52 protein-coding genes and 3 pseudogenes are annotated in these 41,655 nt (G+C 67.6%); 31 read left to right on the plus strand and 24 right to left on the minus strand.

Annotated features, from left to right (window positions below; genetic code table 11):
• Window positions 1-192: pseudogene (locus AAY78_RS20000) on the plus strand (transcriptional regulator); the annotation flags it as partial.
• Window positions 193-222: 30 nt separating this feature from the next.
• Here the strand turns inward: AAY78_RS20000 and AAY78_RS20220 are convergent.
• The 5 genes and pseudogenes from AAY78_RS20220 to AAY78_RS01265 all read right to left on the minus strand — a co-directional run.
• A pseudogene (locus AAY78_RS20220) lies at window positions 223-1,008 on the minus strand (SCO6880 family protein); the annotation flags it as partial.
• On the minus strand, window positions 995-2,554 hold the full coding sequence (locus AAY78_RS01250; RefSeq protein ID WP_156172582.1) for a hypothetical protein: 1,560 nt from the start codon (window positions 2,552-2,554) through the stop codon (window positions 995-997). The pseudogene AAY78_RS20220 and the gene AAY78_RS01250, both read right to left, overlap by 14 nt.
• Before the next feature lie 48 nt (window positions 2,555-2,602).
• On the minus strand, window positions 2,603-3,352 hold the full coding sequence (locus tag AAY78_RS01255; RefSeq protein WP_046746562.1) for a hypothetical protein: 750 nt from the start codon (window positions 3,350-3,352) through the stop codon (window positions 2,603-2,605).
• Between the two features lie 3 nt (window positions 3,353-3,355).
• Window positions 3,356-3,649: a hypothetical protein gene (locus AAY78_RS01260; protein ID WP_046746563.1), complete on the minus strand. Its 294-nt coding sequence runs from the start codon at window positions 3,647-3,649 to the stop codon at window positions 3,356-3,358.
• A 5-nt stretch (window positions 3,650-3,654) separates the two neighbouring features.
• On the minus strand, window positions 3,655-4,251 hold the full coding sequence (locus AAY78_RS01265) for a DUF6668 family protein (RefSeq protein WP_046746564.1): 597 nt from the start codon (window positions 4,249-4,251) through the stop codon (window positions 3,655-3,657).
• Between the two features lie 148 nt (window positions 4,252-4,399).
• On the opposite strand from AAY78_RS01265, the gene AAY78_RS01270 reads away from it, so the two are divergent.
• The 6 genes from AAY78_RS01270 to AAY78_RS19415 all read left to right on the plus strand — a co-directional run bounded on the left by AAY78_RS01270 (window position 4,400) and on the right by AAY78_RS19415 (window position 8,944).
• Window positions 4,400-4,657, plus strand: a complete 258-nt coding sequence (locus AAY78_RS01270) for a helix-turn-helix domain-containing protein (protein WP_156172583.1) — start codon at window positions 4,400-4,402, stop codon at window positions 4,655-4,657.
• Between the two features lie 132 nt (window positions 4,658-4,789).
• Window positions 4,790-5,212, plus strand: coding sequence for a hypothetical protein (locus tag AAY78_RS01275; RefSeq protein ID WP_052748592.1), 423 nt, complete (start codon window positions 4,790-4,792; stop codon window positions 5,210-5,212).
• Complete coding sequence (locus tag AAY78_RS01280; RefSeq protein WP_046746566.1) at window positions 5,212-6,312, plus strand: M23 family metallopeptidase; 1,101 nt, start codon at window positions 5,212-5,214, stop codon at window positions 6,310-6,312. The genes AAY78_RS01275 and AAY78_RS01280 overlap by 1 nt, the downstream gene beginning before the upstream one ends.
• A gap of 9 nt (window positions 6,313-6,321) precedes the next feature.
• Window positions 6,322-7,773, plus strand: a complete 1,452-nt coding sequence (locus AAY78_RS01285; protein WP_046746567.1) for a MinD/ParA family ATP-binding protein — start codon at window positions 6,322-6,324, stop codon at window positions 7,771-7,773.
• Window positions 7,770-8,654, plus strand: coding sequence for an FHA domain-containing protein (locus AAY78_RS01290; protein ID WP_046746568.1), 885 nt, complete (start codon window positions 7,770-7,772; stop codon window positions 8,652-8,654). Before AAY78_RS01285 ends, AAY78_RS01290 begins: the two co-directional genes overlap by 4 nt.
• 56 nt (window positions 8,655-8,710) lie before the next feature.
• Entirely contained in the window at window positions 8,711-8,944 is a 234-nt protein-coding gene (locus AAY78_RS19415; protein WP_082108529.1) for a hypothetical protein, read from the plus strand.
• Between the two features lie 467 nt (window positions 8,945-9,411).
• On the opposite strand, the gene AAY78_RS01300 is transcribed toward AAY78_RS19415, so the two are convergent.
• Window positions 9,412-9,633, minus strand: coding sequence for a hypothetical protein (locus AAY78_RS01300; protein ID WP_046746570.1), 222 nt, complete (start codon window positions 9,631-9,633; stop codon window positions 9,412-9,414).
• Window positions 9,634-9,795: 162 nt separating this feature from the next.
• Here AAY78_RS01300 and AAY78_RS19105 point away from each other — a divergent pair, with 162 nt between their 5' ends.
• The 4 genes from AAY78_RS19105 to AAY78_RS19840 all read left to right on the plus strand — a co-directional run bounded on the left by AAY78_RS19105 (window position 9,796) and on the right by AAY78_RS19840 (window position 14,012).
• Complete coding sequence (locus AAY78_RS19105; RefSeq protein ID WP_156172584.1) at window positions 9,796-10,350, plus strand: hypothetical protein; 555 nt, start codon at window positions 9,796-9,798, stop codon at window positions 10,348-10,350.
• Between the two features lie 374 nt (window positions 10,351-10,724).
• Window positions 10,725-12,074, plus strand: a complete 1,350-nt coding sequence (locus AAY78_RS01310) for a ParB/RepB/Spo0J family partition protein (protein ID WP_179516454.1) — start codon at window positions 10,725-10,727, stop codon at window positions 12,072-12,074.
• 401 nt (window positions 12,075-12,475) lie between these two features.
• A complete protein-coding gene (locus AAY78_RS01315) occupies window positions 12,476-13,429 on the plus strand; it encodes a DUF3560 domain-containing protein (protein ID WP_046746571.1) in 954 nt (317 codons plus the stop codon).
• 31 nt (window positions 13,430-13,460) lie between these two features.
• Entirely contained in the window at window positions 13,461-14,012 is a 552-nt protein-coding gene (locus tag AAY78_RS19840; protein ID WP_052748594.1) for a hypothetical protein, read from the plus strand.
• Between the two features lie 455 nt (window positions 14,013-14,467).
• On the opposite strand, the gene AAY78_RS01325 is transcribed toward AAY78_RS19840, so the two are convergent.
• Window positions 14,468-15,115, minus strand: coding sequence for a hypothetical protein (locus tag AAY78_RS01325; RefSeq protein ID WP_046746572.1), 648 nt, complete (start codon window positions 15,113-15,115; stop codon window positions 14,468-14,470).
• Between the two features lie 68 nt (window positions 15,116-15,183).
• Here AAY78_RS01325 and AAY78_RS19115 point away from each other — a divergent pair, with 68 nt between their 5' ends.
• Together AAY78_RS19115 and AAY78_RS19120 are read left to right on the plus strand one after the other, a co-directional pair.
• Window positions 15,184-15,516: a hypothetical protein gene (locus tag AAY78_RS19115; protein WP_052748595.1), complete on the plus strand. Its 333-nt coding sequence runs from the start codon at window positions 15,184-15,186 to the stop codon at window positions 15,514-15,516.
• On the plus strand, window positions 15,513-16,133 hold the full coding sequence (locus AAY78_RS19120; RefSeq protein WP_052748596.1) for a hypothetical protein: 621 nt from the start codon (window positions 15,513-15,515) through the stop codon (window positions 16,131-16,133). The genes AAY78_RS19115 and AAY78_RS19120 overlap by 4 nt, the downstream gene beginning before the upstream one ends.
• On the opposite strand, the gene AAY78_RS01335 is transcribed toward AAY78_RS19120, so the two are convergent.
• Complete coding sequence (locus tag AAY78_RS01335; RefSeq protein WP_046746574.1) at window positions 16,095-17,186, minus strand: hypothetical protein; 1,092 nt, start codon at window positions 17,184-17,186, stop codon at window positions 16,095-16,097. The genes AAY78_RS19120 and AAY78_RS01335 overlap by 39 nt on opposite strands.
• Entirely contained in the window at window positions 17,183-18,274 is a 1,092-nt protein-coding gene (locus AAY78_RS19125) for an XRE family transcriptional regulator (RefSeq protein WP_052748597.1), read from the minus strand. Before AAY78_RS19125 ends, AAY78_RS01335 begins: the two co-directional genes overlap by 4 nt.
• A 282-nt stretch (window positions 18,275-18,556) precedes the next feature.
• On the opposite strand from AAY78_RS19125, the gene AAY78_RS01345 reads away from it, so the two are divergent.
• Window positions 18,557-18,865: a DUF6221 family protein gene (locus AAY78_RS01345; RefSeq protein ID WP_156172585.1), complete on the plus strand. Its 309-nt coding sequence runs from the start codon at window positions 18,557-18,559 to the stop codon at window positions 18,863-18,865.
• A gap of 227 nt (window positions 18,866-19,092) precedes the next feature.
• On the opposite strand, the gene AAY78_RS01350 is transcribed toward AAY78_RS01345, so the two are convergent.
• The 5 genes from AAY78_RS01350 to AAY78_RS01370 form a co-directional block, all read right to left on the minus strand.
• Window positions 19,093-20,346, minus strand: coding sequence for an MFS transporter (locus AAY78_RS01350; RefSeq protein ID WP_046746576.1), 1,254 nt, complete (start codon window positions 20,344-20,346; stop codon window positions 19,093-19,095).
• The gene (locus AAY78_RS01355) at window positions 20,346-20,717 is read right to left on the minus strand and encodes an ArsR/SmtB family transcription factor (protein ID WP_046746577.1); all 372 of its coding nucleotides are present in this window, start codon (window positions 20,715-20,717) and stop codon (window positions 20,346-20,348) included. The genes AAY78_RS01350 and AAY78_RS01355 overlap by 1 nt, the downstream gene beginning before the upstream one ends.
• Before the next feature lie 141 nt (window positions 20,718-20,858).
• The gene (locus AAY78_RS19650; protein ID WP_156172586.1) at window positions 20,859-22,817 is read right to left on the minus strand and encodes a hypothetical protein; all 1,959 of its coding nucleotides are present in this window, start codon (window positions 22,815-22,817) and stop codon (window positions 20,859-20,861) included.
• Window positions 22,814-23,140 (minus strand): helix-turn-helix domain-containing protein, encoded by a 327-nt coding sequence (locus AAY78_RS01365; RefSeq protein WP_046746579.1) that lies wholly within the window; start codon window positions 23,138-23,140, stop codon window positions 22,814-22,816. The genes AAY78_RS19650 and AAY78_RS01365 overlap by 4 nt, the downstream gene beginning before the upstream one ends.
• Complete coding sequence (locus tag AAY78_RS01370; protein ID WP_231589628.1) at window positions 23,137-24,225, minus strand: tyrosine-type recombinase/integrase; 1,089 nt, start codon at window positions 24,223-24,225, stop codon at window positions 23,137-23,139. Before AAY78_RS01370 ends, AAY78_RS01365 begins: the two co-directional genes overlap by 4 nt.
• Window positions 24,226-24,501: 276 nt before the next feature.
• Here AAY78_RS01370 and nrdH point away from each other — a divergent pair, with 276 nt between their 5' ends.
• The 11 genes from nrdH to AAY78_RS01425 all read left to right on the plus strand — a co-directional run bounded on the left by nrdH (window position 24,502) and on the right by AAY78_RS01425 (window position 29,225).
• A complete protein-coding gene (gene nrdH, locus AAY78_RS01375) occupies window positions 24,502-24,744 on the plus strand; it encodes a glutaredoxin-like protein NrdH (RefSeq protein WP_046746580.1) in 243 nt (80 codons plus the stop codon).
• Window positions 24,745-24,747: 3 nt separating this feature from the next.
• Window positions 24,748-24,960, plus strand: coding sequence for a hypothetical protein (locus AAY78_RS01380; RefSeq protein ID WP_046746581.1), 213 nt, complete (start codon window positions 24,748-24,750; stop codon window positions 24,958-24,960).
• Between the two features lie 111 nt (window positions 24,961-25,071).
• Window positions 25,072-25,476 (plus strand): DUF6573 family protein, encoded by a 405-nt coding sequence (locus tag AAY78_RS01385; RefSeq protein WP_046746582.1) that lies wholly within the window; start codon window positions 25,072-25,074, stop codon window positions 25,474-25,476.
• Between the two features lie 72 nt (window positions 25,477-25,548).
• The gene (locus tag AAY78_RS01390; RefSeq protein WP_156172587.1) at window positions 25,549-25,773 is read left to right on the plus strand and encodes a hypothetical protein; all 225 of its coding nucleotides are present in this window, start codon (window positions 25,549-25,551) and stop codon (window positions 25,771-25,773) included.
• Window positions 25,774-25,837: 64 nt separating this feature from the next.
• Window positions 25,838-26,206: a single-stranded DNA-binding protein gene (locus tag AAY78_RS01395; protein WP_046746584.1), complete on the plus strand. Its 369-nt coding sequence runs from the start codon at window positions 25,838-25,840 to the stop codon at window positions 26,204-26,206.
• Window positions 26,207-26,321: 115 nt separating this feature from the next.
• On the plus strand, window positions 26,322-27,122 hold the full coding sequence (locus AAY78_RS01400) for a ParA family protein (protein ID WP_046746585.1): 801 nt from the start codon (window positions 26,322-26,324) through the stop codon (window positions 27,120-27,122).
• Between the two features lie 4 nt (window positions 27,123-27,126).
• A complete protein-coding gene (locus AAY78_RS01405; RefSeq protein WP_046746586.1) occupies window positions 27,127-27,516 on the plus strand; it encodes a hypothetical protein in 390 nt (129 codons plus the stop codon).
• A gap of 15 nt (window positions 27,517-27,531) precedes the next feature.
• A complete protein-coding gene (locus AAY78_RS01410; protein ID WP_046746587.1) occupies window positions 27,532-27,735 on the plus strand; it encodes a hypothetical protein in 204 nt (67 codons plus the stop codon).
• Window positions 27,736-27,826: 91 nt separating this feature from the next.
• Entirely contained in the window at window positions 27,827-28,171 is a 345-nt protein-coding gene (locus AAY78_RS01415) for a DUF192 domain-containing protein (protein WP_197077655.1), read from the plus strand.
• 95 nt (window positions 28,172-28,266) lie between these two features.
• Window positions 28,267-28,854: a GNAT family N-acetyltransferase gene (locus AAY78_RS01420; RefSeq protein WP_179516452.1), complete on the plus strand. Its 588-nt coding sequence runs from the start codon at window positions 28,267-28,269 to the stop codon at window positions 28,852-28,854.
• 38 nt (window positions 28,855-28,892) lie between these two features.
• Complete coding sequence (locus AAY78_RS01425; protein ID WP_046746590.1) at window positions 28,893-29,225, plus strand: hypothetical protein; 333 nt, start codon at window positions 28,893-28,895, stop codon at window positions 29,223-29,225.
• Window positions 29,226-29,248: 23 nt separating this feature from the next.
• On the opposite strand, the gene AAY78_RS01430 is transcribed toward AAY78_RS01425, so the two are convergent.
• The 4 genes and pseudogenes from AAY78_RS01430 to AAY78_RS20010 form a co-directional block, all read right to left on the minus strand.
• Window positions 29,249-29,566, minus strand: a complete 318-nt coding sequence (locus AAY78_RS01430) for a DMT family transporter (protein ID WP_046746591.1) — start codon at window positions 29,564-29,566, stop codon at window positions 29,249-29,251.
• On the minus strand, window positions 29,566-29,925 hold the full coding sequence (locus AAY78_RS01435; protein ID WP_046746592.1) for a DMT family transporter: 360 nt from the start codon (window positions 29,923-29,925) through the stop codon (window positions 29,566-29,568). The genes AAY78_RS01430 and AAY78_RS01435 overlap by 1 nt, the downstream gene beginning before the upstream one ends.
• Window positions 29,922-30,296 carry a TetR/AcrR family transcriptional regulator gene (locus AAY78_RS01440; RefSeq protein ID WP_231589629.1) on the minus strand — a complete coding sequence of 125 codons (375 nt, stop codon included), beginning with the start codon at window positions 30,294-30,296 and terminating at the stop codon, window positions 29,922-29,924. The genes AAY78_RS01435 and AAY78_RS01440 overlap by 4 nt, the downstream gene beginning before the upstream one ends.
• A gap of 15 nt (window positions 30,297-30,311) precedes the next feature.
• A pseudogene (locus AAY78_RS20010) lies at window positions 30,312-30,449 on the minus strand (helix-turn-helix domain-containing protein); the annotation flags it as partial.
• 182 nt (window positions 30,450-30,631) lie between these two features.
• On the opposite strand from AAY78_RS20010, the gene AAY78_RS01445 reads away from it, so the two are divergent.
• From AAY78_RS01445 to AAY78_RS01455, 3 genes are read left to right on the plus strand one after another with little or no spacing between them, the layout of a single operon-like run.
• Window positions 30,632-31,189 carry a recombinase family protein gene (locus tag AAY78_RS01445; RefSeq protein ID WP_046746594.1) on the plus strand — a complete coding sequence of 186 codons (558 nt, stop codon included), beginning with the start codon at window positions 30,632-30,634 and terminating at the stop codon, window positions 31,187-31,189.
• A 47-nt stretch (window positions 31,190-31,236) separates the two neighbouring features.
• The gene (locus AAY78_RS19845; RefSeq protein WP_197077656.1) at window positions 31,237-31,998 is read left to right on the plus strand and encodes a hypothetical protein; all 762 of its coding nucleotides are present in this window, start codon (window positions 31,237-31,239) and stop codon (window positions 31,996-31,998) included.
• Between the two features lie 30 nt (window positions 31,999-32,028).
• Entirely contained in the window at window positions 32,029-33,018 is a 990-nt protein-coding gene (locus AAY78_RS01455) for a zeta toxin family protein (protein ID WP_046746595.1), read from the plus strand.
• 4 nt (window positions 33,019-33,022) lie between these two features.
• Here the strand turns inward: AAY78_RS01455 and AAY78_RS01460 are convergent, their stop codons facing one another.
• The gene (locus tag AAY78_RS01460; RefSeq protein WP_046746596.1) at window positions 33,023-33,229 is read right to left on the minus strand and encodes a hypothetical protein; all 207 of its coding nucleotides are present in this window, start codon (window positions 33,227-33,229) and stop codon (window positions 33,023-33,025) included.
• Window positions 33,230-33,480: 251 nt separating this feature from the next.
• On the minus strand, window positions 33,481-33,855 hold the full coding sequence (locus AAY78_RS01465) for a hypothetical protein (RefSeq protein ID WP_046746597.1): 375 nt from the start codon (window positions 33,853-33,855) through the stop codon (window positions 33,481-33,483).
• Between the two features lie 253 nt (window positions 33,856-34,108).
• On the opposite strand from AAY78_RS01465, the gene AAY78_RS01470 reads away from it, so the two are divergent.
• The 3 genes from AAY78_RS01470 to AAY78_RS01480 are packed head-to-tail and all read left to right on the plus strand — an operon-like array spanning window position 34,109 to window position 37,065.
• On the plus strand, window positions 34,109-34,522 hold the full coding sequence (locus AAY78_RS01470; protein WP_046746598.1) for a plasmid mobilization protein: 414 nt from the start codon (window positions 34,109-34,111) through the stop codon (window positions 34,520-34,522).
• Entirely contained in the window at window positions 34,519-36,210 is a 1,692-nt protein-coding gene (locus AAY78_RS01475; protein ID WP_046746599.1) for a relaxase/mobilization nuclease domain-containing protein, read from the plus strand. Before AAY78_RS01470 ends, AAY78_RS01475 begins: the two co-directional genes overlap by 4 nt.
• Before the next feature lie 12 nt (window positions 36,211-36,222).
• Entirely contained in the window at window positions 36,223-37,065 is an 843-nt protein-coding gene (locus AAY78_RS01480; protein ID WP_046746600.1) for a hypothetical protein, read from the plus strand.
• A gap of 49 nt (window positions 37,066-37,114) precedes the next feature.
• Here the strand turns inward: AAY78_RS01480 and AAY78_RS01485 are convergent, their stop codons facing one another.
• The 4 genes from AAY78_RS01485 to AAY78_RS01500 all read right to left on the minus strand — a co-directional run.
• Window positions 37,115-37,582 (minus strand): DUF4913 domain-containing protein, encoded by a 468-nt coding sequence (locus AAY78_RS01485; RefSeq protein WP_046746601.1) that lies wholly within the window; start codon window positions 37,580-37,582, stop codon window positions 37,115-37,117.
• Window positions 37,579-39,366, minus strand: coding sequence for a type IV secretory system conjugative DNA transfer family protein (locus AAY78_RS01490; RefSeq protein WP_046746602.1), 1,788 nt, complete (start codon window positions 39,364-39,366; stop codon window positions 37,579-37,581). Before AAY78_RS01490 ends, AAY78_RS01485 begins: the two co-directional genes overlap by 4 nt.
• The gene (locus AAY78_RS01495) at window positions 39,363-40,922 is read right to left on the minus strand and encodes an ATP/GTP-binding protein (protein WP_396654340.1); all 1,560 of its coding nucleotides are present in this window, start codon (window positions 40,920-40,922) and stop codon (window positions 39,363-39,365) included. Before AAY78_RS01495 ends, AAY78_RS01490 begins: the two co-directional genes overlap by 4 nt.
• Window positions 40,923-40,931: 9 nt before the next feature.
• The coding region (locus AAY78_RS01500; protein ID WP_046746604.1) for an SCO6880 family protein at window positions 40,932-41,655 on the minus strand (724 nt) is incomplete at its 5' end.

Consider the following 41,655-nt stretch of genomic DNA (forward strand, 5'->3'; position numbering starts at 1 on the left):
GATCTGGCCGCAGCCGCCGTGAGCAAGATCATCGACGTCCTCGACCCGCGCACCCGCGCCGGTGCGGACGAGCTCGCCCACCGCGTCTGGGTCGACGCACCCCCGTCGCCGTCGCGCGCGGTCCGGTCGGCGCTGGAGGAGGCGATGTCGGAGCAGCGCGTCGTGCGCATCCGCTACACCTCGGGAGACGGCGTCTAGACCAGGCAGACGCGATGCCAGCTCACGCGCCATGTCGTCGGGCTTGCGACGCTTACCGCCCTGACGGGCGGCCGCGCTGAATGTGATCGTGACGTAGGCACGCACGACACTTGACCCCGCGGGGTAGCGGTCGACGGCCTCGACGAGCATTTCTCGAGCGAACGCGGGTGCGTTCTCGTCAATGTTCATTTCGACCTCACGGCGCAGACGTGTGCCCGAATCGGGAGCCGTCTCAATCGTCACCGTGGCCGACTCGACCCCGGCCTCATCGGCCAGGTTCGCGAGCCAGTGGCCCCAGTCGGCCACCCACACGTCGATCTGCTCTGCGTCGACGAGCGAGGCCCCGGCGGGCTCCGTGCCGATGACGATGCTGTAGTTCGCCGTGGCCGGGTGGAACAGGAGCGCGAACGGTCGATTGTAGGAGTCGCGGTGCTCGCTGAGGCGGATCGTCGACGCGAGGCCGGGGAGCTGGTTGGTCCCCCACGGCGTGCGGCCGGTAGGGCCGGAACGGTAGACATTCGCGCCCTTCGACCGGGAGACGACGTGACCCGCCCGCTCAGAGATCCGCGACAGCGCGTTCTTCCCGTGAGAGTCACGCACCATCAGCAGGACGAGCAGCAGCAGGATCACCACGGCGGTGATCGCCGCGTCGAGCATGCCGCGCGTCATCAACACGAGGACGACGACGAGCATGCCGACGAGCAGCAGACCAGTGCCGACCGCGCCGAGGCCTAGAAGGCCGGCCGAAATTCCCTTGTGCCAGTTCCCATATGTCCGAGCCTGTCGGCTCGACGGTTCAACGGTTGCCACTTGGACCCTCTCCTGTCGCCTGATCGCCTAGCTTCTGTGCAGCGCCCTTCGCTGCATCGCCTACCTGTTTGGCCGCACCGACCGTTGCGCCCGCAGCGGCCCCCCACGGGCCTGCGGCCGCGCCGGCAGATGCGCCAGCGGCGGCACCACCGCCCGCAGCGGCGGCTCCACCACCAGCGGCGGCGGCTCCACCACCTGCGGCAGCTCCACCGCCCGCAGCTCCACCACCGGCAGCGGCCCCCCGACCGGCAGCAGCAGCCCCGGCCTGGCCCTGCGAACCAGCCGAGCCAGTGGACCCGGCCGTGCCTGTCGAGCCGGTCGCGCCAGCCGTCGACGGGGAAGCGGTCGAGCCTCCGCCCGCACCGCCGCCGAGACGGCCGATCTGTGCTGCGCCACTGGGGACGGCAGCTACCCCGGCCGCGGCGAGCATGCCGCCTCCAGCGCCGCCTGCCATAGCCCCGACCATCGGTGTCACGAACCGCATGAGCGCCGGCAGCGCGACGAGCGCGAGCAGCATCATCATGAGGCCCGTGATGACCGAGATAAGGCCCGTGCCGTCGTCCTTGAAAACGTCGGTTCCGGCGAGCTGGAACGCGGCCGCGTAGATGATCGCCGCCGCGGGCTTGTAGAGGATGAACGCGACCAGCCAGGCCACGTTCTTGTTGAACCATCCCTTGCCGGACTCACCGCTCATCGCGGCTGCGGCCGACAGCGGGAGGATGCCGGTCAGGACCACGAGCATGCCGCCGCGAGCGAGCATGAGGATGATCTGCACCACCGCGACGATGATCGCGATGACGCCCAGGATGATGACGAGCAGTGCACCCAGACCTGGTGCGCCCGCCGTTCCCGTCGTGGTCAGCACCAGCAGATTGCTGATGTTCCGACCGAAGCACGTACTGTCGCCGCTCGCCAGGTTGCAATCGGTCGAACGATCGATGATCCAGACCGAGAAGGCATCGGCCGCCTGCACGAGCAGGGCCACGATACCGACGCCTGCCCCGGCGACCACGATAAGCCGCAGGAGGCCGAAGAACACGTCTTTGCCGGGTTCCGCGCGCATCGTCACTGCCATGCGGATTGCGCCGACGATCGTGGCCCCGACCGCGACCGCGAGCATGATCCACCAGAGCGAGCCCTGGAGGAATGCGACCGCGCCGCCGGCACCGACAGGGCCGCTCGGCAGAAGGCCCGCAACCAGACCGGATGCGCCACCAATGAGGATCACCGCGGCGAGGATGATGCCGAGCCGTCCTACGGCCAGCAGCCCCTCACCGCGGCGAACCTTAACGGTCGTGATCGAGGCCAGTGCGATTATCGCGATGATCGCGACCGCGTAGCCGATCCAGGTGATGTAGCCGAGCACCTGGAGGACCGGAGCGGAGAAACCGGCGTCCGCACCTGCCGCGGAGCCGCCGTCGCCGCCCGTGAGGACGGGTGTGCCGATGTTGACCCACATCGTCCCGAACGACGCGATGACCTTGCCGACGCCCTCGATGACGGCGTTCGCCATGTCTTCAATCGCGCCGCCAACGACGGAGTTCACGATGTCTTCGCCGCAGCCAACCCAGTCAACAATCGAGCACATGTGTCCTCATCCCTCCCAGTAGATGTAGCCGGCGAGATTCGGGAGCTGCGCGGGCCGCGCTGTCAGGTCGCTCTCCGAGTAGTTCACCTTCCAGTCGCCGTCCTCCCAGATGAGGGGGATGACAGCCGACAGGTAGCCGGTCTTTCCGTTGCCGGTCACCGTGACGCCGACGTCTACTCGAGCGGAGTCGCCGTCATAGCTCAGAAGGCGGAACGCCGTGACCTCGTTGCGAATCTCGGGCGACGACTCGGAGGTCGACGGCGTGTTCAGGAGCTGGTCGCGGATGGGTCCGGCAGCCAGCGCGTACTCACGCCACGGCTGCACCGTGTCGGCGTTCAGCAGGTAGCCCACCCCGACAGAGGCCGCGAGAGCGGCACCCTCGGGCGTCCGAGCGAAGCACATCTTGATACCAGCGTCCGTCGTGTCGGCAGGGCCGAACTCATCGGACACCGGGAACGGTGTGGTGCCGGCGTAGTCCCAGGTCGTCGCAGGGGCCGTGTCGAGCGTGCCGGTCATTTCCACCACGTCGAGCCCGCAGATAGACGAACCGCCCGCAGCCCCCTCCGAGGGGGCCGGGGCGGACGTCGACGACTCGGACGGCTGCGGAGCCGGCTCGGGGTCGTCCGAGGACGACACCGAGCTGACGATCCAAACCACCAGGGCGGCAACGATGAGCAGGCCCACCACCACCGCCGCGGCGATCCAGCCGGGGCGGCGGAACGGACTCTGCTGAGTCGTCTCGTCGTCGAGGGACATGGGTTAACCGCCCATCAGCGCCGAGACGATACCGGCGCCGCCACCGATCAGGATGACGCCACCGAGAATCCAGCCGAGCGCGCCGGCGTGCTCGCCGCCCTCACCCCGGCGGCTGTTGAAGAACATGCGGATCGCGACAATGACGATCGCGACGCCAGCGAGGGCGAAACCGATCCACTTGACCCAGGAGATAACGGTCGTGAAGCCGCCAGTCCCGGGAGGCTGCACGGGGCCCGGGTCCGGAATTTGGGCCGGAAGCAGTGCCGCTGCCGTGAGCAGGGTGTCAATCAGAGGCATTGGCCTCATCCTTTCTGTTGGGTGTTCGCGAGTGCGGTCAGCTCGTCGACGACGCGACGGACCTCACGCGGGGCGGCGGCCGAGTCGACTTCGCTCGATCGCCACGTCTCAATCCACGGCACCGTCCAGGTGCGCGCGTACCCGCCCGCGACGACCTGCAAGCGGTCGCGCAACGGGCGGGGAAGTCTGCCAGGGGCATCGGCCATGACGACAAGGCCGAGCAGGTCGACGCCCGGGACAAGGCGCGACGCCCACTGCTGTGCGGCCACCTGAGCAGCGGCCAGGCCCCGCAGGTTCGACCGAGCGACCACAACAGCGCGGACGACGCCACCGGCCTGCTGAGGCCAGTGGTGATCCGTGACGGTCGCTCCCGGGATCAGTGCGGCAAGCGTGGACTCACCCGCGCCACCGTGTGCACCGACGATCCAGAGAGGCGACCAGTGGCCGACGTACTGGAAAGGCAGTCGGTCGGCCGCTTCGGGCGCAGGCACGCCGAGCTGCGGAGCAGTCGGACCGGTCGGAATCGCTGACCGCTCGATCAGCGGCTCAACTGGCGTCGGCTCCACAGCTGGGCGACTGACCCACGGATTCCCTTCGCTCATCGTTATGACCCCCCCGATAATGAATTGTGGTCTCCCCCCCACACTAACCCATCTAGCACGATTGGAGCAAGATGAATATGTTTAGGTGTCTCCCCCCAACACCAAACCGTCTACCCATGTTTAGTACGTTCTGTTATAGTCTGGTGGCATGCGAACAAGAGAGCACCGTGTGATGGGCGGCCCCCACGACGCGCTCGATGCCCTCTTCGCGAATCTCCCTGAGACGTTGACGGTCAAGGAGGTATCCACTCTCGTGCGCAAGACCCCGCAGGGGGTCTACAGCATGCTCAAAGCCGGGAAGATCCCCGGCTACGAGGTTGCAGGTGGGTGGATCATCATTCGCGATGAGCTGAAGGACCAGATGCGGCGGGGGTCGACCCGGGAGCAGCAGACAACGGAGGACTGATTCATGCAACGAGTGTGGCCGGCGATCACGGCCGTAGCGCTAGTGGCGCTGACGGCCGTTGGATGCACGAACGCCAGCGATTACCCGAACACATACCCGACAGATACTTTTTCTCCGTCGGTCACACCCAGCATGCCGAACCCTTCCGGCCTCCCGACCGTGCCGCCCGGATACATCGACGAGGACACGGGGCAGACCATCGCCCCGGTCCCTGTCGCCACCTGGAGCGACACAGACCGAACCGCAGCGATCGAGGCGGCGGACGCGGCTATGGCCGCGTTCGCCCGCCCCGCGCTCGATCAGGACACCTGGTGGAAGGAGCTTTCCCCGCTCCTGACACCCCAGGCCCGCACCGACTACGCCTACGTGCAGGCATCCGTCGTACCCGCCAGCCGTGTCACCGGCAGCGGCTCGATCACCGATGACACCAGCGCCATGGTCGTGCACATCGACGTGCCGACCGACGTCGGCCCTTACACGCTCATACTCACGCGCCTCGACGGCGCGAGTCCCTGGCTCGTCGCCCGATTCACCCCGCCCGAGGGCGTGCGCTGATGAGCGACAACAACAAGAAGCTCGGACCCGTCGTCGCGATCCTCGTGCCGGCGCTCCTGCTCGGTGGCATCCTCTCCATCCCTCTCTTCGCCACGGCTGCACTCGCGTGCAACCCCGAGAGCGGGCCAGGAACCAGTGTGAGCATCGACCCCGATACCGTGCCGAACATCGAGGTCGGTGGGTATGGTCACGATCAGCTCGTGAACGCTGCGCACATCATCAAGGCCGGCGCAGACAAAGGTCTGGGCGTGCGCGATCAGACCATCGGCGTCATGACGGCGATGGGTGAATCCTCGCTCGTCAACATCGACTACGGCGACTGGGAGACGAACGGCGTCCGCAACCCGGACGGCACCCCCACGACCTCGATCGGCCTATTCCAGCAGCAAGACGGCTGGGGTACCCCGGCCGAGCGCATGGACCCGTACATCACGTCGACAAAGTTCTACGACGCGATGGTCAAGAAGGTCCCTGACCCCGAGCGACAGGCACTCGCGCCCACTCTCGTCGCTCACCGCACGCAGGTGAACGCCGACCCGTACCACTACGAGAAGTACTGGGACACCGCCGTGCAGATCGTCGAAGCCCTCGCCGGCGTCGACACCGGCCTCACCGAGGGCACCGGCGACCAGGTGTGCAACGGCGAAAGCCTCGTGCCCGGAACCGTCAACAAAGACGGCTGGGCCGCCCCCGCTGCCGGACCGATCAGCAGCAACTTCGGCCCCCGCGAACCCGTCATGACGCCCAACGGCCTCAGCAGCTCCTTCCACCGTGGAACGGACCTCGCCCCCGGCTGCGACGCGCCCATTTGGGCCGCGCAGACCGGCACCGTCGTCGCGACCGGGTTCGGCGTCGGATACGGAGGAAACGGCACCATCGTCATCGACCACGGAGGCGGGGTCGAAACCGTCTACCTCCACATGTACGCAGACGGAATCCTCGTCAAGGACGGAGACAAAGTCGTCGGCGGCCAGCAGATCGCCAAAGTCGGCAGCAGCGGAACCTCATCCGCCTGCCACCTGCACTACGAGGTCCACATCAACGGCGAAGCCGTCGACCCCGAGCCGTTCATGCTCGCAGTCGGCATCACCCTCGGATAGGAGACAAACATGACCAGCGAAGCAGCAAACTTCCCCCGAATCGAAGCCCTCACCCACGAGGACGGAACCGGTGCGCTCATCGTGCAGGGACGACGACACGACGTGACCACGCCCGATGTGCACCAGACCCGCGCCCAGCTCATGCAGCTCGCCGCCGACCAGGCCCGTGCACTCGGCCGGCCCGTGAAAGTCACGACAGGCGGCGTCGAGCCGACCTATCACCTGATCGTCGACGAACACGCACAGGTGAGCGAGGACACCAGCCCACCTGCCGCGACCACTACTCGAGGCGCGGCCCGCGCCGCCGCCCAGGACGTCATCACCGACGTCCCCGCTCCCACGGAAGCTGCGCCGCCTGCAGTCGCACCGTCGCCCGCTCCTGCAGTCGCCGCCGAACCGGCTCCTGCAGTCGATGTGCCGCCGCGGCCGCCGCTGCCCGCACCGACCGCAGCGCCGGCCCCCACAGTCGCACCAGAGGCCACAGGAGCGGCCGCCTGGACGACAGAGGCTCCCGTGACCCGTCGCGAGGTGCGCACGTCGTTCCTCACCCAGGAGCAGATCGAGAAGCCCGCGACGACGGGCATTCGCGGGGCGCTCACCCGTGCCGGCATCCGCATGGCACCCAGCGACGCAGAGCGCGCCGTGCGCGCCGACGAGCGCGCCGTGAGCCAGCACTGGCCTGGCCCCCGTACCATCGCCGTCGTCAACGGCAAGGGTGGCGCCGGCAAGACGCCCGCGACCATCCTCCTGAGCGCGACTTTCGCGCGGTACGGAGGCGCAGGCGTTCTCGCATGGGACAACAACCAGACCCGTGGCACGCTCGGCTGGCGCACCGAACAAGGTCCGCACGCCAGCACGCTGCTCGACCTCCTGCCCCACGCCGAACGGCTGCTCGGCACGGGCGCACAGGCGGCCGACCTCGCCCACTTCGTGCACCACCAGACCAGCGACCGCTTCGACGTGCTGCGCTCCAATCCCACCGCCCGGGCAAACGAACAGCGCATCACGCCGACCGACGTCGACGCGATCCACGCCGTCGCCGCGAAGTACTACCGGCTCATCTTCATTGACAGCGGGAACGATGAGAGCGACCCGATGTGGCTGCGCATGATCGACCTGGCAGACCAGCTCGTCGTCTCCACGACGACCCGAGACGATCACGCGGAAGCCGGCGCACTGCTCCTGGAGGACCTAGCTACACGTGACGCACGCTCCGCCCGTCTCGCGCGGGATGCCGTCACCGTCATCACCCAGGCCGATCCCAAGGCCACCCGTGCCGACATGCAGCACGTCGCCAACGGGTACAGCGCCCTCACGCGCGCCGCGGTGATGATTCCACACGATCCTGCCCTCGTCGACGGGCAGATCACCTACGAGAGCCTGCGACCCGCCACGCAGCGCGCATGGCTCGCTGCGGGCGCAGCGGTCGCCGGAGGCCTCAACGGAGCGCCGCGCGGATGACCGAAGCTCAGAAGGTCGGGACCTGGCCCCGCATCCAGGTCGAGATTCGATCCGAGGCCCAACACGTCTCTGCGGTGCTCCGCATCAACGGAGCACCGCAGGGCTGCGCCTCCCCGACCGTGGAGGGCATGCGGGCTGGCATCATCGCTCGCTGTGCCGCCCTCGCAGACACACTCTCGCGACCCGTCGCGGTCGACGTCGACGAGGCCGGACAGCGCTACCGCATCGCCGTGCGGCCCAACGGCGTCGTCCAGCCGATCGACACCGGCAACACGATCGCTGATGCGTCCCGACTGACCCCCGTCAACGGCCCGTGCCGGCAGTGCCAGCAGCTCGTCATCATCACCGCTGCCACGTGCGGCGCATGCGGCAGCGAACAGCCGTTGCGCGTGGAGCTCAGCGACACTCCCCCACGCTCTCCCGTTTCTCCGCCCCCGGCGACTCAGGCCACCGTGCCCGCCGCGATTGCCCCGGAATACCGCCGCACAGCTACGCCGCTGCCCGAGGTCGATGAGCACACCGTGTTCGTCCGCGCACCGCGGCCGCAGCTAATCGTGCAGCTCGACAGCGGCGAGACGATCACGACGCCGGCTCCGGCCGTTCTCGGCCGCAACCCCGACGCGATCGACGGGCACACTCCCGTGAAGCTCCCCAGCCCCGGCCGCGAAGTCTCGCGCACCCACGCGCTCGTCGACGTCGACGACGCCGGCAGGCTCATCGTCACCGACCACGGCTCCAGCAACGGCACATACGTCGACGGCCAAGCCCTGTCCCCCCACACGCCGACGATCATCGCCGCCAGCGCACGTCTTCAGCTCGGAGACACCACCGTGCAGCTCCAGAGCCGCACCGGCCGCGAACAACCCTCAACCCAAGGTTGACCCCCCCGGCGTGTCACTCTGACGTTAACCATTGGCATAGAACTACGCTCGCTCACATGGCCCCTCGTCGACGTCCTCGCGGCTCACTGGTAGACCCAGTGCCGCTCGGCTACGTCGTCGAGCGCAGCGCGAAAGAACGGCTTGACCGCCTCGCGGATCAAGCAGCTGTCTCGTCGGCCGTGATGTTCGAGCACATCATCGAGCACCTGGAGCTGACCAGTCGCGGCCTGCCCGTGACCTGGCCAGAGCAGGAGCTTCACGACGGGGAGCTGCCTATCGACGCCGCTTAACGAGATGAGGCCCGCCAGGGGCGGGCCTCGAAACTCGAAGTGCCTCATCTGTCGAAGTTTGGCGACAGGAACAGATGAAGGCGATGTGAGGAAGAACCGGCCGGGAGCCGGGGCTTCGTTGTACCTACCCATGCCAGGAAGGTGACTTCATCATAACGCCCAACGCCGCCTATTTCCACGCGCAATCGGCTCCGACACGCCGCGACGTGTCCCCCAAACGGCCGACAGGCCCCGCCGAGCCCGTGCACGACCGGTCAACCGTTGACCGGCCTCCGGCCCGCCGAGGAACCCGCGGGCCGCGCAACCGCGGCCGCGGGCTCATGCTCACGCCCCAGGAGGGCGTCTACGCCGCTGTGCCGGTCTGCCGGCCCTCCGACTGGCTGCACGCCGTGGAGTTCGCTCTGGCCCTCCCCAGCGTGGAGGCTCTACGTCGCCGTCTGCGCGTCGCAGGCCCCAGCACGGTACTTTCAGCCGCGCGGCAGTGGGCAGCCGCCGCAGACCGCTCCACAGGCCGCGACGTCGCCATTTCCCACGCCACCGTCGCTGAACGCATCGGCTACGCCGAAGCCACAGTGAAGCGCATCATGCGCTTCCTCTCCCGGCTCGGCCTCGTCGTCGAGTGCGCCCGCGGCCGCAACCGCCTCTCCCTCGACGAGCTGGCCGAAGCTCGTGCGCTTGGCGCAGAGCACCAGCGCGCAGCCGCCTCCACACGAGCGCTCACGATCCCTCACTCTGTGGACGGCACCCCCCTACCCCTCTCGGGACCAGTTAACGAAACCTCTCCCGTTACAGAGAACTCACCAAAGCGCGCCCGAGGCGCGCGAAAGGCCGGCGCTCCGCGCCGACCAGCTATGACAGGAGTGGTTGAGACGGTCGAGGCCCAGCCTCGTTGGCCGTTCGCGGTCCAACAGTTCGCCGCGCAGCTCGTCGACCGGTTGCCCCGGCTCCTGCGGACCCCCCGCGCGCAGCCGCAGCGCGTCTACGTGCGGACACCGAACGGTCGCAGCGACGCCGTGTGGATCGGCGGCCGCCACATCGGCCAGGTGTGCGACGCGATCGCCAGGCATCGCCTCGTCGAGCGCGGCTGGACCGCGCACCAGGTCCTCGAACACGTCGACCGCTACCGTGCCGGCATGCGGGCCGACGTCGAGCCGGCCGAGCAGCGCGATCCGCTCGCCTGGTTGTTCTGGCTCATCGGCAAGACGATCGCCGTCGACGAGCTGGCACCCCGCGCTCGAGCGGAGGCCGAGCGCGAGCGGCACCGTGTCGACTCCGCCGCTCGACGAGCTGCGGATGCCGAGCTACGCGAGCGCATCGCGGCCCAGCAGCCCGAAATCGACGCGATCCTGGCACAGATGCACCGCCAGTTCCCGCGCACCCCCAAGGTGCGCCGGCCCAAAGCCTGACCCGCCCCACACCGAGCGGCCGCCTGACCACCTGTGGACGACCCGAGCTGACGCGGGCTCCACTCGCCCACAAGGATGGACAGCCGACCTCAACACCAGGGGGACGGCCTGACGGCCGCAGATCCTTCGCGCCCTGCGGGGCGCCGTTTTTTACCGTGAAGCCTGCGGCAGTCTACGGTCGGTCACGCTCCACGCAAGCCCCGCGAGCGGGGCCGGCTCCCCCGAGACTTTCCGACACGCGGTCGCTGCGCTCCCTCACATCGCACCGGAAACTCTCTCCCCCACCGCACTCCGTGTTGACGCTGCGCACGCCCTCCCTGACCGGCACATTCGTGCCTTCACGGCAAAAAAACGTGGAGGGGAAAGGGATGAACATGACCACCACGACCACGCCCGGAACCATCGAGCACATTGACCCCCAGACCATCGACGTGGCGACGAACGTGCGCACCGAAGCCACCCTCGGGAAAGAGTTCGTCGACAGCATCCGCGCAAATGGCGTCCTCCAGCCCGTCGTTGCCTACCGCGACAGCGAGGGCGTGCACGTCCGCTACGGCCAGCGCCGCACCCTCGCCGCCCAGATGGTCGGCCTCGCGACCATGCCCGTCTACGTCGTCGACGTCGACGACACGGACACCGCCCAGCGCATCATCGAGCAGTTGGTCGAGAACGACCAGCGCGAAGCGCTCGGAGAGGGCGACCGACTCGACGCCTGGCGGCAGTTGGAGTTGGAAGGACTCAGCGCTACGCAGATCGCGAAGCGCACCGGCACCAAGCGCGACACGATCAAGACCGGCCTGACTGTCGCCTCCAGCGACACCGGCACGCGACTCGTCGCAGAGGTCGGGCTGACCCTCGACCAGGCCGCGACGCTGATCGAGTTCGAGGACGACCCCCAGGCCGTCGCTGACCTCACCGAGATTGCCGGGAGCCAGCCCGACTACTTCCCCGTCGCCGTGCAGCGCGCCCGCAACGAGCGAGCCGCCGCCGTGCTCCGCGAGAAGGTCGAGGCGGAGGTAGCGGCCAAGGGGCACCGCATCCTGTCGTCCTCCCCGAGCTGGGAGGAAGCGACCCCCTACCGTCTGCACCAGGTGACCGACGAGGGCGGCAACCGGATCACCAGCGACTACGTGGAGGGCAAGACCGGTATCGCGGCGCACGTCCGCGCGTGGGATGCCGAGCAGTTCGAGGTGACGTACTACGTCGACGACCTCGACGCCGCAGGGCTCATCCTCCGCCCCGGTGCCACCAGTGGCGCGGCGAAAGGCCCGATGACCGACGAGCAGAAGGCCGAGCGTAAGACGCTCATCGCCAACAACAAGGAATGGGACGCCGCAGAGGCGGTGCGCCGCGAGTGGGTCGCCGCGTTCCTGGCCCGCAAGACCCTGCCGAAGGATGCGATGAGCGTCGTCGCCACGATCCTGGCCACCGGAGGCTACGACCTCGGCCAGTCCATCGGACACGGCAACGGCCAGGCCCAGGAATTCCTCGGCGTCGAGCGCGGCTACGGCGACAAGCTGGCCGAATATCTCACCGCGCACCCGACCCGCGCCGCGCACGTCGCCGTGGCGATCGTCCTCGGCGGCATCGAGCAGCAGACCAGCCGCGACACCTGGCGCTCTCCCCGGAGCGAGACGGCGACCTACCTCCAGACGCTCCAGACATGGGGATACCCGCTGTCCCCCGTCGAGAAGATCGCCGCGATGCTCTCAGATGAGAGTTAATAGAGGCAATATCCCCATAAGAGCCAGCCGCCCCGCGCCACCGCGCGGGGCCATGCTGTGCCGCCACGGAGGTCGGCACAGCGACCGGGCCGCCGACAGAGGCCGGCCCGGTCTGAGACGACGGCGCTGCGCGCCGACTGTTCTCGAGCGCGCATCCGCGCGCTGACGTTTTTTGGCCTTGAAGCCTGCGGCAGTCTACGGTCGGCCACCCTCCACGCAAGCCCCGCTGCGCGGGGCCGGCTCCCCCGAGATTTTCGGGCACGCGGTCGCTACCGCTCCCTCTCATCGCACCCGAAATTCTCTCCGCCGCCGCCCTTCGGGTTGTCGCCCCAGGCGGCACTCCCTGACCGGCACATTCGTGCCTTCAAGGCAAAAAAACGAGGTGGAGAGAGGAACGAAGCATGCTGAGCATCACGCACACGCACGAGGCCGGAACGATCATCGAGGGCACTGCCAAGGGCGACGGGTCCGCCGCGATCTTGAAGGCGAACCGCTGGCGCTGGGGTCGGAGCATCGGCGCGTGGTTCGTTCCGAACAGCCGCGACCGTCTCCCCCAGCATCACGTCATCACCCGTACCGCCGCAGCTCTGGAGGCGGCAGGGTTCGAGCTGGCACCGCTGGAAATCGACCTCACGACCCGCAGCACGGCGGAAGTCGAGGCCGGGAAGATTGCCCGCCAGGCTGACCGCGTGGCCGCGCTCGACGCCAAGGCCGACCGGAAGGCCACCAACTCGGATGCCGCATGGAACAAGCACCTGAGCGACGTCGCGCGCCTGCCCGAGGGCGGCGAGCCGATCAAGGTCGGCCACCACTCCGAAGGCCGCCACCGCCGCGCGATCGACAAGGCACACAACAGCATGCGCCGGAGCATCGACGCCCACAACGACGCCGAGGAAGCCGCCCGCCGAGCCGAGGCCGCCGCACACACCACAGACGCCCGCTACAACCTTGTGACCGTCGCCAACCGCATCGAGAAGATCGGCGCTGACATTCGCCGCACCGAACGCCGGATTGTCGCTGACGTGTACGACCGGGAGACGGGATACCGCCCCGCGACGGATGAGCAGAAGGCCAAGCGGGCAGCCGCCTACGCGCCGCAGCTCGACGAGCTGCGCGACCAGCTCGCCTACTGGGAGCAGGTGCGGGCCGACCAGATCGCCACGGGACGCGCGACCGGATACAGCCGCGACAACATCGCCAAGGGCGACGCGGTGAAGGTCCGCGGCTACTGGCACAAGGTCGCCCGAGTGAACGCCAAGACGGTCAGCGTCGAAACCGCCTACAGCTGGACCGATCGCGTCACCTACGCCGAGATTCAGGACCACCGCACCGCCGAGCAGATCACCAAGAACTAATAGAGGCATAAGGGATAAGGGAGATACGACCATGAACACGACCACCGCTACCCCAGCCGCTCAGACCGTCGAGCCGGGAACGCCGTTGCACTGGTTCCTGGAGGTCTGGAGCGGCGACGCCGCCGCCGACGTCGCCAAGGCGCTCACTTGCACCGAGGTCGACGCCCTCGCCGGTCTGCTGCGCTCCTGCGGCCGTACCGCGGCCGCGCTCGAATGGATCAACGCCCACGCACGGAGCGACGAGGAAGGCGACGCGCACCACCGCACGCCCGCCGAGGCGCTGCGCGCCGAGTTCGACGAGCTCGCGGCATCCGTCCCCGGCCTCGACCTCTGCGAAGAGGACCCCGAGACGTTTGGATACGGGCACCTGGTGTTCTACAAGCAGAACGAGGATGCCCGAATCGGGTTCACCGAAATCTGCGACCGTGCCAGCGACGACCCGGAGCGCGAGGTTACCGGATACGAGTGGCTGGCCGATCGCCGCGGCGCAGACGGCGTGACCGTGGTCACCGCATCCGGCAGTGCTGCTCTCGACGACCTCGACACCATCACCGCGGCCGCGTGGACGTGGGCGACCCAGTAGGCCGCCCTAGCCGTGCCCTCCGGGGCACGGCGCGAGGGGAGCAACCCCCTCACACTCCCCCGGCGCCGCTGCGCGTCGGGGCGTGCTCCCCTGCGGGTCGCCGGTATTCATCGGGCTTCGGGCATCGTTCCTGACGCTCCATCATTGCCGCCGCGGTCCTCCACACAAGCCCCTCCGGGGCCGGCTCCTCCAAGATTTTCGCCACGCGGTCGCTACGCTCCCTCACATCGCGACGAAATTCTCTCCCCCGCCGCCTGCGGTTGTGTTCCGGCCCTGCTGCTGCGGCACTGCTCCGCTTATCAGGAACGAGCCAGCGAATTGATCGAGAGAGGAAGAGGGACATGATCGAGAACGAGCTGACGGTCTGGTGCAAGTGCTCAATCGCAGTGAGCATTGCCGGATGACTTCTCAGTTGTGGATGTGACCCATCGCGGGTCGAGGTGGCCGCTCCGGGATCACATTCGGCGGATGGTCGCGAGTGCCTCGTCGAGAGAGTGGAGAGCGCGGAGGACTTGGATGGAGCGGCTGAAGATCAAGCTGTTGAACATGGCATCGTCCGTCTTGGGCATGACGGAGCGAGAGACGACCCACGCGGCGGCTGATTCGATACCGACATCGTCGCTGAACATGTGTGCGGCGACCTCGTTGCGGATCTGCACGAGCGTCTCCTTGAAGGGTCGGTCGTCGGCGATATCCCGGACGCTTGCCTTGTAGGTGTTCTGTGCGGCTGTGAGCCCCAGGATGTCGATGAAGTTGGCGAAGCGTCCGGTCTGTGTGCGTGCGGTGCGTTGGAGGTCTCCTAGGACTCGGTAGACGCCTTCGATGCTCTCTCGGAGGACGAGGGCGAGGAGCTTCTCGGTCGTGACCCGCGCAGCAGGGTCTGCGGCCATGGCGCGCAACAGCACGCGCATGTCGACGTCGACCTGGACGATGAAGAACCGCGCAGCTGCGTATGCCTTCACCACGGCCGCCTCGTCGCCGGCGCCGGCAACGCTCTCGACGTCTCGCGCCCGGTGCTCGAGAGCTTCGACGGCGAGTGGGATGGTGCGGTCGAAGCCCGCGACGCTGTCGGCATTGGTTGGAGGCTGGCTCGGGGTACTCATCGTCCCAGCGTGGCAGGCGAATCGGCGCGCCGGTGGACCCTATTTCTCAATCGTCTTAAAGTTAAGGCATGAGTGCGCTGTTGGTGCATGGGCCGCGGATCATCGGCGCGCGGCGGCAGTTGTCGATCCCGCGGCGCGTGCTGGTGTCCGCGGGGATCGATGTGCCGGGACGGGTGCGGTTCGAGGTGACCGAGGGGGTGGTGTGTGTGCGTCGCGCAGAGGAGGGTGAGGAGGGTGCTCAAATGGTGTCAAAGGTGGGCCAGCTTGTGACTCCGCCGTGGGTGATGCAGACTCTCGGGGTTGGCGTGGGCGGCGCGATCTATGCTCGGCCGCGGAATGACGCCGTCGTGGAGGTCCTAGCCGGGTCTCGTCTGCAATTTGAGCCGGAGAGGGCAGCATGAGCATCTCCAACGTGCTTCAGGCTCCCCGCCGGAACGTCGCCGATCGCGCATGGGGTGAGCTCGGGCTGCGGGATGCCGCGGCCGCTCACGCGACCACGACGCTGCTGCCCGGCGCGGCGGTGATCCCGTTGACGACGTTCCTGGACGCGAACGTGTATCCGGTGGTCGTCTGGGACCGGCGCGCGCTGTCGGCGCGGCTGACCCGGATGGAGGGTCCGGCGGTGTCGACGGAAGCCGTGCGCGACCTGCTGGATGCGGGATGCCCGACGGTGCTGCGGGTCGCGGCGATGATCGGTGTGGGCGCGCCGACGCCGACGAGGCGGGCGTTGCGGCCGCTGCGGTCGCTGGCCAGGACGATCGGGATGTTCCCCGCGTTCCCGCGCCGGTCTCCGATGGTCGCGGAGGAGTTCGACGCGCAGGGGACGGCGCTGGTGGTGTGCGACGCGTCGAGCACCGAGGTGCATGTGGGCGGCGATGCCGGCGTGCGTGCGGGCTCGGCGTTGAGCCCGTTGTGGCGTCGGGTGTATGAGGAGCGTTTGTTCGAGTGGGCGATCCGGTCGGACGCGCTGCCGTGCGCGTTACCGGCCGTCGAGGGCCCTCACCCAGGAGTCCAGTGAGCGGGCCGGCGCCCAGCGGACGTCTTCCATCTCGACCTGGATCTCGGAGTGCAGAGTCTGGGCGTTCATCGCCTTCTCGCGGAACGACTTGAGGTTCTCCTCACGGGTCCCGGAGAGCAGGTTCGCCGCGAACGTGGCGATCGATCCGATGCTGTGTTCTGGTGCGGTGTGCTCGGTGACGTGGTCGAAGACCGCGCCGCCTTCGCAGATGTTGCAGTCGCACCAGAAGTAGTCCGCGGGGACCTGCGCCGCGACCAGCGGGAGCCGCTCGAGCAGGTGGTAGGACATCAGTCGCGGGACCAGCACGGAGGTGCCGGGGCTGCGGCCGCCGCCCTTGGAGGGCCAGATGTGGCGGAGGGTGCTGCTGGTGCCGACTGCGCCGAACTGGGCGCCGGCAGCGACCGCGGCGACGGCGGAGAGGTCGGTGCGCAGCAGCGCGATGCTCACCGGTGAGCCGAGCACGTGCAGCAGGCCGCGGACGGTGTCGACGGCGCCGAACGGGTCGGTGCTGTGGCCGAGGGCGAGGGCGACGGGGACGCCGGCGCGGTCGATCGCGGTGCGCAGTTGCTCGGCGGAGTTCTTCAGGATGAGGGACTCGATGGGCAGCAGCGTCATCACACTCCCCGAAGCCTGGGCGGCGATGTCGGCGCCGCGACCGAGGGCGAGGTCGACCTGGGCGATGTTCTCCAGGCTGATGTAGCCAGTGTCGGTGAGCGCGACCGGGGCGCCGTGGTCGAGCTGCCAGGTGACCCATTCGAGGCTGAGCGGGGCGTCGCCTGTGGCGCGGTTCTTGCCGGAGTAGCGGTTCGCGTCGAACAGGATCCGCGCGTCGGGGCCGGCGATGGAGCGGTGGGTGGTGAGCAGCTTGTCGGCGCCCGCGGTCTTGTTGCCGCCGGCGACGGTGTAGAGGGCGGTGATGCCGGCGTTGCGGCTGAACGCGGCGACGCGGTCGACCTTGGACTGTGGGGCGTGGATGAGGATGGCGCTGTCGATGCCCGTCCCGGCGGGAACCGGGGCGGGATGGTGACCGGAGGGCGGTGCGAGGTCGGTCATGTTGCGGCTCCCAACGTGATCGGAACGAGGTTCTCGGGTTGCGGGGTCTCCCCGAGGTAGTGACGGCGGAAGCCGTCTTCGGTCATGCCCGCCAGTCGTGCGATGTCGGCGACGCTCTGGTGGCGGATGTTCTTGTGGGCGTTGATGATCTGGGTCAGGGTGGACGGGGTTTCGACGGCCACGTCGCCGGGTTCGCTGTTGCGCCAGCCCATCTGGCCGAGGCGCATGTTGAACTCGCGGTATTGCCGGTCGGTGATGATCTCCAGGTCGTAGGCGCGGCGGATCAGCGCGCCGATCGACATGCCCCACTTCTCCTTCAGGGTCAGCAGACGCCGGAACTCTCCGGTGCGCAGCCCTGTCAGGTCGGGGCGGATGCTGTCGGCGGGTGCGAGCAGCTCGCCGGCGAACTTGTTGGCCTGGTCCTCCTGCTCGGGGCCGGGGATGTCGTGCATCAGCAGGTGCCCGAGCTCGTGTGCGACCGTGAACCGGAGCCGGTCGGGGGCGAGGCCCTTGGTGACCAGCATCATCGGGAACCGGGACTGGTCGCCAGGCCAGGTGGAGACGGCGTCCTGCCCGGGGGTGGCCAGGGGGCGTTCGATCACGATGATGCCGGCGGACTCCACGACGCCGACGAGGTTGTGGATCGGGCCGTCGCCGAGGTCCCAGCGTTGCCGGAGACGACGAGCGACTTCGCGCGGATCGCCATCCAGATCGATCGGGTCGCGGACCAGGGTGCGTTGCGGCCGCGGCGCGATCCCGGTGAGCAGGCCCTCCATCGTGAGCCGGGTCAGGTGGGTGAGCGCTTCGATGCGCCGCATCGTGCGGACCGTCATCGTGCTCGCCCGGCGGCGGTGGTGCAGGCAGCTGATCGCCAGGCCCGGGACGGTGGGCTGCTCCTCGAGGATCTCCGGCGGGCAGTCCAGCGCCTTCACGAGCGCGTCCCGGCGATCTGGGGTGAGCTCCAGCGCCCCCGTCTCCAGGCGGGAGATGACCGCCTGCGACACCCCTGCCTCACGTGCCAGCTCGGTCTGGTTCCAGCCCTTCGCCTCACGCAGCAGGGTGATCATCGAGATCGCCGCATCCGCCATCCTTCACCTCCGCCCACCAGGCTAGCATAAGAAATGCATTGTTTGCCGGGCATGTTCGCCGATTGGTCTGACGGCGTGTCATCAAGGAACGGCTGATGGTGCGAGGTGAGTGCTCCTGTCGTGTGCGAGTCGGGTCGGTGGTGATGCCTGATTGTGCAGCACCCCTCCGACATCGGCGTTGATCGCGCAAATTCTCCAACGAGTCGTTGGACAACTTGAGATGTGCGATCCTGGCAGGTTGCTCTTGAGGAGGTTGCCATGACGGAGGGATCGACGGGGCTGGTGGCGTTCCTGCTGGCGCGGATCGAGGAGGATGAGCGGATCGCGGGTCATGTCGCGGCGGTGTCGCCGACGGCTGATACCGGGTTCTGCGTGTGGGCGACGCAGTTCGCGTTCGATCCGGAGCGGATGATCGTTGCGATCGACTATCAGCGCGTGTTAGCGGAGTGCGCCGCGAAGCGCCGGATTGTCGACATGTTCCGCGCCGCCACTCCCGCCGCTGCGACGGCGGAGGTTCTGGAGGCGGTGCTGCGGGAGCTCGCGTTCGCTCATGCAGATCATCCCGACTACCGGGTCGCCTGGCGGATCTAGCGAAGTCTAGGGATGTCTAGCGTTTCCCTAGACTTCGCTAGTTTTGCTCGTCCGGCCGAGCGGTGCGGCGGACGAGACGAGTGGGCAGCCCGAGGGGCGCCGACAGTTGTCCCGCGGGCTGCGGGACAATTGTCGGTCCTTTGGGAACAGCACGATGGCGGAGCGAATCGAGTGCTGGTGGCTGGCCGTGGCGATGACGCTCAATCGGCCTTTGGGCCGTTGACCGATTACTGCGGGCCGCTGGTCGCCGCGACCGTCCGGTCACTGCCGGTGCGCAGCCGGCCTATCGCAGCGAGCACGATGGCGGCAGTTGCAGAGGCCCCTGCGATAACGGTGAGGGTGATCGCCGCGCCTGTGAGGTTTGCGGCGCCGAGCCATCCGGCGATGGGGTAGGTGATCAGGAAGCAGGCGTGGGAGAGGGCGAACTGGGCGGTGTAGACGAGATTCCGGTTCGCGGGTGTGGAGGCGTCGGCGAGCAGCCTCGATGAGGGCGTGTTTACCAGCGAGGTTCCCATCCCGAGAAGCACCCAGGTGCCCAGAAGGACGAACCAGCCGGTCCCGTTCGAGGTGGCGACTGAGGTGACGACGATGGCCGCGGCCAGCCCGGTGACGATGATGACACTGCCGGTGGTCATGGTGCGGATAACGCCGAGCCGTCCGACCAGCAAAGGGATGCTTAGCGCGACCACGAGCGATCCGATGCCGTAGCAGGCCAGCGCCAGAGCGAGAGCCTGGTCGTCGAGGCCGAACACGCCGCGGGCATAGACGACCGAGTTGACGAGGACGATTGCGGTGCCGGCGGCGACGACGATGTTGGTGAGCATCAGAAAGCGCAGCGTCGGGGTGCGGGCGAATACTTTCGCGCCCAGGGGCAGTCGCTGCCAGAACGGCAGCGCCGGCCCGTCATCTGGGTGAGCAGGCAGCTTCGAGAACAGCACGAGCAAGGCGGAGCCCGCGAACCCCGCGGCGGTGCCGACGAACAGGTTGTTGTAGCTGATCACCGTCAGTAGCGCCGCGGCGATCGTCGGGGACAGCAAGGCCTCGAGATCGTAGGCAAGTCGGGATAACGACAGGGCGCGGGTGTAGTCGTCGGGTTCTGGGAGGACCGAGGGAATCAGGGACTGGAACGCGGGGGTGAAGGTGGCGGAGGCCGACTGCAGCACGAACACGAGGATGTAGATCTGCCAGGCCTCGGTGACGAACGGGAGCATCAGCGCGATCGCGAGGCGGACCAGGTCGGCGGCGATCAGGACCGCTTTCTTGGGGAGCCGATCGACAACCGCGGCGACCAGTGGCGCGACGCCAACGTAGGCGACCATCTTGATCGTCAACGCCGTGCCCAGCACTGACCCCGCAGCGTCACCGGCGATCTCGAACGCGAGCAAGCCCAGCGCGACCGTGAGCAGGCCCGTGCCGAGGAGGGCGACGACCTGCGCGGAGAACAGCTTCGCGTAGGTGCCGTTGCGCAGCACCCGCAGCATCAGCGGATCGCCTCCGGGGCGGGGTGCGCGCCGCGGTGGTGGGCGGGATCGCTGCTGAGGGTGTGCTGGGCCTGGAAGATCGCGTCGGCGACCAACTGCCGGGCGTGTTCGTTCGCGAGCCGATAGAAGACCTTCGTGCCCTCCTGTCGGGTCAGCACGATTCGCGCCAGACGCAGCTTCGCCAGATGTTGCGACACCGCCGGAGCCGACTTGTCCACGATGTCCGCCAGGTGATTCACCGACAGCTCCTGGTCCCGCAGCGCGAGGATGATCCGGATCCGGGTCGCGTCGGCCAGCATCGAGAACACCTCGACCGCGAGCTCGACATACTCGCTCTCCGTCGACAACGAACATTTCGAATCTGCATGCATACGCAGATTATTGCACGAGAGGATCGGTCGACGCCTTGCGGACGAGTTCCTCACCAGTTCCCAGGAGCGGGCGTGTCCCTGTCACGACTCGTCCCCGGACGCGCTGCAGCAGGTCTCCGGGCTGCTTGGCAGCGCCTGAGATCAGAGTCGGATCGCGGGGTATTGCGCGTAGGCGGACGCGGCGACGATCTGCCATCGTGCGGCGACGTTCGATGACATGCCGGTGAGGTCGCAGAGCGGGCCGAGGGGCATTGTCGCGGCGAGGTTGAGCAGTGCGGCCCCGCGGAGTCCGACGATGCGGCAGGCGAGATTCTGCAGGTCCGCGGCGAACCGACTGGCGTGAACGTGTGCGCCGGCGCGCAGCTTTGAGGGGAACAGCCATGTCGATTCGGTGTCCCAGCGCCGTGGCGTGGCGAGCTGCCGCCGGATCAACGCCGGCAAGGGCGGTGGCAGTTGGACCGGCGTGACCCCGAGGCGGAGCTGCATCTCGTCGCCGTTGTCGATGATGCTTGCGGTGGTCAGTCCGGAGATGGTTGTGATTGGTCTGCCGGTGATCCCTGCGATCAGCCCGCAGATGCGGGTGCGGAGCTGGATCGTCTCGTCGGTCGCGAACCGCCGCATCCATGCCCGGTAGGTGTCGATCGGGTAGGCGGTGTAGGGATCCGCGTAGCGGGAAGGGATCGGGTGGATGCGGTCGGCGGCGCCGCTGTGCGATGCCCACCGCAGGAACACGGCGAGTGGCTCGAAGTGACGCGGGTGCCGGTCGAGGTAGGACTCCACGGCTTGCTGTGATGCGGTCTTCAGCTCGAGCTGATGAGCGTCGAGGTCGGCGAGGAAGTGGGCGGCGATCCGGCAGATGCGGCGGGCGCGAACGAAGGTGCCCTCGGTGACTCCGTTGCGTTGGATGAGCAGGCGGGTGCGGGCCGGAACATGCCACCGGCAGAAGGGCCCGAGGGTGCGCATCATCTGCTCGGGGCGGCCGTCGAGGAACCTGTCGATCCAGGCCACGAACTGCACCCATGCCGTGTCCCGCGGTTCGAGCACGCCCACGTCGACGAGCGCGTGGCGCAGCAGGCTCACTGCCTGAACGGTGGGATGCTGATCCAACGCTTCGTGGGTGAGATCGATGTCCTCGGTGAGGATTTCGCGCAGGATCGCGGCGGATGCGCTGCGGCCGGGCCAGCGCGCCATGCTCTTGGGTTCCGGGTGTCGCAGCAAGCGTTGCCGGAGCGGCTCAAGGGCCTCGCGACGGGCGGGCGTTCCCGCGGCGAACAGGTCGTCCAGAGCGATGCGCGCCAGGCATGGGTAGCAGCGTTTCCCGTTGCGGATGTCCTCGATGCCGCAGTCGGCGCAGATGAACCGCGATCGCACCCCGGTGCAGGTGGAGCACGCGAGGGTGCCATCGTCCGTGACGGACGCGACCAGCCCGACCGCGCCGCAGCGAGGGCAGGGGCGACGTGTGCCGCGGATAACGTTGAAGCAGGGCTCGCAGGTCGCACCGCCAAGGAAGCGGACTCGGACTCGTCGTTCGTGGCCGCAGTGCACGCAAGGCTCAATCTTGCCCGGTGCGCATTGCGGGCAGACCGGGCCGTCCGGTGTGCGGTTCTGGACGAGCCGGTCGTGGCCGCAGCGGATACACGTCTCTTTCGCTTCTGGCCTTTGCCGACGGCAGGTGCCGCAGAAGCTCTTCCCGTCGATGCGGTGCGAGATCTTCCGGATCATGTCACAGCCGTCACAACGGCGGGTGTATCGAGCGTCCCGGCACTTGTCGCAGACCCGTCGCCCATCCTCGAGCGTCTGCGTGAGCAGCTGTTCCCGCCCGCAACCGCTGCAGAGAGGCAGAGCGACCGGGATCCCGCGATCTCGGAGCAGCCGCAGCAGCCGTTGCGCCTGACGGGGAAGGTGCGGGTCCGCGTCCGTGATCCAGGTCGCGTCGGCGTCGGTGAGGAACCGGCGAAGATGGCCCTGCCCCACCGGTGTGGGGGCGAGTTGCTCGAGCAGCTCACGCACTCCTTCCGCGCCGATCGTCGCCCACGGGTCGCCATGGTCAATCAGGGCGGCGATGTTGTCGGGAAGCGCGGTGGAGAGTCGCGAGGTCACGACCTGTCGGGTCGGGTGATCCGCGCGGGCACGGTCTTGAGCGTGCCGATGTCGGTGACGGTGGCGCCGCCCACGGCTTTCGGCTGCTCGCGTGCCGCGACGGTGAAGCTGATCAGGTCGTTCGGGGTGCAGTCCAGGATGACGCAGAGCGCGTCGAGGACCTCGATGTTCAGGCGTTGCGGAGGGGAGGTGACCAGCCGGTAGACCTGCTCACGTGACAGCTGCACGCCCTGTTCGGCGAGCAGCGGCACCAGCTCGGTGGTCTTGTAGAGGCCGCGCTCGGCGAGCTTGCGGCGAAGGTGCCAATCGAACAGTCGGGTCATGCGGTTGCTCCTTCTCCGAGCACGCGCCGCAGCGCTTCCTGGAAGATCCGGTTCTTGAAGTCGTCTCCAACTGACGTGTAAATCGCGGTCGTCGACGAGTGATTGTGTCCGACCTGCTCCTGCACGAACTGGGCGGCGTAGCCGAACTCAATCAGGTGGGTCACGTAGGAGTGGCGGAGGCTGTGCAACGTCAACGCGCGATCCAGGCCGACCGCGTCGCGGATCTCCGCGAACCGCTGATCAACCGTGCGGGTCGTGATGCGGGCACGCCTCTCACTGACCCAGAGCGCATCGCTCTCACCGGCCAGCCGGGGCCGCACCTCCTCGACCCAGTAGCGCAGCCCCTCGGATGCCCACGCGAACTCCGGGCATGCCAGCACGGTGCGGCGGCGCGGCGGTGACCCCTTCATCGCCTTGCCGTATCGAACCTGCACCTTCGCATACGCGCCCCACTCGGGAACGTAGGGATTCGAACGGAGATCGTTCAGGTCGAGCATCACCGCTTCGCGTCGCCGCAGACCGAATGCATAGACCGTCTTAAAGAACTGCGCATCTCGCAGTGCGGGCAATGCGCCCTTCTTGCGGTCCTCGAGCAGGTCGTGCGCGCGTTGATCGGCATGTGCGAAGAACGCCTCGAGCTCGTCGTAGCCGAATGGCCGTCGAGCGGGCTTCGCCTCGAACTCGGCCAGGTGCGCGAACGTGTTCCACGGATGGCAGATCTGAGCCGGCGCCGACCCGAAGCGTTCCATGCAGACGTCCACCCAGTCGTAGGCCGCATGCGAGATGTACCCGCAGAAGCCCTTCAACACCTGGTGGTAGCCGCGGATCGTGGAATGCGCCAACGGCTCGGGGCCTGCCAGCAACGACGAGGTGAAGTCCTCTACGTCCTGCGGCTGCCACTCCCACGGGTAGGTGCCCGCGAAACGGAAGAACCGCTTCACGCCGTACTGACTTCCCCGGATGGTGCCTTCCGACAGGCCACGCGAACGCATCGACACGGCGTACCCGCGCAACATCTCGTCGAACGTCGACCGCGCCGGATCCAGCAGCAGCACCGGCGCAAGAGACCGGACTTCGCGGGTCACCAAACCATCCTCACGCTTGCATCAGATGCCTCAAACATGCTGTGAACGTATCACGGAGTCTGCCAGTGCAACGAGGCATCCACGATTGAGCATTGTCGTCGCCTTGGCTGTTAGCGACGTCCCCGCTCACCGATCCATCCCCTGATCAGGAGATCGTCAATTTAGCCGCTCAACCAGCTGCCCTAGAAGGTTGCAGTCAGCCGCGATAGTCTGCGTCGAACAGTCCCGGTGCTGCCCGATTCAGACGCCAACATCACGGCACTATTGATTCATCCGATGCAACTTCGCCCGCTTGTATACAGCAAGCCGAGCTGCGTCCAGTGCAACGCGACCTATCGTGCGCTTGATGCCAAGGGCATCCCCTACCGCGTCGTGGACCTCAGCCAGGATGACGCTGCGCTCGAGTACGTCAAGGATCTCGGGTACGCGCAGGCTCCCGTGGTCGTCGTCGACGATCAGGACCACTGGGCAGGATTCAACCCCATCGAAATCGACCGTATCGCCGCACACATGGGATGACCGATGAGCGAAGAACAGCAGGACGAGCGGGGCCCCGTTTCGTGGGAGGCATTCAATTGGATGCGCCAAGAGATTCCCCGACTGCAGGCCGAGGTCGAGCAGCTGCGTCGAGACGTCGAGTTCTGGCAACAGCAGACGAATCACTGGTACATGAAGGCCAACTACACCCCCGAGCAGATCGCGGAGTTCGCCCGCCGTCGCGCGCGCGGAGAATGACCCTTGCCACTAATAGAGGCATTAGATACAATAGAGACATAGACCAAGACGCGCGAAAAACCGCGGATTGTCCCGCCGGATAAATAGAGGCATTAGGTACAGGAGGACAGCATGAGCATCGAGAACTACTTCGGCAGCGTGATCCACAGCCGCACCCGCGAGGACGCACTAGCGGATGGTGACCTGGTGGACGTCAGCCACATGGCCCGCGAAGCTCGCTTCCGCATCCCCGTCGCGCTCACCAAGGCAGCATGGGCCGAGGCGGTCGAGTGGGACGACGACAGGCCCGAGCCCCAGGATGAGGACGGGCGGCTGTGGGACGTGCTCTACATGGCCGGCATCGCCGCGGGCAACGCCCCGGGAGGCGATCGCGTTACCTTCCGCGTGTTCCGCATCCCGAACGAGGACCGAGGCCGGCAGTGGAACGAAGCCGAGCTGATCGAGCTGGCCCTGCATATCGGCCCCGGCGACGAGGCCGAGCCCGTCGTGACGATCATGCTCCCGCGCGAGGACTGATAACCAATCCCGGCATTGCCACTAATAGAGGCATTAGGTACAATGGAGGTACACAACATGAAGGAGCTGATCGTGACCAAGCTGGCAGACCTGCGGGAGGGGGACGTGCTGACGGCCCTCGACGGCAAGTTCTATGCCAAGCCCCTCACCGTCCTCGACGAGCTGGCACCGATTACCACCGGCAGCCCCGTTCGCGGTGTTCGGTTCGAGCCGCCTACCAGCTCCGGCATCGAGTGGGTGTTCTACCCCGCCCAGATGGACGGGCACCGTATGACCATCAACCGCTACGGGCTCTGACCCGTTGCAAACTGGTACTAATACCGGCATTACCCCCAACACAGAGAGAAAGGAACCGCTCACCATGAGCTACATCACCCGCACCGGAAACCTCGCCGCGACTCCCGTCCTGCGCGAGAACGACAAGGGCAAGCCGTACACCTACGCTCGCGTGCTCGTGACCGACCGTATCCGCAAGGACGACGGCAACTACGAGGACGGCGGCACGATCGGCTACGACGTGTCCGTGCAGGGCAACCAGGCGGTGAACCTCGTCGAGGCCGCGGAGCGCTCCGGCAACATCCGCATCACATTCGCGGGGGAGTACCGCACGACCATCTACCGCCCCGAGGGCGGCGAAGAGCGCATCCAGCACGAAGTCCGAGCCGATGAGGTCGGCGTGAGCCTGCACCTCCAGTCGGTGACCGTGGAGCGCAGCGGCACGACCGAGTGACCGCGCCCGGGAGGGGAGTGCTCCGCGTGCTCCCCTCCTTTCCTCATACCCAATAGAGGCATTGTCCCTAATGGGGATACACTCAGATCATCCGACCCGGGAGGAACCCGTGACCATGACCACCACGCGCCAGGCAATCATCCTGACCGCCTGCAACCAGAAGGGCGGCGTTGGCAAGTCGACGACGCTCTATCACCTGACCCGTGCTGCCGTGCTCGCCGGCCTGCGCGTTCTCGTCGTCGACAGCGACCCTCAGGGCAATATCACGAGCGTGCTCACCGAGGACGTAGGGGAAACGGAACCGGGCTTGGCCGACGTGCTCAGCGAGTACGCGCCCGACACCATCGCAGACGTCATCGTGCCGGGAATCTGGGACGGCCTCGACGTCGTGCCGACCACGGGGGAGACGCTCGGCGTCGTGCGCGATCAGCTCGTCGTAGCTGGAGCATCCCGAGAGGGTCGGCTGAGCCGCGCACTGGAGCCGCTGCGCGGCGACTACGACCTCATCCTGATCGACTGTGGCCCGAACCTCGACCAGCTCGTCATCAACGCGCTCACGGCCGCTGACGGCGCGCTCGTGGTCACCCAGACGAAGCTCTGGAGCGCCAACGGGCTCGCAAAGCTGCTCGACACCATCACGCAGGTGCAGCAGAGCTACAACCCCCGGCTGCGCGTCGCCGGTGTCGTGCTCAACCAGCACGAGGCGCGGACGGTCGGCGGCGGCCACTGGGCCGACGAAATCGAGGCGGCGGCCGAGGCGCGCGGCCTCTCGCTGCTGAGCCCGCCTGTTCCGAAGCGCCAATCGATTTCGGACGCCACTGAGGAAGGTCTTGGACTCGATGAGGGCGGCCCGGACTGGCGCGAGCTCGCGGCAATCTACGACGGATACCTCACGCAGCTCACCGGAAGGAACTAAGAACATGGCCACGAAGCGAACCGAGCGCCGCACGTCCGCGCTCAGCGGGCAGACGCCCGTCAACACCCAGGCAGTGCCGGCGGCACAGCCGACTCCGACCCCGGCTGCAGTCGCCCCCGCAGCGCCGGCCCCCGCGCCGACGCAGGCCGGGGGAGTGGCAGCGAAGATGCCGCCGCGCCCGAAGATGAACTACTACGCGGACAGCGACCAGGCCGGGCGCATCCGCGCCGCGTTCTTCGCCGGCCGCGACAAGTACCGCTGGCGGACCATGACCGATATGCAGTTGCACGGCGTGATGGGCCTCGTTGAGTCGCTGGAGCGTGAATTCAACGACGGCGAACACTTCGACCCGATGCCTCCCGGCACCGGCCCCGTGGGCCGGCCGCTGGAGTGACGAAAGAGAACCGCAATGCTTGAGAACCTGGACAACATCATCCAGTGGGTTGCGATCGTGGCTGCCGTCGCGTCCGTGATCCTTGTCATCTACTCCTTCGCCACGAGAAGCGTTATGGAACCCAAGACGGGAAGTCTCGTCATTGGCATCGTTGGCTTCATCGCTGCGGGACTGATCTTTGTCCTGTCCGGCGGAGTGGTCACCTTCCAAGCGGCATAGCTCCATGCTCCGTACGTTCAGAGCGGCGGCGGCGGCCGCCGTTCTCGTAGCGATACTCGCCGGATGCTCAGCGGGCACCGACGAGCTGCGCGTGACCATCGACGGGGTGACGATCACCGCCGAGCAAGCAACCAGCGCCGACGCGCAGCGCGAAGGGCTCAGCGGGCGCGACAGCGTGCCGGAGGGCACCGGCATGTGGTTCCCGCTCGAGCACGCACAGCGCACGGAGGTGTGGATGCAGGACACCCGTGTGCCGCTCGACGTCGTGTGGATCCGCGACGGGCGCGTGACGGGCGTTGTGACGCTCCAGCCGTGTTCGACGGACGCATGCCCCAGTGAGGCGTCCCCGGGCGTCGTAGACGCGATTCTTGAGGCCCCGGCTGGCACATTCAGCCATGTGTCGCCAGAGACAACCGTGCAGGTAGAGAGCGAGTAGGACAGATGGGCGTAGGACGGATTGACACCCCGCAGGCCAGGCAGATTGTGCAGACCGTCGCGGCGCAGCTCATCATCGGCTATGCGCCCCCGCACATGGTGGCGGCCGACGACCGGCGAAGAGCGGCGCAGCTCCGGAGGATCTTCGGAGACGACACCCACCCTGAGCCGAGCATCATCATCGGTGCGAGTGATGACCGGGGGATGATGCTGGGCGGCGCCGTGGTCGAGCCGTTCGTGTCCGACGAGCTGATATCGAAAGAGCCCGACGCCGCGCGGCAGTTCGCGACAACACACCGAATCCTCGCCGCCCTCTTCGTGCTGCCTGAGGCCCGCGGGTCCGGTATCGGCCGAGAGCTGCTTTCAGAGGCCGCGTACTGGGCTCTTCCTCATGGTGGCCGCTACCTCGATGGGTTCGTGGACGACCGGAACAATAGCGCGGACTTCTACCGCAGGTCCGGTGCGACCGTTGTCGGTCACAACACGGGACTCCCCGCACGGCGTCCCACCAACAGCGAGCTGAGCCATTACCCGGGCATTGACGGAACATGGTTTTACGTCGACGCATGGCGAATGCACCAGGGCAAGATCAACTGCTCGCGGTGCCGCGACGTGTTCGAGTTCGTCGACGAGGACGGCGGCTACCTCCTATGCCCCAACTGCGGGACGCCCGAGGCGAAGTAGCCACGCTCGACGTCTGATGTTCCCGTAACGATGTCTCAGTGGGAACGAACAAGCGCTACCCGCATCTGCCGGCGCAGAGGGGCGAAGAGCGAGAGCTGCGCGAGGCGCGCAAGCGCGGGCCGCTGCGCACCCTCGATTCCCTCCAGCTTCGATTGCATGCGCAGCCGCTCACCATCGTTCCCGAGCAGATGACGATATGGGGTCACGCCTGGCTCCAGTTCGGGGATACGAACGTCCGGTGCGTCGTCCAGGTGAAACGTTGGACGGCCGACGCCGTGGGCGTCCAGGTGACGATCGACGGCGACAAGCTGCGGTGCTGGGTATGGCAGGGAGCATGTCAGCGAATCTCTGACCCGACCGACGTTTGGTAGCCCCGCTGTAAACGATCGCCGGGTTAGTGGACGGCTCCGAGTTCAATGCAGAGAACGCCACCGACGATGAGGACGATGCCGAGGCCCATCAGCCAGGTGAAGGGCTCTTTGAAGAGGAACTTGCTGAGGATGGCGGTGAGTGCGACGCCGGATGCGGCCCAGATGCCGTAGGCGACGCCGAGCGCCATGCCGCCGGCGAGGGCGAGGCTGAGCATGGTGAATGCGAGGACGTAGCCCACGGCCACGCCGACGTACCACCGCTTCTTGTCGACGGCCATACGCAGGGAGAGCGTGCCGACGACCTCGAAGATGATTGCGCCGATGAGGAACAGCCAGACCATCACGCGACCTCTGCCTTCTTCTTGTGACCGGCCTGTGCGCCGAGTTCGACGCACAGCACTCCGGCGATGACGACGACGATGCCGATGCCCATCAAGAGCGTGAGCGGTTCGCCGAAGATGATGAGGGAGAGGAGCGCCGTGAGTGCGACCCCGGAGGCTCCCCAGATGCCGTATGCGACGCCGAGGGCCATGCCGGTGCGCAGCACGAGGCTGAGGAACACGAAGGCGCCGATGTAGCCGGCTGCGACGAGTGCATAGAGGGCGGGTGCGTCGAGCGCCCCCTTGAGAGATAGTGAGCCGGTGACCTCTGCGGCGATCGCGCCGATGAGGAACAGCCAGCCTTTGGCTTTGTTGGTCACTGGGGGTCTCCTTCATTCACGAGTTGCAGGGCGATCGCGCGCAGGACGGATCGTTCGTCGTCGCGGACGGTGGGGATGCCGAGAGCAGCGTTGAACCACGCGCCGTCGGCCAGCAGGCGGGCGGCTCGAAGTGATGCGCGGCTCGCCGGGTCAGTGTCGATGTCGGTGCCGAGCCACGGGGTGAGGCGTTCCGCCCACAGCGCAGACAACCGCTCCCGCAGGTTCACGTCCGCGAGCAGGGCGAGATCGCTGGAGTCGAAGTCGCCATTGAGTGCGTAGTCGACGTACGCGCGCAGCTTGTCGATCGGCTCGGCATCCGTCGAGGCCCGAGTATGCAGATCCGCTTCCCAGCGGTCGATGATGCGGTTCACGACTGCGACAGTGAGAACTTCTTTCGTGCCGAAATGGTGGACCACCCCGGGCTTCGTCAACCCCGCCTCGCGAGCGACTGCATCGAGGGTGAGGGCATCGCCGCGGCGAAGTACTTCAACTGCGTGATCGAGAAGTTCGATTTTGGTTGGCACATTTCAAATATACCTACCATAGGTATGGTAGGTCAACTCAGCTGCGGGCTCAGCCGTAAACGATCGTTTTCGGCGGCCTCGTCGACGTCGACGACCAGGTTCGCGACACGCCGAGAAATGATCCGCCGAAACCCCCTGCCGAAACAGAATCACGCCGGAACATCGGCAGTACCGTTTTCGGCATGGCACACGAAGTCGGCTACGCCCGAGTCTCCAAGCGCGAGCAGAACCCGGACGCGCAGGAGGCTGAGCTGCGCGCCGCTGGCTGCGAACGAGTGTTCGTTGACCACGGCGAATCCAGCCGTGTCGCAGACCGCCCCCAGTGGCTTGCCTGCCTCGACTACCTCCGGCCGGGGGACACCCTCAAAGTGCGCCGGCTTGACCGGCTCGCCGGCAGTGAGCGCATCCTGATCGAGACGTTGCAGGACCTCGACGCCCGACAGGTGAACATCGTCAGCCTCACCGAGCCGATGATCGACACCACGACACCGATGGGCCGCGCCCTCTACGGCATCGTCGCCGTGTTCGCGCAGCTCCGCGTCGACACGATCCGAGAGAACACGACCCGCGGCCTCGACTACGCCAGGACCCAGGGCCGCGTCGGCGGCCGCCCGAGCGTCATGACGCCCGAACGGATCGCGACGGCGGAGCGCATGCGCGCGGAGCAGCAGAGTTGGGAGAGCATCGCCCGCGTGCTCGGAGTTGGGGCCACCAGTGTTCGCCGTGCGCTCAACCGCTAGACCCCGCTAACCGTCTCTTATAGAATGTTCTATAGGAGGTGATCGTTATGACGATCGCAGAGGTTCCGGCCGAGGCGCGAGCGGCAATGCGCGCCCGCCGCCGGAAGGAAATGGACGAGCTGGACTACCGGCGCGAGCTGCGCCGGCTCGAAGAGTGCGGTTACAGCCAGACGCAGATCTCCAAATGGCTCGGGATCGCGCAGCCGTCAGTGCTCAGCGCGCTCCGCACGGCCGCCAAGGTCACGATGCCGCTGGACGGATTCTCCGGGGCGACGCCCTACGAGATTTGCCAGCGCTACGCGGGCGGTCTGATCGACCGCGCGCAGCTCGTCGACGAACTCACACGGTTCCCCTACGTCGAAGGCGGCCGCACAGACGGGTATGACTCTCTCATCGTCGACCCGGCCGGCACCTGGTCCGAAGTTAGTGACGCGCGACGTCGCGGGCTCATCGAGAACGATGTCTACGAGGAAGTGTTCAACCGCCGCCACAACTCCACAGCCACGCCGGCACCGGCTGCGGAGGAAGCGCCCGCACCGCGTAAGGTCTCGCCGAAGGATCGCGCGCGCGACACCGCTCGAGAAATCGCCACGGCGGTCGGCGGGGGAGAGGTCACCGAGAAGAACGGCCGCTTCTTCATCAAGACCAAGAAGGGCGTGCAGCTCGAAGTGAAGGGCCCTCGTGGAGGGTTCTCCGAGCGCAGCAGCCGCGCCGGCAAGATCCACGCCGTCAGCCTTCCGAGCGGCAAAGTTGTGAAGGTCAGCAAGGGCAGCGGGAAGGTCCACGCTCACGATCGGCACGGCGACTAGAGCGTGGTTTCCGATGCAGTCGCTCGCCACATGGATACCGTGCGCGAGCTGTCCAAACCTGGCCAGGCACTCTCGAAGGATGCCCCCACCGCCACGACGAACAACCCCGCGTGGTGGGTCGGCGGTGAGCCGACACTGGCGCGCGACCTTCTCCACGAACGACTGATCGACGAAGCGCGCGCCGCGGCTCCCGACGTGGAGCAGCAGTACCGCGCGATCGTTCTCGCCGGCCCTCCCGGCGCCGGCAAGAGCACTGTCCTGGCCGACGTGCTCGGAGAGCACCGAGGGAAGTACCTCGTGATCGACGCGGACGAGTTCAAGCGGTCGCTCCTGCGCGAGGCGCAGCAGGACGGGAGCTACGACACGTGGCTGATGCCTGATGCCATTCGCGAGCGTGAGGCGCAGGGGGAGAGGTTCTACCCGCTGGAGCTGGCATCCCTCGTGCACGAGGAATCGTCCTACCTCGCCAAGAGCTTGCGAGCCGACGCGATCGCCGCGGGCGACAACATCGTGATCGACACCGTGCTCAGCAACGAGGCGGATGCCCTGGCGCTCGGGCAGCGCCTTGCCGCGGCCGGATACGACGTCCGCGTGATCGACGTCGAGGTTCCCTACGAGCTGTCCGAAGAGCGCATCCGCGGCCGCTGGGAGCATGCCTACACAACCGCCCTAGACGGCGGTGATTCGCTCGGAGGCCGATGGGTTCCCAGCGAGTATGCGCGCGACGTGTTCGATGGACCTGGAGGCCGATCGAAGCCGGAGGCCGCAGCACGCGCCCTAGCCGAGCAGTGCCCCGCAGTCGGCCGATATCGCGTGTTCCGCACGACCGCCGAAGAGGCGCGCGCAGCAGACGCCGAGGGGCGTCCTGCGCAGGCGACAGTCGAGGTCGACAAGTCCCGCAGCTCACGCAGCGCCACGCTCGTCGACACCGCCCTGGCGCGCACGCAACAGCGCGCCGCGGTCGCGCGCCCGACAGTCTCCGACCGGGGCTCATCGACGAACGGACCCGAGCGCTCCTAAACGCTCAATCGGCATCCTTCGAGAGCGTGTCGATCACCGTCACAAACTCCGCCCCCGTGACCGTCACCGTGTTCAGCAGGTGGTAACCGTAGCGCCCGTGATCCGCGAGCTGCTGATCGCGCTCAGCAACCTTCCGAAGCAGATTGCCTCGCGAGTCGTCCAGTGTCGGCAGTGTTGTCGTGATCGTCGTGAACGCAACCAGAGTGCTCATCGTGACGTCCTCTCCCTTGGTTAGTGTCGTCCGAAAGTGAGCAGTTCGGCGCATGCGCCGAGCTGCCTGCTTTCGGCGAACACTTGCCGCCTTGCACGGAGTGGAGGGGCGGTCAAGGGGAGCCCGCAGGGCTCTCCCGAAGGGACGCGTAGCGCCCTTGACGGCCGTGGAACGGAGTGCAACCCCGCGACGCGGGGAGACGCAACAGACCCCGCACCGAAAGCCGGATGCGGGGTCTGCAATGTGCGGGACTATACGAGGTCGGAGCCGCCACCTTCTGACCCGTTCGCGGACGCTGGAGCTGACTGAGAGGACGTCTGCTTGCGCGCGGCGCGCTTGCGCGTGCGCTGCTTCTTGTCCGGCTCATCAAAGCCGATCTTGCGCAGCTCCGCGTCGGTCCATCCGGCCGACAGCGCGGCGTTGTATCGCAGCACGTCGTCGCGCTCAGCGTCGCTCACCGAGGCGGCGAGTTCGCGCTCCAGCTCGGCGCGGCGGCGGTCCGCGTCGGCGCGCACGTCGACGACGTTCTGACGCGCCTCCGCGAGGCCCCGAATGGCGCTCAACCGCTCCTGCTGGAGCTGGTTCGCGCGTGCTTCTGCTTCTTCAACGGAGAGTGTTTTAGCCATATCCATAGTGTATGTATCGGTTCCGTCAAACACCAGAGCGCGCGCAGCGCGGGGAGGCTCCGAAGCGGCGTAGCCGCTTCCACCCCCTCCTGTCGTCGGGTGCGGCCTCTGAGGAGTCCCAGACGGAGCAAGCTATACAGTTACCCGGGGTAACTGGGGCTTGATCCTCGACACGGGGTCGCGGATGCGGCACACTGGACGTGTGGTCCCCGATCGGGGTCGCTGCGCTGGGCATGAGAGAGGTGGTGTTGGTATGGCGAACGAGTCGCCAGAACGCCGCACGCCCAAGGGCAGGCGGCGGCAGAACGTCAAGGGCGGTCGGACGATCAGGCATGAGGTCTGGGTGTCGCCCGAGGAAGAGGGCGTGCTGTACCGCGCAGCCCTCGCCCAGGACGTGACGATTCCGCGCTACCTGGTGGAGCGCGCCACGGCACAGGAGACGGGGGAGACGGCGACAGCTCGACGCGAGCAGCTTGCCGACCTGTTCCGGCTGCACCGTTCACTCGCGAGCGTCGGTAACAACCTCAATCAGATCGCACGCGCAACGAACGCCGAGGGGTTCGTGCCCGTCGAGCTGCGCGACGAGCTGCGGCACACCATCGCCGTGGTGCGACGCACTGCGGAGCAGATCGACGAGGTAGTGGATCAGCTCGGAGTCCGCGCATGATGCCGAACGTCGTGCGCGGCGATCGCATGTCCGGATTGCTGACGTACCTCGCGGGAGCGGGTCGCCACAACGAGCACACGGAGCCGCACGTTGTCGCAGGCGATGACGCGATCATGGCGTGGCACTCAGACACCGAGCTTGGACGTGACTCTGCACTCGCGATCGCGCGGCACCTCGACCGCACCAAGCAGGCGTTTGGTACGGAGGTTGCGGGCGGTCACGTGTGGCATTGCTCGCTGTCGCTGCGCGCCGAAGAGGGCATGCTGACGGACGATCAGTGGAATGCGATCGCCAACGACTTTGTGAAGCTGATGGACTTCGATGACGCCGAAGGGACGAAGGCTCCGACACGGTGGGCTGCCGTCCGCCACGGGGTCAGTCAGAACGGCAATGACCACATTCACATCGTGGTCAACCTCGTGCGCGAGGACGGCACGAAGGCGAGCGTTCACAACGACTTCCACCGTGCTCAGAAGGCGTCACGAGCACTGGAGCAGAAGTACGGCCTGGAAGTGCTGGAATCGGCGTCGGCCGAGCGGTCGACGCGCGGCTACGACCCGGCCGAGCAGGAGGCGCAGGCGCGGTCACGCGCTGAGTGGAAGTACGAGCGTGCGCGCACTGACAGCGACGAGCTGACGCCGCCGTGGGAGCAGCTTGCACCCGCGGACCGGCAGGCCCGAGTCGCCGCAGAAAAGAGCACCGATCAGCCCCGGTATGCGCTCGCGCGAACCGTCCGCGGATGCGCCACCGCGGCGGAGAACGAGGGCGAGTTCGTGCGCCGCATGCGGCGGTCCGGCCTCATCGTCCGCCCCCGGTTCGCGGAGGGCACCCAGGACGTCATTACCGGCTATAGCGTGGCCCGTCGACCCGAGGCCGGCGAACGGCCGATCTGGTACGGCGGGGGACACCTGGGACGCGACCTGACGCTGCCGCGACTGCGCGCCGAGTGGCCCGACACGGCGAACGGCGCGACGGATGCCGCGGCCGAGTGGAACGCCGCCTACCGCGGCCGCCGCGTCGTCCAGCCGGGACGCGAGGCGACCGAGGTCGACCCGCAGATGTACGAGCAGATGAACGCCGAGCTGGGTGAGCTGCGCGAGCGGCTGCGCGGTGTTCCGGTCGACGATCGCGAGACGTGGGCGCGCGTCGCACGACACACGGCTGGAGCGTTTGCCGCGTGGTCCAACGCGGTCGAGAACGAGCCTGGCGACCTCGCCCGCGCGTCCGACATTCTGTCGCGCTCTGCGCAGACGTGGCGCACGCCGATCAAGCCGAGGCCCACCAGCATGGGGTCGCTCGCCGGCACGGCGATGCTTCTCGCATCGGGTGCCCGTGGCGGGCAGGGTCTTGCCGCGCAGGTCATTATGATCCGCCAGCTCGCCAACCTCGCCAAGGCTGTCCACGACGCCGCGCGAGCGAGCGGCGAGCTGCGTCAGGCGCAGGCGATCCGGGATGCCGAGCGCGACCATCTGCGCACCGTGCACGCCCGCCTGGAGGCATACGCAACGACCGCACCGGCACCAGCTCCGGCAGTCCCGGTCGACCCTGAGCTGGAGGCCATGAAGCAGCGCATTAGCGCCGGCCGCACAGACGTCAACAAGATCGGTTCGCCGCTGCCGACCGAGCTGCCAGACCGCCCGCGCGTGAGCCCGAGCGTGAAGCAGCCGGAGCGCGGCCCCGAGCGATAGGAGGGTACGGAAATGGTGGATACGGACGGAATCGAAGAAAGCCTGGAGGGCATGGCGCGCGTCGCCGTGACGGCTGGTGCTCGGCTCGGTGAACAGCTCAGCCAGGCGATCGCACAACGCGCCCGCGAGCTGGAGGCCCGCACAGCCACGGAGGCCCGCGATCTGCGCGACCGGTTCGAGGCTGAGCGCGCCGCAGCGGTAGCCGAGGTGCGACAGGTGCACGGTGCCGAGTTCTGGAACGAGAACGACCCTCAGCGCATCGGGCAGACGTTCGCCACGGCGACGGCCTGGCGCGAGTTCGAGCCCGAGGCGCGCACCGCCGAGGACCGCATGAAGGTCGAGCTGCGCGAGCGCTACGGCATCGACACCGACGCCCTCGACGGCGACCCGGCCAGGGTCCAGGAGTGGGTCGCCCGCCTGGAGGCGGAGCGTCTCGAACGACTCGCCCAGGAAGAGCGCCGCAAGGAGCAGGAGGACCGCGCTGACGCCGCGGTAACCCTCAGCGAAGCCGACCGGCTCGACGCACAGGCGGCACAGGCTGAGGCTGCCGCGCAGCACGAGCCCGACCCAGCCGACAGGGACGCCGCGGCGACTCAGGCCGGCGAGCTGCGCGAAGCCTCCACGGACGTGCGCGCGGAGTCCGCACAGGACTACGACAGCGCCGGTCGACGAGCTGCGCGCGCCGCCGAGCTGGAAGGCAAGCAGATCGACCAGGAGACGGTCGCGACGCGCATGCGCGCGGACGTCAGCCAGGGCCGGCCGGCATCCGAGGCCGTAAGCGCCGGCAAGGCCGCGAAGGCGCGCAAGACGCGCATCGGAGCCAGCGCAGGACGCACGCAGCAGCTCGGCCGCTGAGCGCACAAGAGAGGGCCGCACCCACCGGGTGCGGCCCTCTCTCGTTGCGTCAGGAGGTCGGTGCCACTCGCTCGTCGACGAACAGCCCTTCGGGCGGCGGAACGTGCGTCAGCGGCTTGCCGTAGTCGATCGCGTCGGGTGAGTTGTGGAAAGGGCCGTCGTCGGCCATGAGCACCCGCATGTGGTGGTCGGCGTGATCGCGCCACCAGACGGACATGCCCGTTGCCGGGTCGAGGCGCAGGTGTTCCCACGCTCGCCAGAGCGCTTCGAGGCGCATCACGGCCTCGTCGTGCTTCCACCACTCGCCCGACCACCACGGCGCCAGCCTGCCGCTCGTCTTACGCCGGTAGGCGTGCCGGAGGAACTGGTCGACGAAGTCGCTGACGTTGCCGTAGACGAGCTGCGGGCCGGGATCGGGTGTCTCGGTGCCGGCGTCGCCGGTCGTCGCGTCAGAACCGCTGTCAGGGGCCGGCCAGGTCGTTTCTTCCTCGTCGTCCCACTCACCCAGACCGCTCATGCTGCGCCCTCCTGCTCGAGCTGACGTTCCACCGTGGCGACTTCGGCCTCAGCCTCCGCGATCGTGCGCGGGGCCTGCGGATCGTGCGCCTTGATCGAGGCGCGCACCTTCTCCGCGAACGGCCCTGTCATCCAGGGCTTCGTGCGGATCAGTGTCGGCCGAGAACCGGACGCGATCACCACGGCGCGACCCTTCGGCATCGCGCCGAGCTCCGACACGTCCAGGGTGCGCTCCCGCTGCACTTGCTGAGACACCGAGCGATGCCCGGTCCCCGACGACACCGACGTGCGCACGCGATCGTGCTCACCGATCAGCCGTGACAGATCCTCCAGGAATGCCGTCTCCGCGACGCCGCCGCCGTAGCACTTGATGTTCGAGGCCGACCACAGCTTGCGCATGCCGGACTCGCCCCACACGTCGACGCCCTGCGACCACGACTGCAGGATGGTCATGAGGACGATCCCCCGGCTGCCGTAGTGGCTGTAGAGGTCCGGGAGCGTCCGCCACCGGCAGACGTTCGCGGCCTCGTCGAGTACGCCCAGGAGCGGCGTCGAGAGGCGTCCGCCAGGCGAGTGCACGGCGAGTTCTTCGGCGGCCTCGACCACGGCGACCGTGAGCGCCGTGACGAGCGGGCCGGCGGTGCCGCGGCCCTCCTTGGAGAGGCTGTAGAGAGTGCCGCCCGCGCGCACGAACGCGGCCGGGTCGAACGTCGGCCGCAGGTCGCCAGGCTCGGGAACAATCCACCGCACGATCGTGCGATTGGTCAGGCACGCCGCCATTTGCTGCGCCGTGCCGTAGATGCCGCCGCGCTGCTTGTCCGGGGCGTTCACGACGCCGGCCACCTGGTCGGCGGTCAGGTCGAAGCCGTGGGATTCCAGGATGCGCACCGGTTCTTCCTCGCTCGGACGGGTGAGCCACCGGTACACGTCCGTGATCGGGCGGCCGTCGAGAGCTGCGGCGAGAAGCAGACCGGCCAGGAGGTCCTGGCCAGCCGGGTCGAAGTAGGCATCCGTCTTGGCCCCCGGCTCACGGCTACCCGCAGCGAAGTGCTCCGCGAGCTTGGCAGCTCGCACCTCGTCGGTGACGTAGCTGAGCGGGTTCCAGTACCAGGTCGGTTCCTCCAGAGCGATGCCCTGCGGGTCGAACACCCACACCGGGCCCCGCTCGGCGCGCACGTCGCGAGTCGCGTCCACGACGTCGCGCTTGTTCGACGTGACGAGAGCGGCCCCAGGTGCGTCGAGGATCGCCGGCACGGCCCGCGAGGTCGTCTTACCGGTGCGCGGCCCCCAAATGTCGATGTGCATGTCCTCCCAGGACGCGAACAGCGGCTTGCCGCTGAACAGGTGCGTGCCGATGGGGACACCGGCACTGTCAGCGACACCGAGCCGCTGCGCGGTCGCGCGGGCCGACTTCTCGCTCAGCGCCTCCACGTCCCGACCGATACCCATGTACCGGGAGGCCGAGTCGACGCGCGTGCGGTTCTTCTGCCCGCCGTGACGGAGCCACAGGTACAACGCCACCAGGAGCAGCGCAGCCACGACGAATCCGACCGCGACCCATGTCGACGCCGGCAGCCACTCGATGCGGCCGCGGAACAGGTCGATAACGAGCTTGAACGGGTCCGAGGGCAGTGTGTCGGCGGTGCCGGCCCACTGGTGGGCGAGGGTGACAGACGTCCACGCTCCGACGCCCAGAACGGCCGCGCCGCCCGCGATGACGAGGACGGCGAGGCTCTGACCGGACATGCCCGCGGGATCGCGGCGGCGGTTGTTGGGCTGGTTCATGCGACGGCCTCCTCAGCGTGCGCGCGGCGGCTGCGACGGCCGACCCGGGACTGGTCGTGCCAGAGCTTGTTCGTGTCGCTCACCTGGAGCTCCACGGTCGTCAGCTCGACGTTGACAGGGATTCCCGGGCGGCCGCCGACCTTCACGAGGAACTTCCCGCGGCCGGGAGGCTCGGCCTCGCGGCCGGTTGCCGGGTCCCACTCGGGCGGGTCCTGCCAGCCGATGAGAAGTTCCTGCTCGGCGTTCGAGAACGGCACGGCGCTCGTGAGCTGCGGCATTTCTGCGGACGGCAGACCGCCGCAGATCACCATGCCGGAGCGCTCAACGAAGCCTTTGGCCTTCATCCGATCTTCCTCGCTGGAGAGGGCAAGAAGGTCGCTCATCGTGTGCGAGATCATCGCCATGCCGACGCCGCGCTGACGGTTCAGGCGCGTGAGCGCGTCGACGCGATCGACCATGCCGCGGCCGGCGCGCAGCGCCCGCCACAGCTCGTCCAGGATGACGAAGTAGTGGCGGCGCGGCTCCAGGCCGGCATCCGCCAGAGCGTTCGCGACGTTGACCGTTCCGAATCCGGCACTCCAGCAGGCCAGCAGAGTCGCGGCCTGGAGGTCCATGTCTGAGTCGTCGATCGCGCTGACGTCGTAGACCACTGGCTTGTCGCGGCGCATCGGGTTGGTGGTCGGTCGAGCGAACGTTTCCCCGAGGCGGCCGCCGCCGACGAGGCCGATCAGAGAGGCCTCCAGGTGCTCGGTGATCGCCTTGTACTTCTCGTCGACGCCACGATCCAGCGCGACCTCACGCAGCTCCTGCGGACCCTCCTGGATGACCCGCAGGAGGTCACCCAGCACGGGCACACCGTCGTGATGGGCGTCGAGGTACTTCAACGCCCGGTCGAGGATCGTCTCTTCGCGGTCAGTCGGCGGCTGCTTCCGGATGATCGTCAGCAGAGCCGCCACGATCGTGTGACGACGCCCGTGGGCGTCGGCCATGACCTGTGCGGCCTCCTTCTCGAAGCCTTCTTCCCGCAGCCGTGCAGCCGCTTCGACGGCCTCACCGGGATCGAGGACGTTCAGATACCCCCGGCCGCGGCCGAGGGTAATGATCTGCCCGCCCATTGCGTTGATGAGGTCGACGTAATCCGGCTTCAAGTCGCCCAGCACCAGCGGCATCACGCCGTAGCCGGCGAGGCCGGTGGCCATGCGACGAATCAGCGTCGACTTGCCGAGTCCGGGCTTCCCGAGCACGAAGACGGACGGGTTGCTGATGAGCTTGGCGCGCTGGAACCAGCTGATGGGGTCGCAGCACACGGTCGCGCCCGTGTAGATGTGTCGGCCGAGGGGGACGCCGACCATCGGCGTCCCTGTACCGATCGCGAACGGCCACAGGCCACATACCTGCACGGTCGTGCCGCGCCACTCTGCTGGCTGCTGCACGTAGACCGACTCGCCGCGTCCGCGGCCGAGCCACCCACGCAGGCCCGGGCGTTGAGGGCGTACCACGGGGGTTTTCTGCGTGGCGTCGACCGTCGACACCCGGCGCTTGTTTCGAGTAGCCACAGTGACCTCCTACAGGTTGTTTCGCAGCTCGGCGGGAATCTTGATGTGCTTCGACAGGACGAGGCCGAGCGGCAGAGCCGCAGCGAAAGCACTGTCCTGCGAGCCGTACACGGGCCGCAGTCGCAGTCGCGCGGTCGCCCCGAGGTTGTCGATCGCGGCCACGGCATCCGCTTCCTCAGCGGGCGAACGCACCGTGGCGGTGACCAGCATGCCGAAGTTCACCAGGCCGGCGCCGCTGGCCTCTTCCGCAGCGGTCGCCGCGGCCGCACGCACAGCGAGCGTGTCGCGGGCCTTCGCCTTGGCATCCGCCGTTGCACGGAACTCCGCAGCCCGCAGGTCCGCCTCCACCATCGCCGCAGCGCGAGCCGGGGAGATAGGCCGGTACAGCAGAGTGATGCGCTTTCGCGCAATATCGCGGTGCGGTGCCAGGAGACGGCCGAGGACACCGGACTGGACGTTGCCGCGCGGTGCGCCGGTCATCGACCAGGTGACCGAGTGCCCCGAGTCGTGCCGGTAGCTCGACCAGTTCGCCTGCGCCGCAGACGGGCCGACGTCGGTCCAGTCCAGCTCGGGCGGCTGGCCGGCCGCGTGCGCCTCGTCGATCAGCACGGAGGCCGCCGGATCGTAGGCGATGCGGATAATCTCGCAGAGCTGCTGCGCGGTCAGCGGGTGCGCTGCGCCCGCGCCGGTCGCCTGGAGCGTCTGGGTTAGATGTGATGTCCAGGGACGTTGT

Source organism: Microbacterium sp. Ag1 (genome assembly GCF_001005635.1).
Classification (GTDB): domain Bacteria; phylum Actinomycetota; class Actinomycetes; order Actinomycetales; family Microbacteriaceae; genus Microbacterium; species Microbacterium oxydans.

Bases quoted from the DNA above. Each gene is read 5' to 3' on its own strand.
- AAY78_RS01410 (WP_046746587.1), top strand. From the start codon at position 27,532: ATGCTTGAGAACCTGGACAACATCATCCAGTGGGTTGCGATCGTGGCT.
- AAY78_RS01455 (WP_046746595.1), top strand. From the start codon at position 32,029: ATGGATACCGTGCGCGAGCTGTCCAAACCTGGCCAGGCACTCTCGAAG.
- AAY78_RS01460 (WP_046746596.1), bottom strand. From the start codon at position 33,229: ATGAGCACTCTGGTTGCGTTCACGACGATCACGACAACACTGCCGACA.
- AAY78_RS01475 (WP_046746599.1), top strand. From the start codon at position 34,519: ATGATGCCGAACGTCGTGCGCGGCGATCGCATGTCCGGATTGCTGACG.
- AAY78_RS01265 (WP_046746564.1), bottom strand. From the start codon at position 4,251: ATGAGCGAAGGGAATCCGTGGGTCAGTCGCCCAGCTGTGGAGCCGACG.
- AAY78_RS19105 (WP_156172584.1), top strand. From the start codon at position 9,796: ATGACAGGAGTGGTTGAGACGGTCGAGGCCCAGCCTCGTTGGCCGTTC.
- AAY78_RS19115 (WP_052748595.1), top strand. From the start codon at position 15,184: ATGAGTGCGCTGTTGGTGCATGGGCCGCGGATCATCGGCGCGCGGCGG.
- AAY78_RS19120 (WP_052748596.1), top strand. From the start codon at position 15,513: ATGAGCATCTCCAACGTGCTTCAGGCTCCCCGCCGGAACGTCGCCGAT.
- AAY78_RS01430 (WP_046746591.1), bottom strand. From the start codon at position 29,566: ATGGTCTGGCTGTTCCTCATCGGCGCAATCATCTTCGAGGTCGTCGGC.
- AAY78_RS01480 (WP_046746600.1), top strand. From the start codon at position 36,223: ATGGTGGATACGGACGGAATCGAAGAAAGCCTGGAGGGCATGGCGCGC.
- AAY78_RS01270 (WP_156172583.1), top strand. From the start codon at position 4,400: ATGCGAACAAGAGAGCACCGTGTGATGGGCGGCCCCCACGACGCGCTC.
- AAY78_RS01275 (WP_052748592.1), top strand. From the start codon at position 4,790: ATGCCGAACCCTTCCGGCCTCCCGACCGTGCCGCCCGGATACATCGAC.
- AAY78_RS19415 (WP_082108529.1), top strand. From the start codon at position 8,711: ATGGCCCCTCGTCGACGTCCTCGCGGCTCACTGGTAGACCCAGTGCCG.
- AAY78_RS01315 (WP_046746571.1), top strand. From the start codon at position 12,476: ATGCTGAGCATCACGCACACGCACGAGGCCGGAACGATCATCGAGGGC.
- AAY78_RS01290 (WP_046746568.1), top strand. From the start codon at position 7,770: ATGACCGAAGCTCAGAAGGTCGGGACCTGGCCCCGCATCCAGGTCGAG.
- AAY78_RS01285 (WP_046746567.1), top strand. From the start codon at position 6,322: ATGACCAGCGAAGCAGCAAACTTCCCCCGAATCGAAGCCCTCACCCAC.
- AAY78_RS01325 (WP_046746572.1), bottom strand. From the start codon at position 15,115: ATGAGTACCCCGAGCCAGCCTCCAACCAATGCCGACAGCGTCGCGGGC.
- AAY78_RS01280 (WP_046746566.1), top strand. From the start codon at position 5,212: ATGAGCGACAACAACAAGAAGCTCGGACCCGTCGTCGCGATCCTCGTG.
- AAY78_RS01350 (WP_046746576.1), bottom strand. From the start codon at position 20,346: ATGCTGCGGGTGCTGCGCAACGGCACCTACGCGAAGCTGTTCTCCGCG.
- AAY78_RS01400 (WP_046746585.1), top strand. From the start codon at position 26,322: ATGACCACCACGCGCCAGGCAATCATCCTGACCGCCTGCAACCAGAAG.
- AAY78_RS01490 (WP_046746602.1), bottom strand. From the start codon at position 39,366: ATGAACCAGCCCAACAACCGCCGCCGCGATCCCGCGGGCATGTCCGGT.
- AAY78_RS01420 (WP_179516452.1), top strand. From the start codon at position 28,267: ATGGTGGCGGCCGACGACCGGCGAAGAGCGGCGCAGCTCCGGAGGATC.
- AAY78_RS01405 (WP_046746586.1), top strand. From the start codon at position 27,127: ATGGCCACGAAGCGAACCGAGCGCCGCACGTCCGCGCTCAGCGGGCAG.
- AAY78_RS01395 (WP_046746584.1), top strand. From the start codon at position 25,838: ATGAGCTACATCACCCGCACCGGAAACCTCGCCGCGACTCCCGTCCTG.
- AAY78_RS19845 (WP_197077656.1), top strand. From the start codon at position 31,237: ATGACGATCGCAGAGGTTCCGGCCGAGGCGCGAGCGGCAATGCGCGCC.
- nrdH (WP_046746580.1), top strand. From the start codon at position 24,502: ATGCAACTTCGCCCGCTTGTATACAGCAAGCCGAGCTGCGTCCAGTGC.
- AAY78_RS19840 (WP_052748594.1), top strand. From the start codon at position 13,461: ATGAACACGACCACCGCTACCCCAGCCGCTCAGACCGTCGAGCCGGGA.
- AAY78_RS01465 (WP_046746597.1), bottom strand. From the start codon at position 33,855: ATGGCTAAAACACTCTCCGTTGAAGAAGCAGAAGCACGCGCGAACCAG.
- AAY78_RS01380 (WP_046746581.1), top strand. From the start codon at position 24,748: ATGAGCGAAGAACAGCAGGACGAGCGGGGCCCCGTTTCGTGGGAGGCA.
- AAY78_RS01335 (WP_046746574.1), bottom strand. From the start codon at position 17,186: ATGACCGACCTCGCACCGCCCTCCGGTCACCATCCCGCCCCGGTTCCC.
- AAY78_RS01260 (WP_046746563.1), bottom strand. From the start codon at position 3,649: ATGCCTCTGATTGACACCCTGCTCACGGCAGCGGCACTGCTTCCGGCC.
- AAY78_RS01445 (WP_046746594.1), top strand. From the start codon at position 30,632: ATGGCACACGAAGTCGGCTACGCCCGAGTCTCCAAGCGCGAGCAGAAC.
- AAY78_RS01485 (WP_046746601.1), bottom strand. From the start codon at position 37,582: ATGAGCGGTCTGGGTGAGTGGGACGACGAGGAAGAAACGACCTGGCCG.
- AAY78_RS01255 (WP_046746562.1), bottom strand. From the start codon at position 3,352: ATGTCCCTCGACGACGAGACGACTCAGCAGAGTCCGTTCCGCCGCCCC.
- AAY78_RS19125 (WP_052748597.1), bottom strand. From the start codon at position 18,274: ATGGCGGATGCGGCGATCTCGATGATCACCCTGCTGCGTGAGGCGAAG.
- AAY78_RS01355 (WP_046746577.1), bottom strand. From the start codon at position 20,717: ATGCATGCAGATTCGAAATGTTCGTTGTCGACGGAGAGCGAGTATGTC.
- AAY78_RS01310 (WP_179516454.1), top strand. From the start codon at position 10,725: ATGACCACCACGACCACGCCCGGAACCATCGAGCACATTGACCCCCAG.
- AAY78_RS01470 (WP_046746598.1), top strand. From the start codon at position 34,109: ATGGCGAACGAGTCGCCAGAACGCCGCACGCCCAAGGGCAGGCGGCGG.
- AAY78_RS01365 (WP_046746579.1), bottom strand. From the start codon at position 23,140: ATGACCCGACTGTTCGATTGGCACCTTCGCCGCAAGCTCGCCGAGCGC.
- AAY78_RS01385 (WP_046746582.1), top strand. From the start codon at position 25,072: ATGAGCATCGAGAACTACTTCGGCAGCGTGATCCACAGCCGCACCCGC.